The sequence below is a fragment of the uncultured Roseobacter sp. genome (assembly GCF_947496515.1).
Lineage (GTDB): Bacteria > Pseudomonadota > Alphaproteobacteria > Rhodobacterales > Rhodobacteraceae > Roseobacter.
Window position 1 is genome coordinate 114,185 of record NZ_CANMDB010000011.1, and the last position, 56,233, is coordinate 170,417.

At 64.4% G+C, this 56,233-nt stretch carries 53 protein-coding genes and 1 pseudogene (2 of these 54 cut by a window edge); 25 read left to right on the plus strand and 29 right to left on the minus strand.

From position 1 onward, the window contains the following. The 12 genes from Q1A53_RS17910 to fabA form a co-directional block, all read right to left on the minus strand. Positions 1–1,150: the 5' portion of a mandelate racemase/muconate lactonizing enzyme family protein gene (locus Q1A53_RS17910; RefSeq protein WP_299969052.1), read on the minus strand. The gene continues 89 nt to the left of window position 1, outside the view; 1,150 of the gene's 1,239 nt are visible here — the first part of the coding sequence; the start codon lies at positions 1,148–1,150; its stop codon lies off the left edge, out of view. Positions 1,151–1,164: 14 nt separating this feature from the next. Then, on the minus strand, positions 1,165–2,271 hold the full coding sequence (locus Q1A53_RS17915; RefSeq protein ID WP_299969054.1) for a zinc-binding dehydrogenase: 1,107 nt from the start codon (positions 2,269–2,271) through the stop codon (positions 1,165–1,167). Positions 2,272–2,380: 109 nt separating this feature from the next. After that, positions 2,381–3,598, minus strand: coding sequence for a TCR/Tet family MFS transporter (locus Q1A53_RS17920; protein ID WP_299969056.1), 1,218 nt, complete (start codon positions 3,596–3,598; stop codon positions 2,381–2,383). Between the two features lie 3 nt (positions 3,599–3,601). Next, the gene (locus Q1A53_RS17925; protein WP_299969058.1) at positions 3,602–4,921 is read right to left on the minus strand and encodes a lyase family protein; all 1,320 of its coding nucleotides are present in this window, start codon (positions 4,919–4,921) and stop codon (positions 3,602–3,604) included. A 19-nt stretch (positions 4,922–4,940) separates the two neighbouring features. Continuing rightward, on the minus strand, positions 4,941–5,729 hold the full coding sequence (gene pcaD, locus Q1A53_RS17930) for a 3-oxoadipate enol-lactonase (RefSeq protein ID WP_299969060.1): 789 nt from the start codon (positions 5,727–5,729) through the stop codon (positions 4,941–4,943). Next, the gene (locus Q1A53_RS17935) at positions 5,726–6,727 is read right to left on the minus strand and encodes a threonine/serine dehydratase (RefSeq protein ID WP_299969062.1); all 1,002 of its coding nucleotides are present in this window, start codon (positions 6,725–6,727) and stop codon (positions 5,726–5,728) included. The genes pcaD and Q1A53_RS17935 overlap by 4 nt, the downstream gene beginning before the upstream one ends. Before the next feature lies 1 nt (position 6,728). Then, positions 6,729–7,562 carry an alpha/beta hydrolase gene (locus Q1A53_RS17940; protein ID WP_299969064.1) on the minus strand — a complete coding sequence of 278 codons (834 nt, stop codon included), beginning with the start codon at positions 7,560–7,562 and terminating at the stop codon, positions 6,729–6,731. Beyond that, complete coding sequence (locus Q1A53_RS17945; protein ID WP_299969066.1) at positions 7,559–8,248, minus strand: haloacid dehalogenase type II; 690 nt, start codon at positions 8,246–8,248, stop codon at positions 7,559–7,561. The genes Q1A53_RS17940 and Q1A53_RS17945 overlap by 4 nt, the downstream gene beginning before the upstream one ends. A 164-nt stretch (positions 8,249–8,412) precedes the next feature. Continuing rightward, the gene (locus Q1A53_RS17950; RefSeq protein ID WP_299969067.1) at positions 8,413–8,661 is read right to left on the minus strand and encodes a hypothetical protein; all 249 of its coding nucleotides are present in this window, start codon (positions 8,659–8,661) and stop codon (positions 8,413–8,415) included. 70 nt (positions 8,662–8,731) lie between these two features. Then, on the minus strand, positions 8,732–9,523 hold the full coding sequence (locus tag Q1A53_RS17955; protein WP_299969069.1) for an enoyl-ACP reductase: 792 nt from the start codon (positions 9,521–9,523) through the stop codon (positions 8,732–8,734). A 4-nt stretch (positions 9,524–9,527) separates the two neighbouring features. Next, the gene (fabB, locus tag Q1A53_RS17960) at positions 9,528–10,757 is read right to left on the minus strand and encodes a beta-ketoacyl-ACP synthase I (protein ID WP_299969071.1); all 1,230 of its coding nucleotides are present in this window, start codon (positions 10,755–10,757) and stop codon (positions 9,528–9,530) included. 51 nt (positions 10,758–10,808) lie between these two features. Continuing rightward, entirely contained in the window at positions 10,809–11,318 is a 510-nt protein-coding gene (gene fabA, locus Q1A53_RS17965; protein WP_299969073.1) for a bifunctional 3-hydroxydecanoyl-ACP dehydratase/trans-2-decenoyl-ACP isomerase, read from the minus strand. A 193-nt stretch (positions 11,319–11,511) separates the two neighbouring features. Here fabA and irrA point away from each other — a divergent pair, with 193 nt between their 5' ends. Next, positions 11,512–11,931: an iron response transcriptional regulator IrrA gene (irrA, locus tag Q1A53_RS17970; protein ID WP_299969075.1), complete on the plus strand. Its 420-nt coding sequence runs from the start codon at positions 11,512–11,514 to the stop codon at positions 11,929–11,931. A 27-nt stretch (positions 11,932–11,958) separates the two neighbouring features. Here irrA and Q1A53_RS17975 read toward each other — a convergent pair whose 3' ends face one another. Both Q1A53_RS17975 and Q1A53_RS17980 read right to left on the minus strand, forming a co-directional pair. Further along, complete coding sequence (locus Q1A53_RS17975) at positions 11,959–13,959, minus strand: peroxidase family protein (protein WP_299969077.1); 2,001 nt, start codon at positions 13,957–13,959, stop codon at positions 11,959–11,961. Between the two features lie 234 nt (positions 13,960–14,193). Beyond that, entirely contained in the window at positions 14,194–14,883 is a 690-nt protein-coding gene (locus Q1A53_RS17980) for an aspartate/glutamate racemase family protein (RefSeq protein WP_299969162.1), read from the minus strand. A 197-nt stretch (positions 14,884–15,080) separates the two neighbouring features. On the opposite strand from Q1A53_RS17980, the gene Q1A53_RS17985 reads away from it, so the two are divergent. The 5 genes from Q1A53_RS17985 (at position 15,081) to ugpC (ending at position 20,690) form a co-directional block, all read left to right on the plus strand. Continuing rightward, positions 15,081–16,325: an FAD-binding oxidoreductase gene (locus tag Q1A53_RS17985; RefSeq protein WP_299969079.1), complete on the plus strand. Its 1,245-nt coding sequence runs from the start codon at positions 15,081–15,083 to the stop codon at positions 16,323–16,325. A gap of 191 nt (positions 16,326–16,516) precedes the next feature. Beyond that, positions 16,517–17,830 (plus strand): sn-glycerol-3-phosphate ABC transporter substrate-binding protein UgpB, encoded by a 1,314-nt coding sequence (gene ugpB / locus Q1A53_RS17990; RefSeq protein ID WP_299969081.1) that lies wholly within the window; start codon positions 16,517–16,519, stop codon positions 17,828–17,830. A gap of 76 nt (positions 17,831–17,906) precedes the next feature. Beyond that, positions 17,907–18,788, plus strand: coding sequence for a sn-glycerol-3-phosphate ABC transporter permease UgpA (ugpA, locus tag Q1A53_RS17995; RefSeq protein ID WP_299969083.1), 882 nt, complete (start codon positions 17,907–17,909; stop codon positions 18,786–18,788). 20 nt (positions 18,789–18,808) lie between these two features. After that, positions 18,809–19,645, plus strand: a complete 837-nt coding sequence (gene ugpE / locus Q1A53_RS18000) for a sn-glycerol-3-phosphate ABC transporter permease UgpE (RefSeq protein ID WP_299969164.1) — start codon at positions 18,809–18,811, stop codon at positions 19,643–19,645. Positions 19,646–19,649: 4 nt separating this feature from the next. After that, the gene (gene ugpC / locus Q1A53_RS18005) at positions 19,650–20,690 is read left to right on the plus strand and encodes a sn-glycerol-3-phosphate ABC transporter ATP-binding protein UgpC (protein ID WP_299969085.1); all 1,041 of its coding nucleotides are present in this window, start codon (positions 19,650–19,652) and stop codon (positions 20,688–20,690) included. A gap of 52 nt (positions 20,691–20,742) precedes the next feature. On the opposite strand, the gene Q1A53_RS18010 is transcribed toward ugpC, so the two are convergent. After that, positions 20,743–22,173, minus strand: coding sequence for a UdgX family uracil-DNA binding protein (locus tag Q1A53_RS18010; RefSeq protein ID WP_299969087.1), 1,431 nt, complete (start codon positions 22,171–22,173; stop codon positions 20,743–20,745). Positions 22,174–22,181: 8 nt separating this feature from the next. Beyond that, complete coding sequence (locus Q1A53_RS18015) at positions 22,182–23,417, minus strand: putative DNA modification/repair radical SAM protein (RefSeq protein ID WP_299969089.1); 1,236 nt, start codon at positions 23,415–23,417, stop codon at positions 22,182–22,184. A gap of 142 nt (positions 23,418–23,559) precedes the next feature. Here Q1A53_RS18015 and Q1A53_RS18020 point away from each other — a divergent pair, with 142 nt between their 5' ends. The 8 genes and pseudogenes from Q1A53_RS18020 (at position 23,560) to cysG (ending at position 35,364) form a co-directional block, all read left to right on the plus strand. Further along, the gene (locus Q1A53_RS18020) at positions 23,560–24,144 is read left to right on the plus strand and encodes an ANTAR domain-containing protein (protein ID WP_299969091.1); all 585 of its coding nucleotides are present in this window, start codon (positions 23,560–23,562) and stop codon (positions 24,142–24,144) included. Next, positions 24,141–25,313: a CmpA/NrtA family ABC transporter substrate-binding protein gene (locus Q1A53_RS18025; protein WP_299969092.1), complete on the plus strand. Its 1,173-nt coding sequence runs from the start codon at positions 24,141–24,143 to the stop codon at positions 25,311–25,313. The genes Q1A53_RS18020 and Q1A53_RS18025 overlap by 4 nt, the downstream gene beginning before the upstream one ends. A gap of 268 nt (positions 25,314–25,581) precedes the next feature. Then, on the plus strand, positions 25,582–26,946 hold the full coding sequence (locus Q1A53_RS18030; protein ID WP_299969094.1) for a CmpA/NrtA family ABC transporter substrate-binding protein: 1,365 nt from the start codon (positions 25,582–25,584) through the stop codon (positions 26,944–26,946). Between the two features lie 155 nt (positions 26,947–27,101). Beyond that, complete coding sequence (locus tag Q1A53_RS18035) at positions 27,102–28,184, plus strand: ABC transporter permease (RefSeq protein ID WP_299969096.1); 1,083 nt, start codon at positions 27,102–27,104, stop codon at positions 28,182–28,184. A 44-nt stretch (positions 28,185–28,228) separates the two neighbouring features. Next, positions 28,229–29,896: an ABC transporter ATP-binding protein gene (locus Q1A53_RS18040; RefSeq protein ID WP_299969098.1), complete on the plus strand. Its 1,668-nt coding sequence runs from the start codon at positions 28,229–28,231 to the stop codon at positions 29,894–29,896. A 41-nt stretch (positions 29,897–29,937) separates the two neighbouring features. Next, positions 29,938–31,215: pseudogene (locus Q1A53_RS18045) on the plus strand (FAD-dependent oxidoreductase); the annotation flags it as partial. A gap of 77 nt (positions 31,216–31,292) precedes the next feature. Then, a complete protein-coding gene (locus tag Q1A53_RS18050) occupies positions 31,293–33,926 on the plus strand; it encodes a nitrate reductase (protein WP_299969100.1) in 2,634 nt (877 codons plus the stop codon). A gap of 34 nt (positions 33,927–33,960) precedes the next feature. After that, entirely contained in the window at positions 33,961–35,364 is a 1,404-nt protein-coding gene (gene cysG, locus Q1A53_RS18055; protein WP_299969102.1) for a siroheme synthase CysG, read from the plus strand. A gap of 73 nt (positions 35,365–35,437) precedes the next feature. Here cysG and Q1A53_RS18060 read toward each other — a convergent pair whose 3' ends face one another. Next, positions 35,438–36,751 carry a replication-associated recombination protein A gene (locus Q1A53_RS18060; protein WP_299969105.1) on the minus strand — a complete coding sequence of 438 codons (1,314 nt, stop codon included), beginning with the start codon at positions 36,749–36,751 and terminating at the stop codon, positions 35,438–35,440. Positions 36,752–36,843: 92 nt separating this feature from the next. Between Q1A53_RS18060 and crcB the strand changes: the two genes are divergently transcribed. The 8 genes from crcB to Q1A53_RS18100 all read left to right on the plus strand — a co-directional run bounded on the left by crcB (position 36,844) and on the right by Q1A53_RS18100 (position 44,298). Next, the gene (crcB, locus tag Q1A53_RS18065; RefSeq protein ID WP_299969107.1) at positions 36,844–37,224 is read left to right on the plus strand and encodes a fluoride efflux transporter CrcB; all 381 of its coding nucleotides are present in this window, start codon (positions 36,844–36,846) and stop codon (positions 37,222–37,224) included. Then, entirely contained in the window at positions 37,221–38,261 is a 1,041-nt protein-coding gene (locus tag Q1A53_RS18070) for an RluA family pseudouridine synthase (protein ID WP_299969109.1), read from the plus strand. The genes crcB and Q1A53_RS18070 overlap by 4 nt, the downstream gene beginning before the upstream one ends. Then, a complete protein-coding gene (locus Q1A53_RS18075) occupies positions 38,258–38,938 on the plus strand; it encodes an HAD-IA family hydrolase (protein ID WP_299969111.1) in 681 nt (226 codons plus the stop codon). The genes Q1A53_RS18070 and Q1A53_RS18075 overlap by 4 nt, the downstream gene beginning before the upstream one ends. Then, positions 38,935–39,651, plus strand: coding sequence for an ATP12 family protein (locus Q1A53_RS18080; protein ID WP_299969113.1), 717 nt, complete (start codon positions 38,935–38,937; stop codon positions 39,649–39,651). Before Q1A53_RS18075 ends, Q1A53_RS18080 begins: the two co-directional genes overlap by 4 nt. Before the next feature lie 190 nt (positions 39,652–39,841). Next, positions 39,842–40,864 carry an amino acid ABC transporter substrate-binding protein gene (locus Q1A53_RS18085; RefSeq protein ID WP_299969115.1) on the plus strand — a complete coding sequence of 341 codons (1,023 nt, stop codon included), beginning with the start codon at positions 39,842–39,844 and terminating at the stop codon, positions 40,862–40,864. Between the two features lie 131 nt (positions 40,865–40,995). Next, positions 40,996–42,210: an ABC transporter permease subunit gene (locus Q1A53_RS18090; RefSeq protein WP_299969117.1), complete on the plus strand. Its 1,215-nt coding sequence runs from the start codon at positions 40,996–40,998 to the stop codon at positions 42,208–42,210. A 4-nt stretch (positions 42,211–42,214) separates the two neighbouring features. After that, positions 42,215–43,513 carry an amino acid ABC transporter permease gene (locus Q1A53_RS18095; RefSeq protein WP_299969119.1) on the plus strand — a complete coding sequence of 433 codons (1,299 nt, stop codon included), beginning with the start codon at positions 42,215–42,217 and terminating at the stop codon, positions 43,511–43,513. Positions 43,514–43,527: 14 nt separating this feature from the next. Beyond that, on the plus strand, positions 43,528–44,298 hold the full coding sequence (locus Q1A53_RS18100; RefSeq protein ID WP_299969121.1) for an amino acid ABC transporter ATP-binding protein: 771 nt from the start codon (positions 43,528–43,530) through the stop codon (positions 44,296–44,298). A gap of 180 nt (positions 44,299–44,478) precedes the next feature. Here Q1A53_RS18100 and Q1A53_RS18105 read toward each other — a convergent pair whose 3' ends face one another. From Q1A53_RS18105 to ttcA, 9 genes are all read right to left on the minus strand, one after another. Further along, complete coding sequence (locus Q1A53_RS18105; protein ID WP_299969123.1) at positions 44,479–44,976, minus strand: histidine phosphatase family protein; 498 nt, start codon at positions 44,974–44,976, stop codon at positions 44,479–44,481. A gap of 1 nt (position 44,977) precedes the next feature. After that, the gene (locus tag Q1A53_RS18110) at positions 44,978–45,622 is read right to left on the minus strand and encodes a ferredoxin (protein ID WP_299969125.1); all 645 of its coding nucleotides are present in this window, start codon (positions 45,620–45,622) and stop codon (positions 44,978–44,980) included. After that, the gene (locus Q1A53_RS18115) at positions 45,619–46,413 is read right to left on the minus strand and encodes a sterol desaturase family protein (RefSeq protein ID WP_299969127.1); all 795 of its coding nucleotides are present in this window, start codon (positions 46,411–46,413) and stop codon (positions 45,619–45,621) included. Before Q1A53_RS18115 ends, Q1A53_RS18110 begins: the two co-directional genes overlap by 4 nt. A gap of 58 nt (positions 46,414–46,471) precedes the next feature. Continuing rightward, entirely contained in the window at positions 46,472–47,335 is an 864-nt protein-coding gene (gene argB / locus Q1A53_RS18120) for an acetylglutamate kinase (protein WP_299969129.1), read from the minus strand. Positions 47,336–47,388: 53 nt separating this feature from the next. After that, the gene (gene yihA, locus Q1A53_RS18125) at positions 47,389–48,042 is read right to left on the minus strand and encodes a ribosome biogenesis GTP-binding protein YihA/YsxC (RefSeq protein ID WP_299969132.1); all 654 of its coding nucleotides are present in this window, start codon (positions 48,040–48,042) and stop codon (positions 47,389–47,391) included. Further along, positions 48,039–48,776 (minus strand): MOSC N-terminal beta barrel domain-containing protein, encoded by a 738-nt coding sequence (locus tag Q1A53_RS18130; RefSeq protein ID WP_299969134.1) that lies wholly within the window; start codon positions 48,774–48,776, stop codon positions 48,039–48,041. The genes yihA and Q1A53_RS18130 overlap by 4 nt, the downstream gene beginning before the upstream one ends. Further along, entirely contained in the window at positions 48,773–50,593 is a 1,821-nt protein-coding gene (gene yidC, locus Q1A53_RS18135) for a membrane protein insertase YidC (RefSeq protein WP_299969136.1), read from the minus strand. Before yidC ends, Q1A53_RS18130 begins: the two co-directional genes overlap by 4 nt. Positions 50,594–50,733: 140 nt before the next feature. After that, positions 50,734–52,275, minus strand: coding sequence for a GGDEF domain-containing phosphodiesterase (locus tag Q1A53_RS18140; RefSeq protein ID WP_299969138.1), 1,542 nt, complete (start codon positions 52,273–52,275; stop codon positions 50,734–50,736). A 106-nt stretch (positions 52,276–52,381) separates the two neighbouring features. Further along, complete coding sequence (ttcA, locus tag Q1A53_RS18145; protein ID WP_299969140.1) at positions 52,382–53,227, minus strand: tRNA 2-thiocytidine(32) synthetase TtcA; 846 nt, start codon at positions 53,225–53,227, stop codon at positions 52,382–52,384. A gap of 99 nt (positions 53,228–53,326) precedes the next feature. Between ttcA and Q1A53_RS18150 the strand changes: the two genes are divergently transcribed. Beyond that, the gene (locus Q1A53_RS18150) at positions 53,327–53,857 is read left to right on the plus strand and encodes a DUF3833 domain-containing protein (protein WP_299969142.1); all 531 of its coding nucleotides are present in this window, start codon (positions 53,327–53,329) and stop codon (positions 53,855–53,857) included. A 10-nt stretch (positions 53,858–53,867) separates the two neighbouring features. Here Q1A53_RS18150 and yidD read toward each other — a convergent pair whose 3' ends face one another. The 3 genes from yidD to rpmH are packed head-to-tail and all read right to left on the minus strand — an operon-like array spanning position 53,868 to position 54,666. Continuing rightward, positions 53,868–54,098, minus strand: a complete 231-nt coding sequence (yidD, locus tag Q1A53_RS18155; protein ID WP_299969144.1) for a membrane protein insertion efficiency factor YidD — start codon at positions 54,096–54,098, stop codon at positions 53,868–53,870. Beyond that, the gene (gene rnpA / locus Q1A53_RS18160; RefSeq protein ID WP_299969146.1) at positions 54,095–54,505 is read right to left on the minus strand and encodes a ribonuclease P protein component; all 411 of its coding nucleotides are present in this window, start codon (positions 54,503–54,505) and stop codon (positions 54,095–54,097) included. Before rnpA ends, yidD begins: the two co-directional genes overlap by 4 nt. A 26-nt stretch (positions 54,506–54,531) precedes the next feature. Then, on the minus strand, positions 54,532–54,666 hold the full coding sequence (gene rpmH / locus Q1A53_RS18165) for a 50S ribosomal protein L34 (RefSeq protein WP_037911188.1): 135 nt from the start codon (positions 54,664–54,666) through the stop codon (positions 54,532–54,534). Between the two features lie 311 nt (positions 54,667–54,977). On the opposite strand from rpmH, the gene Q1A53_RS18170 reads away from it, so the two are divergent. Together Q1A53_RS18170 and Q1A53_RS18175 are read left to right on the plus strand one after the other, a co-directional pair. Continuing rightward, entirely contained in the window at positions 54,978–55,721 is a 744-nt protein-coding gene (locus Q1A53_RS18170; protein WP_299969148.1) for a VTT domain-containing protein, read from the plus strand. A 3-nt stretch (positions 55,722–55,724) separates the two neighbouring features. Further along, positions 55,725–56,233, plus strand: partial view of an FAD-dependent oxidoreductase gene (locus tag Q1A53_RS18175; protein WP_299969150.1) — the start only. 910 nt of this gene lie beyond the right edge of the window; the window shows 509 of its 1,419 coding nt (coding positions 1–509); the start codon lies at positions 55,725–55,727; its stop codon lies beyond the right edge, outside the window.

Consider the following 56,233-nt stretch of genomic DNA (forward strand, 5'->3'; position numbering starts at 1 on the left):
AGGCTGTCCCGGTATAGGGGTGTGCGCGGGCCAGCGCTTCGTCCACCTCGATCCCGAGCCCCGGCGCCTCCGGCGGGGTCACGAAACCGTCCTCCACCCGGATGCTGCCCCGGATCAACGCACCGTGAAACGGTGTCTCGATGGTCTCGATCATCAAGAGGTTGGGCAGGCTCGCGGCAAGCTGCACATTCGCCGCCCATTCCACCGGTCCGGCGTAGAGATGCGGGGCCACCTGCGCGTTGTAAACCTCTGCCAGTGTTGCGATTTTCTTGGCCTCCCAGATCCCGCCCGCGCGGCCCAGAGCGGGCTGCAGGATGCTCGCCGCCCCGCTGCGCAGCACAGGGGCAAACTCGGCCTTGGTGCAGAGCCGCTCTCCGGTCGCAATGGGAATGCGCACGCCCGCCGCCACCTTCGCCATCTCACCCACCGCATCGGGGGGCACGGGTTCCTCGAACCAAAGCGGGGCGTAGGGTTCCAGCGCCTGACCCAGCCGGATCGCGCCCGCGGTGGTGAACTGCCCGTGCGTGCCGAAAAGCAGATCCGCCCGGTCCCCCACCGCGCCCCGGATAGCCCGGCAAAAAGCCACTGATTGCGCAATGTCGCGCATCCCCGGCATGTGCCCGCCCCGCAGGGTGTAGGGGCCCGCCGGGTCAAACTTCACCGCCGTATATCCTCTTGAAATACAGTCACTTGCAGCCTCGGCTGCCATCTCTGGCGAGGTCCAGAAATCATCTGGATTGTGCTGCGGCAGCGGGTACAGATAGGTATAGGCGCGGATACGGTCGTTCATCCGCCCGCCCAGCAGCGCCCAGACCGGTCGCTCGCGCGCCTTGCCCAGAATGTCCCAGCAGGCGATCTCCAGCCCGGAAAACGCGCCCATCACCGTGGGGTCCGGTCTCTGGGTAAAACCCGAGGAATAGGCGCGGCGGAACATCAGCTCGATGTTCTCGGCGCTCTCGCCCGCCATGTGCCGCGCAAAGACATCCTCGATCACCTTGCGCATGGCCTCGGGGCCCACGGCAGCGGCGTAGCACTCGCCCCAGCCGGTGATCCCGTCCGCCGTCGTCAGCTTTACCAGGATCCAGTAGCGCCCGCCCCATCCCGGGGCAGGGGGCGCCGTCACGATGATGTCGAGGTCCTTGAGACGCATGATCTTCCTTTCGCTCAGCCTTGGCGCGCGCTCTGTCCCAGCAGGATCACATTGCGCCGTGCCGCGCCCGTCTTGGTGTCGGCAATGGCGTCGTTGATCTGGTCCAGCCGCCAGCGACCGGAGATCAGCGCATCCAGTTCCAGCCGCCCCTGCGCATACAGATCCATCATCCACGGGATGTCCCGCTGGATCACCACATCACCCATCTTGGAGCCGATCATGCCCTGACCCAAGGCTGCCAGGACGACCGGTTCATAGGTCGCGCTTGCCCCCACATGCGGCATGCCGACCATGATCACCTTGCCACCGGGTCCCAGAAAGCGCGGCGCCTGATCGTAGGCGGGGATGGCACCGACGGTCACGATCACCGCATCGGCCCCGCGCCCGCCAAGCGCCGCCCGCACCGCGCGCCAGGGTTTGGGCTCGGTGGCCAGAACACCGCCCGTCGCACCGAATTCCGCCGCGATTTCAAGCTTTTCCGCGCTGAGATCTACCGCGACAATCCGCCGTGCGCCCGCGATCCGCGCGCCCTGAATGGCGTTGAGCCCGACACCACCGGCGCCGACGACGACCACATCCTGCCCCGCGCGCAACCGGGCGGCGTTGACCACGGCACCGACGCCCGTGATCACACCGCAGGCCACCAGACAGGCGGCCTCCTTCGGAACATCCGACGCGATCCGGACCACCTGGCTTTGCGCAACCACGACCTTTTCGGCAAACGCACCGCAGGCCATGGCCTGATGCAATGTGCCGCCCTCGGCGGTGGTGATCGGTCCCTTGTCGCCGTCATAGTGCGTCTCGCAGATCGTCGGTGCACCGCCCGCGCAGCTGGGACAACTGCCGCAGGCCCGGATCAGCGTCACCACGACGCTGTCGCCCGGTGCGACCCCTTCCACGCCCGGCCCGACCGCGCTGATCACGCCCGCGGCCTCATGCCCGTAGACCGCTGGCAGCGACCCACCCCAGGCGCCTTCCGCATAGGAGATGTCCGAATGGCAGATGGCGACCGCATCGAGCGTCACCTCCACTTCGCCCATCTCGGGGGCGCGCAGCCGGATGTCCTCAATCGTCAGCGGTGCGCCGAAGCGGTGACATACTGCGGCCTTGATGGTCTGCATAGGGGGCGTCTCTTCTCAGGGGTGCGCGGCAGCGCGGATCCTGTCACGGTGCCGCGATCACCGGGCCAGATGCAAGACGATAAGCGCAGCGCATTCGGTCTGCGCGACCCTAGGGTGCAGGCCGTTGTCGCGCAGCGCGGGGCGGGTAGGCCAGAAAAACGCCAAGACCCGCCGCGATCAACCCGGCTGACAGCAGGAACGGCGCACCGGGCAGCACCATCGCCGCCTCAGGCCCCGTAAAGGCGGCGAAGGTTGCCGTCATCACCAGAGGCGACAGGATCATCGCCAGCGCCATCAGGGAGGTGAGTGCGCCCTGCAACTCACCCTGCGCGTCCGGCCCCACCGTGCGCGACATAAGCCCTTGCAGCGCAGGCGTTATCACCGCCGCCAGCGCTGCCAGCGGCGTCAGGATCAGCGCCACAGTGCCGCTGCTCACAAAGGCCAGTGCGATGAAGGCCCCGATGTCAAAGAGGTGCCCGTAGATCACTGTGCCGCGGTCGCCCAGCACGCGCAGGATGGGCCGGATCAACCCGCCCTGAACAACGGCCATCATGATCCCGAAGAGCGCGAGGCTCAGCCCGATGGTCGCAGGTTCCCAGCCGAAACGCGCTTTGCCAAAGTAGGACCAGATCGCCGGATAGACCATGAACGCCACCTGATAGAGAAAGAACACCATCAGCAGCGGCCCCAGCCCCGGCAGGCGGCGCAAATGGCGCAGGCTGCCCAGCGGGTTGGCGCGTGACAGCTGGAAAGGACGGCGGATGGCATCCGTCACCGTTTCGCGCAGCACAAAAAATCCGAAGACTGCGTTGAGTGCTGCCAGCGCTGCGGCAGCGAGAAAGGGCGCCCGGGTGCCTGCCTCGGCCAGCAGCCCGCCCAGGAGCGGCCCCAGCACGAAGCCCACGCCAAAGGCCGCCCCGATCAGCCCGAAATTGGCTGCGCGTTGCTCAGGCGCGGAGATATCGGCCATATAGGCGTTGGCCGTCGATTGCGTGGCCGCGGTAATGCCGCCCACCACACGCCCGGCCAGCAGCAGCCAGATGCTGCCGGCCACCGCCATGACCAGATAGTCGAGCGCCATGACCACGAGCGACATCAGCAGCACGGGTCGTCGCCCGAACCGGTCCGAAATTCCGCCGATGACCGGACCAAAGAGAAACTGCATCACCGCGAAACTGGTGGACAGAACCCCACCCCAAAGTGCTGCGGTGCCCAGATCGACATCGCGCACCTCCTGCAGCAGATCCGGCATGACGGGGATGATCAGCCCGATCCCCATGGCATCCAGCATCACGGTGATCAGGATGAAGACAATCGGCGCGCGCATGCCCTAGCCAGCCCGCGCACGGGCAACAAAGGCCCGCGCCTCCTGCGGTGCCTGACCCAGCTGCGCGCCGGGATCGAACAGATCCGCGGGCAGATCGGGGTGGCGCGCGCGGGCGAGCTCCGCCAGGGGTGTGCCACTTTCCAGCGCCGACTGGCAGAGCGCGGTGGCAGCCTCCTTTGCCGCCAAGCGCGGCAGGGTGGTGGCCAGCGCAAAGCTCAGCGCCTCGGCGTGGCACAGCCCCCCGCGTATGGTCTCAGCCATGCGGTCGGGGACGGGGCGCAGACCTGCGGTGATGGCCCGGGCCTGGTGCAGTGCCGCGGCCGTGCCCAGCACGATCTGGGGCAAGGCCATCCATTCGGTGAACCAGGCGGTGCCATCGCGCTGGTGCTGGTGCACCGCGCCTGCCTGCAGCGCGCCCATCAGACCGTGGGTCTGCCGCGACAGGGCGACCAGCAGCGACGGACCGACCGGGTTCCTCTTTTGGGGCATGGTGGAGGATGCACCGGTGCCATCGAGGCGCACCTCCGCCACGTCGCTGCTGCTCAGCGCGATCAGGCTTTCGCCCATGCCGGCCAATGCGGCGCTGACCTGTCCCATCCAAGCTGCGATGCGCAGGATGGGCCCTCGGTCCGTGTGCCAACTGCGCCCGGGATCGCCGAGGCCCAGCCCGTCGGCGAGTGCTGCGCGCATGGCAGGGGCCTCGGACCCAAAGGCAGCTGCCGTGCCCGCGGCCCCTGACAGCGATACCCACAGGCTCGACGCGCGCAGCCCCGGCAGCGCGTCGCGCGCATCCAGCAGCGGCATTCCCCATTGCGCGAGCACGGCACCCCAACTGGTGGGTGTGGCGTGCTGGCCGTAGGTGCGCGCGGCCATGGGCAGCGCGGCATGCGCGTCGGCCTGATCGGCGAGGCTGCGGATGATCACGCCCAGGTCCTCTTCTGCCAGGAGCAGCGCCTGCCGCAGGCGCAGCATAAGCCCTGTATCCATGATGTCCTGCGAGGTCGCGCCCCAGTGGATGTATTGCGCGTGCTCGGGCGCTTTCATCTCCGCCCGGAAGGCCGCCACCAGCGCAGGGATGCAGACGCCGTCCTGACCCGTGGCCGCTGCCAGCGCGCCGGGATCGATCTGGATCTCCAGCCCGGCGCGGTGGATCGCCGCGGCACTCACCTCCGGGATGATGCCGTGCGCGCCCTGCGCCCGTGCCAATGCCCCCTCGACCAGCAGCATCGCGCGCAGTGCGGCACTGTCGGTAAAGAGCCGCCCCGTCTCTCCGGTCGCGCAGAACTGCGCAAAAAGCGGGCTGTCAAAGACGCTCGCAGCCATCGCTCAGGCGGTCCTGCGGTCAGACATGGCCCACCTCGCCCAGAAACTCAGACAGCAGGGCGGCGTATTCTTCCGGTTTCTCCACACACGGCAGATGCCCCGCCCCGCGGATCACGGCACAGCGGCTGCCGGGGATCAGCCCCACTGTTTCGCGCACCAGATCGGGCGGGGTGGAGCCGTCCTCCGTGCCCGCGATGCCCAGGGTCGGCAGGCGCAGCCCGGCGGTGGTGCTGTAGAAATCCGTGCCCGAGATGGCCGCGCAGCAGCCTGCATAGCCCGCGTCCGGCTGCCGGGCCAGCATGGTGCGCCAGAGCGCCAGCTCCGGCTGTGACAGGAACGCCCGGCCGAACCACCGTTCCATCACCGCATCCGCCAAGGCCTCGATCCCGTCCTGCTCCACCGTCGTGATCCGCTCCGACCACATCTCGGGTGTGGCGATCTTGGCCGCGGTGTTCGACAGGACCATCGCGCGGATCAGGTCGAGCCGTTTGACCGCCAGACCTTGTGCGATCATCCCGCCGATCGACAGCCCCACGAACACGCAATCGCGGACCTCCAGATGATCGAGCAGGCTTTCCGTATCGCTGATCAGCGCGCCCATGGTGTAGGGGGCGGGCGGGCAGTCTGACAGCCCGTGTCCGCGTTTGTCGAACCGGATGATCCGCAGCCCCGGCGGCAGCAGCGGCAGGATCCCGTCCCAGAGCCGCAGATCGGTGCCCAGCGAATTGGCAAAGACCACCGGCGCGCCATCCTCCGGCCCGTCGACCCGGTAGTGCAGGCGCACGGCACCCCCGTCAAAGACCCTCATGCGGCATCTCCACGGCGCAGGGGCGGTGCCGGCGTCGCCAAGGCCTGCGCGAAGACATCCGCATCCACATTGCCGCCCGATATGGTGACGATGACGTCCTGGCGCGCGATCTGATCAGCGTGAAAAAGAGCGGCGGCCAGCGCCACGGCGCCACCGGGTTCGGCCACCAGCTTCAGCCGGCTCCAGGCAAGGGCCACGGCCTGCAGGGCCTCGTCTTCGGTGACGACAAGACCGGGCCCGGCCAGCCGTTTCAGGATCGGAAAGGTCAGATCACCGGGCTGCGGACTGATGATCGCGTCACACAGGCTGCCCGACAGCTTCGCATTCCGCTCGATCCGGCCCGAGCGGAGCGAGCGCGCCACATCGTCGAACCCCGCCGGTTCCGCCGGGCGCACCCGCAGCCCCGGCGCGTCCGCTTCCAGCGCCAAAGCGATGCCCGAGGTAAAGCCGCCCCCGCCACAGCAGACAATGACATCCGCCGCGCCGATCCCTTCCTTTGCGGCCTGGGCGGCAATCTCCAGCCCGGTCGTGCCCTGTCCCGCGATCACAAAGGGGTCGTCGTAGGGTTTGATCAGGCTCAGCCCGCGCGCTTCGGTCAGCTGCGCACCGATGGCGGCGCGGTCCTCCCCGCCGGGACGATCGTAGAGCACGACCTCCGCCCCCAAGGCGCGGGTGTTGTCGATCTTCATGCGCGGCGCATCCTCGGGCATGATGATGACCGCCGGAACACCGTGCATCCGCGCGGCCAGCGCGACACCCTGCGCGTGGTTGCCGCTGGAAAAGGCAATGACCCCGCGCCGCCGCACGTCCTCAGGCAGCGCCGAGACCGCAGACCACGCACCGCGAAACTTAAAACTGCCGGTATGCTGCAGGCACTCGGGCTTGATCCAGACGCGGCGGCCCGCGATCTCATCCAGAAAAGGAGAACTCAGCAGCGGTGTCCGGCGGATCTGGCCCCGCCCGCGGTCTGCGGCGGCCCGGATCATTTCGATATTCATGTCATCCTCCTTGTTGCAGCTTGGACAACCACGTCTGCAATGCCGCCACCGATTCCGGTTCGTCCAGAAAAGGGACATGTCCACGCCCCGAGACGGTGACGGCGATCATATCTGGGCGACGCCGCTGCATCTCTTGCACGGTGGCCTGGCTCAGCAGGTTGGAGTTTTCGCCGCGAATACAGGCCAGAGGCAAGCCGCCAAGCGCATCGAAGTAAGGCCACAGATCCGGTGCCGCCTGCGCCCCGACAGCCTCCACAGCGTCGCGCAGGCGGGGGTCATAGGTGATGTCCAACCCTTTTTCGGTCTGTCGAAAGTGGCGGTTTGCCTCTTCCACCCACCTGACCATCGACACGTCCTTGAAGCCGTCGTTCATCCGCTGCAGCGACTTTGCGGCCTGCGCCAGCGTCTTGACGCTTGGCCCGCGGCCCAGATACCCCATGATGTGGTCAAGGCCCCGCTGCTCGATCACCGGGCCGATGTCATTGAGCGCCACGCCCAGCAAACGCTCCTTGGCAGCCATCGCCAGACCCATGGCGTTGAGCCCACCGCGCGAGGTACCAAGGACGGCGACCCGTTCAAGCTCCAGATGATCCAGCAGCTCGATCACATCGCGGCACTCGACCGGCAGGACGTAATTCTGCCAGTTGTCATCCCAGTCAGACTGTCCGCGCCCGCGGTAGTCTAGCTTGATCAGCCGCGCATCGGAGAGATGCGGGGTCACATAATCGAAATCCCGCGTGGACCGTGTCAGCCCCGCCAGGCAGAGGATCGGCACCCCGTCACCATCATCGGTGTAGTGCAGCGATAACCCATCGGAGGTTGTCAGATGGCTCATGACAGCCCAGCCAGCGCCGGAATCCCGGTCAGATCCCCCAGGGTATGGACAGGTTCCCATGGCAGAAGGTCCACGGGGTCACCCGCCCGATTGACCCAGGCGGTGGTAAAGCCGTAGCCCGTCGCACAGCCCGCATCCCAGCCGTTGGAGGAGACAAAGAGCACCTCTTCCTTGCTGCAGCCAAAGCGGCGCAGAACCATGTCGTAGACGATGGCGGCGGGCTTGAAGATGCCGACGCTCTCCACTGATAGGGTATCATCGAGCAGCGCCTCGATCCCCGCGGAGCGTACGGCACCCACCAGCATCTCCGGCGAGCCATTGGACAGGATCGCGGTGTTCATCCCGCCGTCTTTCAGGCTCCGCAGCATCTGCGGCACCTCCGGGTAGCTCTGAAGTTCCCAGTAAAGCGCCAGCAGCCGTGCGCGCAGGGCGGCGTTGCCGTCCAGCCCCGTCTTCTCCAGTGCCCAGTCCAGCCCGTCCTCGGTCACCTTGCCGAAATCAGTATGCGCGTCTGCCACCGCGCGCAGCCAGGTGTATTGCAGCTGCTTGAGGCGCCAGTGCTCGGCCAGCGCGGGCCAGCTGTCCTTCAGCTCCGTGAAATCGGGTTCATCCGCGGCCTGCCGGGCGGCGGCGGCCACGTCAAAGAGCGTCCCATAAGCGTCAAAAACGCATGTGGTGATCGGCATCCGCATCCCCTTTCAATGAGTGTGGGGGCAGAGTGTCACGGGCGGCCCGTCGCCGAAAGACTTAATCGGTGGGTTTTCGCGGGGATCTAATATGCTGGACGGCATCGTGAGAGATGCCTGGCAGATGGAATTCCCGTTCAGCGGGAATAGTGCGCTGTGCCGTCCTACCGCTCGGCAGTCTCCAGCGGCGCACCGATAAAGCTGGCCTGATAGGTCATCTGTGACTGCGCATCCGCCGCCTGACGGGCGATCTGGCCCTTGAGCTGTGCGCGTACGCCCGGCTCCGTCAGGAGGGCTGCGCCAAAGGTCACCACGGTGACCAGCACCAGACCCCGTGCCCAACGGCGCGCCGTCCGGGCGCGCTGTCTGCAACGGGCCTGTCGCAGCCCCTGGGGTGTCAGTGTGAAATCCATGGGCAGCGTATAACCCAGGATTGTGGCAGGAATGGGGCAGCGGTGTTACCTGTGGCGCAAGGGCGCAGGCTCAGATGTTTTCGGGCTGCGGCATCCCCAGCACGTGATAGCCACCATCGACACGGATCACCTCGCCCGTGGTGCAGGCACCCGCGTCAGAGGCAAGATAGACCGCCGTGCCGCCCACGGCCTCCAGCGTTGCATTGGACCTGAGCGGCGCGTTCTCGCCCGTGTGTTTATAGGTGCGCCGCGCCCCGCCGATGGCGGCCCCCGCCAGGGTCTTCATCGGGCCGGGAGAGATCGCATTCACGCGGATGCCTTCCGGCCCGAGATCATTGGCCAGATAGCGCGTCGCACTCTCCAGTGCGGCTTTGGCCACACCCATGACGTTGTAGTTCGGCACCACCGTGTTGCTGCCCTGATAGGTCAGGGTCATCAGCGTCCCGCCGTTCTCGACCATCAGGGGATGTGCCCGGCGCGCCACCTCGATGAAGGAATAGGCGCTGATCTCCATCGTGCGACCGAAATTGGCGCGGCTGGTGTTGAGGATCCGGCCGGTCAGCTCCGACTTGTCGGAAAAGGCGATGGCGTGGACCAGAAAATCAATCGTTGGCCAGCGCGCGCCCAACTGCTCGAACGCCGTATCCAGCGAGGCATCATCGGTCACATCCACATCGACCATGAAGTCCGAGCCCACGGAGGCTGCCAGCGGCTCCAGCCGTTTCCCGAACGCCTCACCCTGATAGGTAAAGGCCAGCTCCGCTCCCGCATCTGCCATCGCCTTGGCGATGCCCCAGGCGATGGAACGCTCGTTGGCAACGCCCATGATCAGACCGCGTTTCCCCTGCAAAAGACCCGACATGCGGCTACTCCTGGTATCTGGACAGGATCATCGACCCGTTGGTGCCACCAAAGCCAAAGGAATTGGTCATGACGGAATCGAGCCCGGCGTCACCGATATAGCTGGTTGCGATCTCGCCCGGCTCGAAGGCCGGATCCAGCGTCTCGACGTTGATGGACGGTGCGATGAAATCATGCTCCAGCATCAACAGACAATAGATCGCCTCCTGAGCGCCCGCCGCACCCTGGCTATGGCCGGTCATGGATTTGGTGGAGCTGACGGGCGGCTGTGTGCGCCCCTTGAAGGCCCGCCGCACCGCTTCCATCTCCGGCTGGTCACCAGCCGGGGTGGAGGTGCCGTGGGCGTTGATGTAGCTGACGCTGCGGCCTTCGGGCAGCGTGGCAAGCGCCAGCTCCATCGCCCGTCCGCCGCCTTCGCCCGACGGTGCGACCATGTCGTGCCCGTCCGAGGTGGCCGCATAGCCAGTGACTTCGGCGTAGATGCGGGCACCGCGCGCCACCGCGTGATCAAGATCTTCCAACACGACGATCCCACCGCCGCCAGAGATGACGAAACCGTCGCGGTCCGCATCGAAGGCGCGGCTCGCGCGCTCCGGCGTGTCATTGTACTTTGACGACATGGCGCCCATGGCGTCAAAAAGGCACGACAACGTCCAGTCGAGCTCCTCTCCGCCGCCCGCGAACATTACGTCCTGCTTGCCCAGCATGATCTGCTCTGCCGCGTTGCCAATGCAGTGCAGCGAGGTCGAGCAGGCGGAGGTGATGGAGTAGTTGATGCCCTTGATCTTGTAGGCGGTGGACAGGTTGGCGCTGACCGTCGAGGACATGCATTTGGGCACCGCAAAGGGGCCGATCCGCTTGGTCGCACCGGTCTTTTTGACCACCTCATGGGCCGTCAGCATCGCACTGGTCGATGGCCCGCCCGATCCTGCCACCAGGCCGGTGCGCGGGTTCGACACCATATCTTCGCTCAGCCCCGCGTCGGCGATGGCCTGACCCATGGCGATATAGGCATAGGCTGATCCGGGGCCCATGAACCGCAGCGTGCGCTTGTCTACATGCTCTGCCACGTCGATCTTGAGCGTTCCGGCAATCTGGCTGCGAAAGCCGTGCTCGACCATGTCGGGGCAGGCGGTGATCCCGCTGCTGCCGGCTTTCAGCGCGGCCAGCACTTCTTCGGCATTATTGCCGATGGAGGAGACAATCCCCAACCCTGTCACAACGACGCGGCGCATGGTGTATTTCCTCTTCCTCTTGCACGGCCCCGCAGGACCACGCAGATACGATCAGTTCTCGGACAGCGCGACTTTCATGTCGCTGACCTGATAAATCGTTTCCCCATCGGCCTCTACCCGGCCATTGGCAACCCCCATTGTCAAGCGTCGGGTCTGCACTGCCTTGGTGAAGTCAACGTAATAGGTCAGCATCTTGCGGTCGGGGCGCACCATGCCCGTCAGCTTCACCTCGCCCACGCCAAGCGCATAGCCGCGTCCCTGCCAGCCGCGCCAGCCCAGGTTGAACCCGGTGAGCTGCCAAAGCCCGTCGAGGCCCAGGCACCCCGGCATGATCGGATTGCCGGGAAAATGGCACTCGAAAAACCACAGATCTGGCGTGATGTCGAATTCGGCGACCACATGGCCCTTGCCGTTCGGCCCGCCATCGCCGGAGATGTCGGTAATCCGGTCCATCATCAGCATCGGCGGTTCGGGCAGCTGCGCATTGCCGGGGCCAAAAAGCGCGCCCCGCGCGCATTTCAGCAGATCTTCCTTATCGAAAGAGGTGGGGTATTGGCCCATTCCGGCGTCTCCTGCTCGGTCTTTGGTGTGTCGAAACCCTCTAGCACCCGGCTCCCGGCTTCTGCAAGTGCGCGCGATGCGGCGCTGATCCGGGCGGTCCCGGACCCCCACCATTCAGAAAACCGCCTGAATTGAATTGAAAACCACCCCTGAAGCTCCTTATATAGGAGGGGTACGCAGGTGAGTTATTGACATGACGTCTACGGAACAGGAAGTCGGAGCCGCGTGGCTGGCCAAGGCCGGGTTGCGGCCAACGCGTCAGCGCGTCGCTTTGGCGAGCCTGCTGATTGGTGACGGTCAGCACCGTCACGTCACCGCCGAGAGCCTGTTTGATTCCGCCAAGGATCAGGGCGAGGCCGTTTCGCTGGCGACAGTCTACAACACGCTGCGCGCCTTCTGCGATGCCGGGCTGATGCAGGAAGTCACCGTTGACGGCTCCAAAAGCTACTTTGACACCAACACCCACGACCACCCGCACTTCTTCTGGGAAGACGAGGCAAAGCTGACCGATGCGCCCTCGGACGAGCTGGTGATCGCGCAGCTGCCCGACGCTCCCGACGGGGCGGAGATTGCCTCTGTGGATGTGGTGATCCGACTGCGCCGCAAACGCTGACCGGCGGCGGGCGCCGCGCGCCCCGTGCTATTCTCTCTTCCACGCGGGCTGGGTCATGCCCACAAACCCCAGTGTCTCGGGGGCCTCCACATTGCGCGCCACCAGATCCCGCAGCGATCCGCAGGTCGTGATCTGCTCCCATCCGTAGCGGGTGAAGGTCGGATGCTCCGCCTCCGGTGACCGCGGCGGCTGGAACACGTGTTCGGACAGCAACGGATTGGTCAGCGCCTGCGAAAACGCATCCAGCGCCACAAATGACAGGATGGTCCGCGGCAGCGGCGCGTTCTTCACACGGTCCTCGCAAAAGAGCCCCACAAAGAAATCCACCTTGTCCACGCTGCCGTAGGTGCTCTGCAACAGCGCGGCGACCTCCCGGTCCGACGAAATTTCGTCCATCCCGGAAATCGGCATGCGCTGCAGATATTCCAGATAGTCCACAAAGGGCCTCAGCTGACACGCGCGCCCCTGCTCGACGGAGGCCTGCTCCACCCGCATCAGCGACGCGGTGGTATTGCGCGGTCCCAGCTCACCCGCCGCCTGCGCGCTCATATCCTCGAACGCCCCCGCCAGCCCGCCGTCCAAGAGCGGCGCGTTCTCCATGAAATAGGCAGGTCCGGTCTGATGGGCCGTGCCGCCCCAGCGGATATGGTCGGGGATCAGCGCGTGCCAGCGGTAGAGCAGGCTGAATTCGGTCGTGATCCAGTTGGGCCGGTACCATTTCGCGCCCCAGGCGGCCTTGGGATCTGCCTTGATGCGGTAGAGCGTGGGCGCGATATGGTTGATGTAATCCTCCACCACGATCTTGATGAACTGCACGATCACGATGTTGCGCGCGGTCTCGAACACACGGTCGTCGTCCCAATCGGGGTGCCGCACGCCGATCTCGCCCGCGAGCCGGTTATGCTCGCGCAAAAGCAGCGTGTTGATCATCGCCGTCTGCGGCACTGAATTGGCCCGGTCTCCGCCGAAGGCAAAGAGCCTGCCGCGCTTGGCGCGCAGCGCCTCCGCCTTCTCCGGCTCGGCCTTGGCGATCCCCGCATTCAGATCCTCAAGCCCCAAGGGGGCATCCAGATCCCCGAAATCTTCGTGGATCTCGTCGCCGTCGTAGAGAAACGGCGCGAACTCCCCGGTGTCCAGCTGCTGGCTTTTCAGCTTTCCACGGTCCTGAGGCCCTGGGTCTTTGACGCGCAGCGCCGCCGTCTGTCCGGGCGTCCGACCGTAAAGCGGGCAGAGGTCGATGTTATGATTTGACGTATTGCGCTTGAGCCGGTCGGGTACTTCTTCATCAGTCTGTGTCCGAATGAACCCGTCGGTCAGATATTGCGCGAAGGCGGGAAACAGGCAGGTGGATTTCGGGCAAAGCCGCTGTGTGTCCTCCCTGCGTTCAAACACCGGGCTGAGAAAATCCCACGCGGGCAGGCTGCCCTGATCCAGCGGCGAGACACCCAGATGCCGGGCGCTCCAGGTCGTGTCCGTCAGGCTCGCCCACGAGGTATAGTCGTTCCGGGTCGAGAACGGATGCGGCCGGTTGCGCACCGCATCGACGATCCGGTTGATGACGATCCGGTTCACCAGCGCATCGAGCGGCGGCACCGCCTCGATCAACCGCACCACCCAAGGCACATTCAGCAGCCCCATCACGGTACCGCCGATCCGGCCCAGCCATTTGCGCAGGAACAGGGTCACCGTGCGCGAGGGCTTCATTTCAGCGTAGAATGCCCGAAAGAGCAGCGGAAAGAGCAGGATGAACCACACCGCCACCTGCCAGCCTGCGCCCAGCACCAGCAGCGACCACAACCCGGCAAAACCGCTCAGCACCGTAAAGATCCACCAGCCGTGCTGGCGCTCGCGCCACATGCGAAAAAGACCCGCCAGACAGCCCAGATAGACCGGTACCAGCAGCCATCGGCCCGGCTCTCCCGGGTATTGGGTGGCGTGGCTCATGGCCTGATAGAGGTAGATGGCCCCCACGAGGGAGGCGGCCAGAGCCAACAGGTTTCGACGACGGGACGCGATAGGGGCTGCCATAATAAATACTCCGGCATCACTGAAATAACGATCGTATTGGGTCTGTCACCGTGCCCATGACCCCCCTTCTGCTCTGCGCGTTGAAATTCCGCGTCTCAGGTCAAGGTCAGAGAGCCAGGCCGGTGAAGCCCGCTTTAAATGAAATCCAGTTGATACGAAAAACGCCTGCTTTGCCAGCTTAGATTGTGCCGGGCTCCAGATTTATCGCTCGCACTGCCACCAAGTGGCGACGGCTCAGGGCTGTCGCGGGTCATCCAGCAAAGGGGCAAACCCGCGCGGGCTCAGCCCGCTCTGGAACCAGTTGACCAGGGTGTAGACCGAATAGACCGGCACACCCGTCAGCCGTCTGATATCGCGCGCGTAAGGCACCATATTGGTGCATTCCAACACGATCGCGCCGATGTCTTCATGTCGGTGCATCAGCGCGTCTGCGGCATCCAGCATGTCGCTGCGGCAGGCGTCGAAGTCGACCTCCAGCTGATCCGTCAGAAACGCCTGCGAAAAGGCACGGCCGCCTTCGGTGCCCACAATCGGCGTTTCCGCCGGCACGCCTGCGGCGGCCAGATGGTCCGCTCCCAAACAATCGGCCGAAACCGTCAGCACCCCCACCCGTTTGCCCGGCGGCAGGGTTTGCGCCACCATCGGCACCTGCATCAGCGCCGAGCTTGCCACGGGCACCGCAAGTGCCGTGGCCAGATCCTCCTGCAACACCGACAGAAAGCCGCAGTTGGTGACGATGCCGTCGCACCCCATGCGCACGAGCGCCTCGCCGCCCGCAACGAAAGCGTCCCGCATGGCCCGCGCGTCCTTCAGCACGATGAGATCCGGCGTCGCGCCGTCCACCACCCGGTAGTGCACCGCAAATGGCCAGGTGGTGGCATTGCCGATGTCGCCCGGGATGCGGGGAAACCGGGTCTCCAGCATCAGAATGCCCACGGTCGCGCCGTAGACGGTCTTGCCACCTCTTTGAACGTTGCTGCGCACCAGATGCCTCTTTTTCGCCCTGTAATGAAGGGTGTAGCATGTCAGGGTCGCCGGGCCAAATGCGCTTTGCGGTGGAAAACGATTGACCCGCGCGGCCCGGGGCGCAATCTGCAGTGTGGCCGAACGGGAGAGGACGCATGGGCTCCAGGATCATTGTCATCGGCGCGGGGATCGTCGGCGTCTCAACCGCCATCTGGCTGCGCCGGTTCGGGGCAGAGGTCACCCTGGTCGACCGCGGTACGCCGGGGCAGGGCACCTCCTACGGCAACGGCGGCGTGCTGGCCGCCTGCGCCATGGTGCCCGTGACGGTACCCGGTCTGCTCGGCAAAGCACCCGGCATGCTCATGAGCCGTGACGCGCCGCTTTTCCTGCGCTGGCGCTATCTGCCTCGTCTGGTCCCCTGGCTGAGGCGGTACCTGAGCCACGCCAATGATGCGGACACCCGCCGCATCGCCGAAGGCCTGACACCCATCACCGGCGACGCGCTGGCCCAGCATCAGGCGCTGACCGAGGGCACCGAGGCCGCGCATTGGGTGAGCCCCAGCGATTATCACTTCGCCTACGCGGATCGCGCGGGCTTTGACGCCGACGCCTACGTCTGGTCCCTGCGGCGCGCGGCGGGGTTCGTGCCTCAGGTGGTCACCGGGCGCGCGGTGCAGGAGATCGAACCCAATCTCGGCCCGGGGCTCACCTGTCTCGCCACCGTGAAGGATCACGGCTACATCCGCGATCCCGGTGCCTATGTGGCGCATTTGGCGGCGGTGCTGACGCAGCTGGGCGGGCGCGTGCTGCAGGCCGACGTGGAAGATATCGAGCTCACGGACGGTCGCGTCACGGCTGTGCTCGGCTCTGCGGGGCGCCTGCCCTGCGACCGGGCGGTGATTAGCACCGGTGTCTGGTCAAAGCCGCTGATGCAGAAACTCGGGCTGACGGTCCCGCTGGAAAGCGAGCGCGGCTACCACCTTGTGTTCGAAGGGGCCGAGCAGGGTCCGCAGGCACCCACCATGGTCGCCGCGGGCAAATTCGTGGCTACCCCCATGGCCGCCGGGCTGCGCTGCGCGGGCGTGGTGGAGTTCGGTGGTCTGGAGGCTCCGGCCTCCCGTGCCCCTTTCGATTTCTTGCAGCGCAAGGTGCGCGCGGCCTATCCGAAGCTCACATTCGTGCGCGCGCACGAATGGATGGGCCACCGCCCGGCGCCTTCGGACAGCCTGCCGCTCATTGGCGAGATCGGGCACAGCGGTGTGGTGGCGGCTTTCGGACATCACCACATCGGCCTCACGGGCGGGCCGAAAACCGGGCGCCTCGTGGCCTCCCTGCTGACGGGCCGTCCGCCCAATATCGATATGGCCCCCTACGCACCGGACAGGTTCCGCGCGGGGTAAGGGCCTTCGAAGGCCCTTCCGGCGCCCGGCCCCGATCCTTTGCGCCCGGAGGATCGGGCGCTGTCATCAACGCGTCACTTGCCAACACGCGCTCCGAGTGAGACCATCGGTTCGCGCGGTCCGCCACAGCGGCCACCTGCGCGGACTGTCAAGAAAGCGCCCCCGGCGGGGGCATGGGGAGATCAAAAAAGATGACCAAGACACTGCTGGGCGCCATCGCCGCCTGCACCACCGCGCTGACGCCAATCGCCGCGAGCGCCGAGACAGAAGTGCAATTCTGGCACGCCTTCACCGGTCGGTTGGGAGAGCTCGTGGCCGCTCAGGTCGAGGATTTCAACGCCAGCCAGGACGCCTACACCGTCGTGGCCAGTCACAAGGGCAACTATTCCGAAACCCTCAACGCGGGCATCGCCGCCTTTCGGGCGGGCGAACAGCCCCATATCCTGATGGTGTTCGAAGTGGGCACCGCCACCATGATGGCCGCCGAAGGGGCGATCCGCCCGGTCCATGAGGTCATGGCCGAAAGCGGCGCCGAGTTTGACCCCGATGCCTATATCGGCTCGGTCAAGGGGTATTATACGACCACGGATGGGGACATGCTGTCGCTGCCTTTCAACTCCTCGACGCCTGTGCTCTGGGTCAATCGTGACGCGCTGAGCGAGGCCGGGGTCGATCCCGATGTGGATCTGACCACCTGGCAGCAGGTGGGCGAGGTGCTCGACACCCTGAAAGCGGCGGGCTCCGACTGCCCGCTCGTGACCGCCTGGCAAAGCTGGATCCATCTGGAGAACTTCTCTGCCTACCACGACGTGCCTTTCGCCACCCAGGACAACGGCTTTGCGGGAGCGGACACCGAACTGGCGCTCAACGGTGACGCACAGGTGGCGCATATCTCTGCCATGGGGCAATGGGCGCAGGACGGCAAGTTCATCTACACCGGCCGCCGCAACGAGGGCGGTGCGAACTTCCGCGCCGGTGAATGTGCGCTCTTCACCGAAAGCTCCGCGGGCTATGCCGGCATCAAGGCCGAAGCCGAGTTCGACTTTGATGTGCGCCCGCTTCCCTACTGGGAGGGTGTGGGCAACGCGCCCCAGAACACCATCATCGGCGGTGCGTCGCTGTGGGTGATGGAAGGTCACGAGGCGGAGGAATACGCGGGCGTCGGCGCATTCCTTGCCTATCTCTCCTCCACCCCGGTGCAGGCGCAATGGCATCAGGACACAGGGTATCTGCCCATCACCTCCGCCGCTGGTGAGGCGACCCGTGAGGCCGGTTTCTACGAGGAAAACCCAGGTACGGACGTGGCCGTGATCCAGATGACCGCCAAAGAACCGACGGCCAATTCCAAAGGTCTGCGGCTGGGCTCCTTCGATCAGATCCGCGGCATCATCGACGAAGAACTGGAAGGTGTCTGGGCTGGTGACAAGACCGCTCAGGGAGCGCTCGACAGCGCTGCGGAGCGCGGCAACCAGCTGCTGCGCCGCTTTGAGCAGGCCACCAACTAGAACCAGAGTGTGAGCAAGGCGGCGGGCGGCCCTGCGGGGTCGCCCGCCGCCCCACCGCACCGCTGCAGGACCTGCAATGGAAAAACGCGTCACATTCAAGGGCTGGCTGCTGCCGCTGTGCCTCATTGCGCCGCAGGTCCTGATCTCTGCGGTGTTCTTTTTCTATCCCGCCGGTCAGGCGATCTGGCAGTCGCTCTTCATTCCCGACCCCTTCGGACTGTCGATGCAATACGTCGGTCTTGGCAACTTCGAATACCTGCTGAGCGATCGGTTCTACCGCGCCTCCTTCGTGACCACGGCGATCTTCTCCACCCTCGTGACGCTGGCCTCGATGATCCCCGCGCTGTTTCTGGCCGTGGTCGCGGACCGGCTGATCAAGGGCGCGGGCCTCTACCGCACGTTGCTGATCTGGCCTTACGCCGTGGCCCCGGCGGTTGCGGGGGTGCTATGGCTCTTCATGTTCAACACCCGCGTGGGCGTCGTGTCGTGGTATCTGGGCACCCTCGGATACGACTGGAACCACGTGCTCAACGATGGCGAGGCCATGGGCCTCGTGGTCGTCGCCTCCGCCTGGGGGCGCATCAGCTATAACTTCCTGTTCTTCTTCGCCGCGCTGCAGGCGGTTCCGAAATCCGTGATCGAGGCGGCGGCCATCGACGGCGCGCGCTTCTGGCGGCGTTTCTTCACCATCGTGCTGCCGCTGCTCTCCCCCACCACGTTTTTCCTGCTGGTGGTCAACATCGTCTATTCCTTCTTCGAGACCTTCGGCGTGATCCATACGATCACCTCGGGCGGCCCGCAGCAGGCCACGACAATCCTCGTCTACAAGGTCTTCGCCGATGGCTTCGTCGGACAGGACCTGGGCTCCTCCGCCGCGCAATCGGTGATCCTGCTGGTCGTCGTGGGGCTGCTCACGGTGCTCCAGTTCAAATTCATCGAAAAACGAGTGCACTACTGATGGCGCGCGAGATTCACGGCATGGTTGAGAAACGCGGGCGCAGCCTCTGGCTCAGCCATGTGCTGATGATCGCGGGCGTGCTGGTGATCTTCTTCCCGATCTGGCTGGCCTTTGTCGCCTCCACCGTCACCCAGGCCGAGATCGTGCGCCCGCCGATGCCCGTCTGGCCGGGGGATCAGCTCTGGACTAACTACAAGGCGGCGCTCTTCTCCGGCATCAACGTGCCTGTCGCCACCATGCTGCTGAATTCGCTTGTGATGGCCGTTGGCATCGCTGTGGGCAAGATCGTGATCTCGCTGCTCTCCGCCTTTGCCATCGTCTATTTCCGTTTTCCGGGGCGGAATGTGTTTTTCTGGCTCATCTTCCTGACGCTGATGCTCCCCGTAGAGGTCCGCATCGTGCCCACCTACGAGGTCGTCGCCGGGTTCGGCATGCTCAACTCCTACTCGGGGCTCATCTTCCCGCTCATCGCCTCGGCCACGGCCACCTTCCTGTTCCGCCAGTTTTTCCTCACCATCCCCGATGAACTGGCCGAGGCCGCCCGAGTCGACGGCGCCCGGCCCATGCGATTTTTCATCGACATCGTGGTGCCCATGAGCCGCACGAATGTCGCCGCCCTCTTTGTCATCCTCTTCATCTACGGCTGGAACCAGTACCTCTGGCCGCTGCTCATCACCACCGATCCCGAGATGAACACCATCGTTATGGGCATCAAGCAGATGTTCCCCAGCGGCGACGACTTCGCCCACTGGCCGACGATCATGGCTACCTCGATCCTTGCAATGATCCCGCCGGTGATCGTTGTCATATCCATGCAGAAACTCTTTATCCGCGGGCTCGTGGACAGCGAGAAATAGACAAATGGCAACCGTTTCCCTCAAAGGCGTGAAAAAGAGCTTCGGCCCCACAGACGTCATCCATGGCATCGACGCCGACATCGCCGACGGCGAGTTCATCGTGATCGTCGGCCCCTCGGGCTGCGGCAAATCCACGCTCCTGCGCATGGTCGCTGGCTTGGAAACCGTCAGCGCAGGCGACGTGATGATCGGCGGCACCCGCGCCAACGAGCTGGAACCCATGGACCGCGACATCGCCATGGTGTTCCAGAACTATGCGCTCTACCCGCATATGTCCGTGCGGCAAAACATGGGCTACGGGCTCAAAATCGCAGGGCTCCCCAAGGCCGAGATCACGGCCAAGGTCGAAGACGCCGCGCGCCTTTTGCAATTGGAGCCGCTGCTCGATCGCAAACCGCGCGAGCTCTCGGGCGGCCAGCGCCAGCGCGTCGCCATGGGCCGGGCAATCGTGCGGGAACCAGCGGTCTTCCTCTTTGACGAACCGCTCAGCAACCTCGACGCCAAACTGCGCGTGCAAATGCGGCTGGAGATCAAGGAGCTGCAATCCAAACTCGCCATCACCGCGCTCTACGTCACTCACGACCAGGTCGAGGCAATGACCATGGCCGACCGCATGATCGTGATGAACGGTGGCGTGGCCGAACAGATCGGCACGCCGCTCGAAGTCTACGAGACCCCCCGCACGCTCTTCGCCGCCCAGTTCATCGGCAGCCCCGCCATGAACATCCTCGAGGCGCGGGTCCGCGACGGTCAGGTCCATCTGGGGGATACCCCGATTGCCCCCACACCAGCCCCGGATGGTCCCGTCAAACTCGGCCTGCGCCCCGAACATGTCACCACTGCCGACACGGGCCCGCTTGCCTTTACCGTGCAGCTCTCGGAACCGCTCGGCGCCAACACCCTGCTGCACGGCCACCTCGGGGGCGGCGAAAGCTTCACCGCCAGCCTGCCGGGCGTCCATACCACGACGACCCAAACCCTGCAGCTCGCGGTCGACCCCGCACAGATCCACCTCTTCGATCCCAGCACAGGTCACCGGCTCTGACACGCCGCAAAAGCTCTTTCATCTTGCCAAATAAACTCAAAATCCCGCCGCTCTAAACCAGCGCGGCCTCTGCAATCTTCCACGCCGCCGCGAGGTCTTGCTGCAACAAGGCGCGCAGCTCTGCCTTGGCCGCGGCGTCCGGCGTGCGCAGCACATGGGACGGGTGCAAAGAGATCATCACCGGCCCGCCATGCCGCCCCGTCTCGATCTGTCCGCGCCGCGCCATCACCCCCTTGCCGTCCCCCGTCAGCGCCAGCGCCGCCGTCGCGCCGAGCGCCAGCACCACCCGCGGCCGGACCCGCGCGATCTCCGCCTCCAGCCACCACCGGCAATGATGCACCTCGCCCACCGTGGGCCGCTGGTGGATCCGCCGCTTGCCGCGGGTGACATATTTGAAATGCTTCACCGCATTGGTCAGATAGACCGCCTCGCGCGCCACCCCCGCCGCCTGCGCCACCGCATCGAAAAGCTGCCCGGCAGGCCCCACAAAGGGCCGCCCCTGCAAATCCTCCTGATCGCCCGGCTGTTCCCCCACGATCATCAGCCGCGCCGCCGAAGGACCCTCTCCAGGCACCACGTGCGTGGCACCCGCATGCAAAGGACACCGCCGGCACCCCGAAAGGGCTGCCGCGAACCCCTCCTGCGGGCCTTCCCAATGCCGCGCGGCCTGCGCCTCCGCGGCCTCCTGAACCCGCTCCATGCGCAGCGGCGGCAAGGTGGGCGCCGCTTCCGCCATCTCGCGCGCCCGCGCGGGCGCACCCGCGATCAGCTCCGGGATCGCTGCGGCCTCGGGCATGTTGTGCCAGTACTTCTTGGGCATCTCCGAGGTCATGGCCTTCACCTTCAGGCGCGCCGGGTTGAAGATATTCCGGAAATACGTGATCCACAGCGTCTCGGAGGCATCTTCCGGCAAATCCGCACGCGGCAGATCCACGCTGAACCGCAGCGCACCACCCTCGAAAACGGCGCTCACATCGGGGGTGACGATGCGCCAGTCCATATCCGCGAACCGCCGGGCAAAGAAATCCGCAGTGGGCTCCACCGTGTGATGCGTGGGTTCGAACCAGGCGGCGAAACTGCGCCGCGCGTCACTTGGATCACCCATCTCGCGGAACCGCACGAAGGCCTTCATCTTGTGCTGACAACGCCGCACGGCCTTTTCCATCCGGCGCAACTGCGCCAGCCCGGGATCGCCGCGGTCCTGCATCAGCGCCGGGCGATCCCGCAGCCGCCACAAAAAACGGTAGAGCAGATCGAACCGCGCCGGATCACTGTGCCAGACCACCGTCTGCGCGAGGCCCGCGAAGCTGCGCGGCACCCGGATCTCGCGCGTCACCGCAGGCACCTCCGCAGGCGTGTCAAAGAGCCCCGTCGCGCCTGTCCCGTCGCTCCAGCGCAGCGCCTCGGGCGGTACGCCTGCACTCAGGAACCCGCGCGCCGCGTCCCGCCAGGCCGCCGCCGTCCCGATCCGCGGCAGGATCACATGCCCGGTCAAAACAGGCTCAACTGCTCAGGCGGCGGTGCAAAGCGCGCGCGCAGATCGGCGCTGTCGGTCAGCGCCCCGGGGCTCCACCCCTGCGCCACGATGAACGAGCGTGCCTTTTTCAGCGACGCGCCCATCAGCATCAGATCCTCATAGCGCAGCCGCCGGTGCCGCCGCGTCCCCAGGATCCGGTTCACGGTCTTGACGCCAAACCCCGGCACCCGCAGCAAAAGCCCACGCTCCGCCCGGTTCACATCCACCGGGAACTGCGCCCGGTTGGCCAGAGCCCAGGCCAGTTTCGGATCAATCTCCAGATCCAGATTGCCCCCCTTGCTGACCCCGGTGATCTCCTCCAGCCCGAAGTCATAGAACCGCAAAAGCCAGTCCGCCTGATACAGCCGGTGTTCGCGCTGCAGCGGCGGGCTGACCAGCGGCAGCCGCGAGGACGCATCGGGAATGGGTGAGAACGCGGAATAATAAACCCGCTTCAGCCCGTAGGAACCATAAAGCCGGGTGGATTGCCCCAGAATGGTCGCGTCATTGGCGCCATCCGCCCCTACAATCACCTGCGTCGATTGCCCCGCGGGCGCAAAGCGCGGCGCCCGCCGCCCGGTATGGCTGCGCTCCTTGGCTGCCTGCCGCCGCAGCCGTACATCCGCCATCGCGTGGCGGATCTGATCGGGGCTTTTCTCAGGCGCGTGCTGCTTGACGGAGGCATCGGTGGGCAATTCCACATTGATGGACAGCCGGTCCGCAAGCCGTCCCGCCTCCTCGATCAGTTCCGGTGCGGCGTCGGGAATTGTCTTGAGGTGGATATAGCCACGAAAATTCTCTTCTTCGCGCAGCTTGCGCGCGATGCGCACCATGTCCGCCATCGTCGCGTCCGGAGAGCGGATGATGCCCGAGGACAAAAACAGCCCTTCGATATAGTTACGCCGGTAAAACTCGATTGTTAATTTCACGACCTCTTCGACCGAAAAGCGCGCGCGTTGCACATTCGACGACACCCGGTTGATGCAATAGCTGCAATCGTAAATGCAGAAATTCGTCATCAGGATCTTCAGCAGGCTGATGCACCGCCCGTCGGGCGCATAGGCGTGGCAGATCCCCGACCCTTCGTTCGAGCCCAGCCCCTTGCCATCCCGGCTGTCGCGCTTGGTCGATCCCGACGACGCGCAGGACGCATCGTATTTCGCCGCATCGCTGAGGATCGCCAGCTTCTGGTCGAGGGTGAGTCTTGCCATATGTTCTTGATATGTTCCAATCCACCCGTTGGCAAGTCACCGGGTGTCTGTCGCCTAATTATTCATCGTGCCCCTCGGTCGGATCGCTGCAGCGCGGCATGGCCGGTTTACAAATCACCGCGCCGCGCGCCAACGTCGCGGCATGACGCGAAACATGTCCATCATCGTCGTAGAGGCCGACCGCGACCGCGCGCTTCAGATCGTGGACGGGCTGCGGCAGGCGGGCAGTTACGATGTGCAGGTCATTGCAGAGCCCACGCAACTCGCCCAGCAGATTAAGACGCGCCAGCCCGACATGGTGCTCATCGACATTGCCAACCCCTCCCGCGACACGCTGGAGGAGCTGGCACTCGCCTCCGGTCCCATGGACCGCCCCGTGGCGATGTTCGTGGACCGCTCGGACGCGGGGCTCTCCGATGCGGCGATCGAGGCGGGGGTGTCGGCCTATGTGGTCGATGGGTTGCAGCCCGCGCGCGTCAAACCCGTGCTCGATGCCGCCGTCGCCCGGTTCCGCATGTTCCAGCGCATGCGCACGGAACTGGCCGCGACCAAGCGCGCATTGGAAGAACGCAAGGTGATCGACCGTGCCAAAGGCATGATCATGAAGGCCCGCGGCGTCGAAGAGGACGCCGCCTACACGATCCTGCGCAAGGCTGCGATGGATCAGGGCAAGCGTGTGGCGGATGTGGCCGCGGCCCTCGTCACCGCGGCAGGCATCCTGTCATGAGAACCGCCACGCTGCCTGTTGGGTTCATCCCTCTGGTCGATGCCGCCCCGCTGATCGTCGCGCAAGAGATGGGGTTCGCAGCCCAAGAGGGCATCGCGCTCGACCTGCGCCGCGCGCCGTCCTGGTCGAGCCTGCGCGACATGCTCAGTTTCGGTCAGGTGGATGCCGCCCATATGCTCTCCACCGTCCCGGTTGCCATGGCCATGGGGCTGGGCGGGGTCGGCACGCGGCTGGCCGCCGTCGCCGTCACCTCGGTGAACGGCAACGTCATTGGCGTGAAACGCGCGCTGGAACAGTCGCTCATCGACGCTGGCTACGCCTTCGACTTTCAGGACGCCTACGCCGCCGGGCGCGCGCTCCTGCAAGTCAGCCAAAAGCCCCTGCGCATCGGCGTGCCCTTTCCTTTCTCCATGCACGCGGAACTGGTGTTCTACTGGCTTGCCGGGTTGCAACCGGTCCTCGACGGCCAGGTCGAAATCCGCACCGTGCCGCCCCCGCTCATGGCCGACGCCATCGAGGCGGGCGAGATCGACGCCTTCTGCGTGGGGGAGCCCTGGGGCTCGCGCGCCGTGGACAAAGGGCTGGGGGCGCTGCTGCTGCCCGGCACGGCGATCTGGAACTTTGCCCCCGAAAAGGTGCTCGCCGTCCGGCAGGACTGGGCCGAGACAGAACGCGCCCTGCTGGACCGGCTCATCCGCGCGGTCTGGCGCGCTGCTCGCTGGTTGAGCCAGCCCGATGCTGTCACCCTTGCCTCGGAAATCCTCAGCCGCCCCGCGTTTCTCGATCTGCCGCCCGAGATGCTGGAACGAGCGCTGACCGGGCGGCTCACCATCAACGCTGCGGGGGCGGAACGGCACACGGAGCAGTTTCTGGAGTTCGCCCGCGGCGCCGCCAACTTCCCCTGGCGCAGCCAGGCGGAATGGATCGGTCAGCACCTGGCCCGCCGGACCGGCCTGGACGAAGCCGCCGCCCGTACCGCCGCCCGCACGGTCTTCCGCTCCGATCTCTTCCGCGCGGCCCTCAGCGGCACCAGCGCCGATCTTCCCGGTGCATCCTCCAAGGTCGAAGGCGCGCTGGAGGGCGACACGGCGGTCGCCTCCGCTGCGGGCCGGGTGATTCTCTGCCGCGACCGGTTCTTTGATGGGCGCGTTTTTGAGCCGGGCGCGTAAAATTCGCCTCAAATCTATGCAATCGCGGCATCGCCTACGCCGCGGCGCAGAAATTCAGCCCCGCCCGCGCCGCAGTGCTTGATCGACACAGCCTCTTCGCTGATTACTGAGACAAGAGACGAGGATGTCTCCGACCAAATTTTTCCCTCAGACAGGGAAACACGAGCAAAGCCGCTCAACCTCCCGCCACTCCTCCCCGGCGGATCAGGTTGGGCGGTTTTTTTTATGCCCTTGCGGCATCTGACAGGGAAAAGCGAAAGGCTTTGACATGAAACACATCTTTCTGGGGATCGCGGCCGCCATCTGTGCCGGTCCGCTGGCCGCTCAGTCACTGGAGCTGGAAAAGGACGAACTGACCTTCGGCTTCATCAAGCTCACCGACATGGCGCCGCTCGCCGTGGCCTATGAAAACGGCTATTTTCTGGACGAAGGGCTCTTCGTCACGCTGGAGGCGCAGGCCAACTGGAAGGTGCTGCTCGACGGGGTGATCGGCGGCCAGCTTGACGGTGCGCATATGCTCGCAGGCCAACCGCTCGCCGCCACCATCGGCTACGGGACAGAGGCCCATATCATCACGCCCTTCTCCATGGATCTCAACGGCAACGGCATCACCGTGTCGAATGAAGTCTGGGAGATGATGCGCCCGCATATCCCCTCCATGGACGATGGCCGCCCGCAACATCCCATCTCCGCCAAAGCGCTCGCCCCCGTTGTCGAGGATTTCAACAGCCGCGGCGAGCCCTTCAACATGGGCATGGTCTTTCCGGTCTCCACACATAACTACGAGCTGCGCTACTGGCTGGCCGCCGGAGGCCTGAACCCCGGTTACTACAGCCCGCAGAACATCTCGGGTCAGATCGGCGCGGATGTATTTCTCTCAGTGACGCCGCCGCCGCAAATGCCCGCGACGCTCGAGGCAGGCACGATCCACGGTTACTGCGTGGGCGAGCCCTGGAACCAGCAGGCGGTCTTCAAGGGCATCGGCGTGCCGGTGATCACCGACTACCAGCTGTGGAAGAACAACCCCGAAAAGGTTTTTGGCATCACCGCGGAGTTCGCCGAGCAATATCCCAACACCACGCTGGCCGTGACCAAGGCGCTCATTCGTGCGGCCATCTGGCTCGATGAGAACGACAACGAAAATCGCCCCGCCGCGGTCGAGATCCTCAGCCAGCCCGAATATGTGGGCGCGGATTACGAGGTGATCGCGAACTCCATGACCGGGTTCTTCGAGTTCGAGAAGGGCGACAAGCGCGACATCCCCGATTTCAACGTCTTCTTCCGCTACAACGCGACCTATCCCTTTTACTCAGATGCGATCTGGTACCTGACCCAGATGCGCCGCTGGGGCCAGATCGCCGAGCCCAAAGATGACCAGTGGTACCACGACGTGGCCAAAGAGGTGTACAAGCCCGCGATCTACCTCGAAGCGGCACGGCTGCTGGTGGACGAGGGGCTGGCGGATGAGGCCGATTTCCCCTGGGACAGCGACGGCTACAAGGCCGCCACGCCGGGCGAGGACATCATCGACGGCATTCCCTACGACGGCCGCACGCCCAACGCCTATCTCGAAAGCCTGCCCATCGGGCTGAAAGGGGCGCAGGTGGTTGTCGGCTCCGAGGTCCAGGGATGATCGGGCGAGGCAAGGCGGTTCGAACCGCCTTCGCAAGGCGGTTAACACCGCCTTGCGTCACCGCCCGCCGCGCACCGACGTAATACCGACGTTTTACCGACACGATACCGACGTCCTACCGACGCCCCAATTCGCCCCATCCAGGAGCCGCCCAGATGACCACAGTTGACCCGGATTTCGCCACCCAGCAGGGTAAAGAAGCGCGCCGCGCGCGGCTTTTCAGCCGGATCACCACCGCCGACAAATGGTTTCAGGTGCTGGGACTGGCGTGGCTCACCCCGATGCTGCGGGCCGCCGCCGGGGACAACCCGCGCGCGCAGGGCAAAGAGCTCTGGCGGCTGGCCGGTGTGCCCCTGCTGGCGATCTGCGCCTTCCTGTTGATGTGGGGGACACTGGCACCAAAGGTGCAGACGTCTCTTGGTGCCGTGCCGGGGCCCGCGCAAGTCTGGGAAGAGGCCGTCAACCTGCACCAGGACGCGCAGGCCAAGGCGGCAAAAGAGCTTAAATTCAATGAGATGGTCCAGAAGCGCAACCAAAAGCTGATCGACGCGGGGCGCGCGGATGAGGTGAAGACCATCGCCTACACCGGCGCGCCGAGCTACTACACGCAGATCTGGACCTCGATCAAAACGGTCTTCTTCGGGTTTCTCATCGCCACGATTATTGCGGTCCCGCTGGGCATCGCCGCGGGTCTGTCGCCTACGGCGAATGCCGCGCTGAACCCGCTCATCCAGATCTTCAAACCGGTCTCGCCGCTGGCCTGGCTTCCCATTGTGACCATGATCGTCTCGGCCGTCTACGTCACCAACGACGGGCTCTTCGCCAAGAGCTTTCTGGTCTCCGCCATCACCGTCACGCTCTGCTCACTCTGGCCCACGCTGATCAACACCGCCCTGGGCGTGGCAAGCATCGACAAGGATCTGGTGAATGTCTCCAAGGTGTTGAAAATGAACACCTATACAAAGATCACCAAGCTCGTCCTGCCCTCCGCCCTGCCGCTGATTTTCACCGGGCTGCGCCTGTCGCTTGGTGTTGGCTGGATGGTCCTGATTGCCGCGGAGATGCTCGCGCAGAACCCCGGTCTGGGCAAGTTTGTCTGGGATGAATTCCAGAACGGCTCGTCTTCGAGCCTCGCGCGGATCATGGTGGCGGTCTTCACCATCGGCATCATCGGCTTTCTGCTGGACCGGGTGATGTACGCGCTGCAATCGCTCTTCACCTTTTCCAACAACCGGTAGCCCGCGCTCAATCAGCCAAACCGCAGCACAACAAGGAGGTACGCATGGGTATCCTGACGTTCGACAAACTGTCCAAATCCCACGGCGATACGCCCGTGCTCAAGGGCATTGATCTCGACGTGAAGGAAGGCGAGTTCCTCGTGATCCTTGGCTTCTCCGGTACCGGAAAAACCACGCTGATCAACATGATGGCCGGTCTCGATACGCCGACCACGGGCCGTGCCCTGTTTCGCGGCAAGCCCATCACCGGTCCCGGACCCGAGCGGGGGGTGATCTTTCAAAGCTACTCGCTGATGCCCTGGCTGACCGTCACCGGCAACGTGCGGTTGGCAGTCGATACGGTCTTCCCGAAGCTGTCCGGCGCCGAGAAGGCAGAGAAAGCAGCGCATTACATCCAGATGGTGGGGCTCAGCCATGCCGCCTCCCGACGTCCGGCGGAGCTGTCAGGTGGCATGCGGCAGCGGGTCAACGTCGCGCGCGCGCTCGCCATGAACCCGGAGGTGCTTTTGCTGGATGAGCCGCTCTCGGCGCTGGACGCGCTCACCCGCGCCAATCTCGCCGATGAGATCGAACAGATCTGGGAGGAAGACCGCAAGACCTGCGTGCTCATCACCAACGACGTGGACGAAGCCATTGTTCTGGCAGATAGAATCATCGCGCTGAACCCGGATGGGACGCTGGGCGCTCAGTTCGAGGTGAGCATCCCGCGCCCGCGCGAGCGCAGTGCGATGAACAACGACGAGACCTTCAAACGCCTGCGCGCTGAGGTCACCCGCTACCTGATGGATGTAGGCATCGAGGCCAAGGTCGAGGGCAGCCGCCTGCTGCCTGACGTCACCCCGATCCATGGCGTGCCCACAGCCGTGGCCGAGGCGCAGTCGGGCCTGATTGACCAGCGGTTTCTCGACTTCAGCCAGCTTCACAAGGTCTATCCGACCCCCAAAGGTCCACTCACCGTGGTTGAGGATTTCGACCTCAAGATCGACCGGGGCGAGTTCATCTCGCTCATCGGGCACTCAGGCTGCGGCAAATCCACTGTGCTGACCATGGCGGCCGGGCTGAATGAAATCTCCAAAGGCGCGATCAAACTCGACGGTCGCCACGTCGAGGGTGCGGACCCGGAACGCGCCGTCGTCTTCCAGTCGCCCAACCTCTTTCCATGGCTCACGGCCAAGCAGAATGTCGCCATCGGCGTCAATAAGGTCTACCCGCGCGCCAGCACAGCCGAACGGCAGGATGTGGTGGAATACTACCTTGAACGCGTGGGGCTGGCGGATGCGATGGATAAATCCGCCGCTGATCTCTCCAACGGGATGAAGCAACGGGTGGGCATCGCGCGGGCCTTTGCGCTCAGTCCCAAACTGCTGTTGCTGGACGAGCCTTTCGGGATGCTCGACAGCCTCACCCGTTGGGAACTGCAGGAGGTGCTGATGGAGGTCTGGTCCCGCACGAAGGTCACGGCGATCTGCGTGACCCATGATGTGGACGAGGCCATTCTGCTGGCCGACCGCGTCGTCATGATGACCAACGGACCGCAGGCCACCATCGGGCGGATCGTCAATGTCGATCTGCCGCGACCCCGCACGCGCAAGGCGCTGCTGGAGCATCCGGACTACTACCGCTACCGGCAGGATGTGCTTGATTTCCTGGAGGAATATCAGCACGGCGCCAAACCCAAGACGAAACCTGCAGCCGCGATTGCCGCCGAATGACCCCTGCCGCAGGCGCCCCGACCGACCCGAGGAGAGCTGATATGAGCCGAAAGAGACTGGTGGTGATCGGGGCGGGCATGGCCTCGGGCCGCGCGTTGGAGCAACTCTTTGCAACGGAGCCCGATGGCTGGCACGTCACGCTTTTCAATGCGGAGCCACGCGGCAGCTACAATCGCATCATGCTGTCGCCGGTGCTGTCGGGCGAGAAATCCTTCGACCAAATCATCACCCATGACGCTGACTGGTACGGGCAGCACGGCGTGACCTGCCGCTTTGGCGAGCGGGTCACGGCCATCGACACGCAGGCCAGAACGGTCACCGGCACGAAAGGGACGGTGGCCTATGACAAGCTGCTCATTGCGACTGGCTCCGACCCTTTCGTGATCCCGCTGCCCGGCCATGATCTGGCGGGCGTGATCGCCTACCGTGACGCTGATGACACCCGACGGATGATCGATGCTGCCGCCCAGCCGGGCGCACGGGCGGTGGTCATCGGGGGCGGGCTTCTGGGGCTGGAGGCGGCCGCCGGGATGCGTGCGCGCGGTATGGCAGTGACGGTGGTGCATCTGCCCGGTCACCTGATGGAGCGTCAGCTGGACCCCGCGGCGGGTGAGCTGCTGTGCCATGCGCTTGAGGATAAGGGCATCACGGTGCGACTTGGTGCGAACTCCGCCGAGATCATCGGCAAAGACGGTCATGTCCGCGCGCTGCGACTGGCGGACGGCACGGAGATACCCTGCGATCTGCTGGTCATGGCCGTTGGCATCCGGCCCAACGTCGCGCTCGCCACGCACGCCGGTCTCGCAGTCGGTCGCGGCATTGAGGTGGACGACCAGATGCGCACCTCCCACCCGGATGTGCTGGCCATCGGCGAATGTGTGGAGCATCGGGGTGCGCTCTTCGGGCTGGTTGCGCCGCTCTATGATCAGGCCCGGGTTGCCGCGCAGACGCTCATGGGGCAACCGGCGGCCTTTTTGCAAAAGACCCTCGCCACCAAGCTGAAAGTGACCGGGTGCGATCTCTTTTCGACGGGTGATTTCGAGGCAGGCGACGGCCGCGAGGACATTGTCTTTCGCGACCCCGGACGCGGCATCTACAAGAGGCTGGTGATCGAGCGTGATCGGTTGATCGGGGCGGTCATGTACGGTGATACCGCTGATGGCAACTGGTTCTTCGGACTTATCCGCGACGGGACCGACATCTCGGCGATGCGCGAGACACTGATCTTTGGTCCGGCGTATCAGGGAGGGACCCAGCCGGACCCGTCCGCAGCCGTTGCAGCCTTGCCGCATGATGCGGATACCGGTGGCTGCAACGGCACGGTTCGACGCACTCTCTCTGCCTGGGGCCTCGGTTCGACAGACCCTCGCACCACGTCACCCCGGAACGTCGCCTGATGGACGGGAGTGGTTTGCCAGAGACACGCTCTGCCTGCCCCTACTGTGGTGTGGGCTGTGGCGTCCTGCTGCGCCCGGACGGGCAGGGCGGGCTGGCGGTGCGGGGCGATCCCGATCACCCGGCGAACCATGGCAGGCTGTGTTCCAAGGGCAGCGCTCTGGGCGAGACGGTCGGGCTGGACACCCGGTTGCTGGCACCGCAGGTCGACGGACGGTCTGAGAGCTGGGACACAGCCCTTGATCTGGTCGCGGCGCGTTTCAGCCGTACCATCGCCGATCACGGGCCGGACAGCGTGGCCTTGTATGTGTCGGGCCAGTTGCTGACAGAAGACTACTATGTCGCCAACAAGCTGGTGAAAGGCTTCATAGGTTCGGCGAATATTGATACGAATTCAAGGCTTTGTATGGCATCGACCGTTGCGGGTCACAAGCGTGCCTTTGGCACGGATACCGTCCCCGGCACCTACGAAGACCTTGATGAGGCGGATCTGGTCGTGCTGGTGGGGTCCAATCTGGCGTGGTGCCACCCGGTGCTTTACCAGCGTCTACTGGCGGCGCGCGCCGCCCGGGGGACACGGATCATCGTGATCGACCCGCGTCGCACAGCGAGCTGTGATCAGGCGGATCTGCACCTGCCACTGGCGGCGGGCAGCGATGTGGCGCTGTTCAATCATCTGCTGACCCAGATCTACGAAGGGGGCGCGGTTGATACAAGCTATCTCCGGCACGTTGCCGGTTTCAATGACGCACTTGAGGCGGCCTATGCCGATGACGTTGCGGTAACCGGACTTGATCCCCGGGACCTCGCCGCCTTTTGCAGATCGTGGGTCGGGACAGAGCGCGTCGTCACCGTCTTCAGCCAGGGGGTCAACCAATCCACCGCAGGCGCCGACAAGGTGAATGCCATTCTGAACTGCCACCTTGCCACGGGTCGGATCGGCAAGCCGGGCTCCGGGCCGCTGTCTGTCACCGGCCAGCCCAACGCCATGGGCGGGCGCGAGGTTGGTGGCTTGGCAAACATGCTGGCCTGCCATCTGGATCTGGAGAACGCCGATCACCGTACCGCGGTGCAGACCTTCTGGGAATGCGCGCCGCTGCCGGACAAGCCGGGGCTCAAGGCGGTTGATATGTTCCGTGCCGTGGGCCGGGGGGATATCCGGGCGCTCTGGATCATCCACACCAATCCCGCCGTTTCCATGCCCGAAGCGGACGCCGTCGCGCGTGCCATCGACGCCTGTGAGTTCACGGTCGTGAGCGACATCACCGCCCAGACCGATACCGCGCGATTGGCGGATGTGGTGCTGCCCGCCACCGCCTGGGCGGAAAAGAGCGGCACCGTCACTAACTCCGACCGGACCATCAGCCGCCAGCGTGCGGTTCTGTCCGCCCCCGGCGACACCCGCGCCGACTGGCATATTCTGGCGGATGTGGGCCGCCGGATGGGATGGCAGGCGGCTTTTGATTATCAAAGCCCGGCGGAGATCTTTCGCGAATACGCGGCGCTGTCGGGCATTGCTGGCGGGCTGGGCCGGGATTTCGACATCTCCGGGCTCAGCACGCTCGACGATGCCGCCTATGATACGCTGGCGCCCGTGCGCTGGCCGGTAAACGCCGCGCGGCAGGGCGGACGGTTCTTTGCGGACGGCGCGTTCTTTCATCCGGATGGCAAGGCGCGGATGCTACCCTTGCGCTGGCGCGGTCCTGTGGCAAAGACCTGGCCGCGCTATCCGTTCCGGCTGAACACCGGGCGCATCCGCGATCAGTGGCACACAATGACCCGCACGGCCCTGTCCCCGCGGCTCTCGGCGCATCTGGCGGAACCCTTCGTGGATATTCATCCGGCGGATGCCGCGGAACTTGGCGTGCGCCCGCCGGATCTGGTGCGCCTGCGCAGCCCCCATGGTACCGCGATCCTGCGCGCCCGGCTGACCGAAGCGCAGGGCCGAGGCGCATTATTCGCGCCAATGCACTGGACGGGCGAGACGGCACCCTGCGCGCGCATCGACGCGCTGGTACCGGGCGAGGTCGATCCCATTTCGGGCCAGCCGGAAAGCAAGGCAGCCGTGGTCGCGGCAGAGCGGTTCGATGCCACTTGGTACGGGTTCGCCGTCTCGGCCCGGCCTTTGCACCCCCAGTCGGACTACTGGGCCCGCGCGCGGACCCGCAGCGGCTGGCGCGCCGAGATCGCAGGCCGTACCGAGATCACCGATTGGGAGGCCGAGGCGCGCAGGCTCTTCGACCTGCCGCCGGAGATGTCCGTTCAATCCCTGCGCGACCCCGCGCGCGGCAGCGTCCGTCTGGCCTTTGCCGAGGGTGGTGTGCTGGTGGCGGCGCTCTTTGTCTCGGCCAGCCCGGTCGCGGTGATGCGCGACTACATCGCCGGTCAGACAGGGCAGCACGCCGATGATGTGCTGACCGGGATGACACCGCGCAACAAACCCGATCCCGGCCCGGTGCTCTGCGCCTGTCTTGACGTGGGCATCAACACGATCCTGCAGGCCATTGAGGAGGGCGGTTTGACGAGCGTTGATGCCATTGGCGCTGCTTTGGGTGCCGGGACCAACTGCGGCTCCTGCCGGCCGGAGATCGCGGCGCTGCTGGCAGGTAGCCGGGCGCGCGAGGCGGCGGAATAAGCCTGCGTGCGGGCCGCGTAGAGGAGTTAGGCAGATGAAGAGCTTTCCCATGTTTATCCGCACCACCGGGCGCCGGGTTGTCATCCTGGGCGGTGGCGAGCAGGCAGCCCAGAAACTGAGGCTGATCCTGAAGACAGATGCGCAGATCTGCATTGCCGCCCCCCCGCTGGATCCCGAACTGCGCGATGCGGTGGATCGCGGGCGGGCCTGCTGGCACCAAGGGCCGGTGACACCTGCGTTCTTCAAAGGGGCTGTCATGGGGTTTGTCGCGACTGGCTGCCCGGGCCTTGACGCCAGTCTGCAGGCGCTGGCGCGCGTCGCCAGTTGCCCCGTCAACGTGGTGGATCAGCCGGGGCTTTGCGATCTGACAACGCCGTCCATCGTGGACCGTGATCCCGTGGTCGTGGCCATCGGCACCGAAGGAACCGCGCCGGTGCTGGCGCGCCAGATAAAGACCCGGATGGAGGAGATCCTGCCCCCAACGCTGGGCGGGCTCGCGGAAAGTGCGGGCCGGTTGCGCAATGCAGTGGCCGCGCGTGTGCCGCGCCCCTTGCGGCGCGCCTTCTGGCGGTGGGTCTTTGCGGAGGGGCCCTATCGGACCTGGACCCGCGGCGCTGAAGGTGACGCCATGGTGCAGATCAAGAAGGCGATCGCACAAGGCGCGGCCCCCGAACCTGCGCAGGACGGCTCCATCGCGCTCATTGGCGCGGGGCCGGGCGCGCGCGATTTGCTGACGTTGCGCGCGGTCGCCCGGCTGCAGGAAGCGGATGTGATCTTTTACGACCTGTTGGTCGAGCCGGAGGTGCTGGAGCTGGCGCGACGCGATGCAGAGCGGGTGTTCGTGGGCAAGGTGGTCGGGGCACACGCCTGGCCGCAAGAGCAGATCAACGCCCGGATCGTCGCCGAGGCGCGCAAGGGTGCGCGCGTCGTTCGTCTGAAATCGGGGGATCCGGGCATCTTTGCGCGCGCGGCAGAGGAGCTCACTGCGGCGCGTACCGCAGGTATCCCGGTGGAGATCGTCCCCGGTGTGACCGCCGCCTGCGCCGCCGCAGCCAGCGCGGGGATGAGCCTGACAGAACGCGGGGTAGCCAATACGCTGGTGCTGTCGACTGGGACCGCCGCTGCCGGTGCGCCGCTGCCTGACAGCACGCGGCTCTGCGGTCCGGGCACCAGCACGGCCTTCTACATGGCCGCCCGGCAGGCGTCGGAGATCCAGGCCGGGTTACGCGCGCGCGGACTGCCGGGCACGGCAGAGGTGACCATCGCCGCCAACGTCTCAAAACCCTCCGAACGGATCATCACCGGCCAGTTGGCGGAGCTTGCAGCGCTCGTCCGCCGCGAGGGCATCACCGGCTGCGCGATTATCCTGGTGACCTGGCCGATGGCCGCCGCAGCGCAGCGACCCAAACATGCGCCACGTCTGGTCGCCGCTGGCTAGAAACCCGTGCGCGGGATCGCTCTGTGTCAATGAGACCGACCGCGCGAGAGTTCCCACCACCGTGGCAAGCGCATCAGCTTTCCTGCCGCTTCTCCCGCAGCCGGGCAAAGTAGTCGATGCGCTTTTTCATCTCGCGTTCAAAGCCGCGTTCGGGCGGTGCGTAGAATGCCTCGCGCGGCATGTCGTCGGGAAAGTAGTGCTGACCCGAAAACCCGTCTTCGGCGTCGTGATCGTAATCATATCCCGCGCCATAGCCCTCGTCCTTCATCAACGCGGTGGGGGCGTTGAGGATATGTTTGGGCGGCGGGGCAGAGCCCGTTTTCTTCGCCAGGCGCACCGCGGCCTTGTAGGCCACGTAAGTCGCGTTCGACTTCGGCGCGAGCGCCAGGTAGATCACGGCCTGCGCCAGCATCAGCTCCCCCTCGGGCGAGCCCAGCCGCTCGTATCCCGACCAGGCGTCCAGACACAGGCGCACCGCCTGCGGATCTGCCAGCCCGATGTCCTCGCTCGCCATCCGGGTGATGCGCCGGGCCAGAAAGCGGGGGTCTTCCCCCGCCACCAGCATCCGCGTCAGCCAGTAGAGTGCCGCATCCGGGTCCGATCCGCGTACGGCCTTGTGCAACGCGGAGATGAGGTTGTAGTGACCATCGCCCGATTTGTCGTATTGCGCGGCGCGGCGTTGCAGCCTCTCGCCCAACTGCTCCGGATCCAGTGGCTTGGCGGGATCCGCGGTCGCCACCTGTTCGATCAGGTTCAGCAAGGCGCGCCCGTCGCCGTCTGCCATCTCCACCAGTGTTTCGCGTGCAGCGGGGGTGAGGGGCAGGGGGGCTGCCAGCTCCGCCTCGGCGCGTTTGATGAGCTCGCGCAGGCCGCCCGTGTCCAACCGTTTCAACACCAGCACCTGCGCGCGCGACAGCAGGGCGGCGTTCAACTCGAAGGACGGGTTCTCGGTCGTGGCCCCCACCAGCACGATGGTGCCGTCCTCCATATGCGGCAGGAACCCGTCCTGCTGTGCCTTGTTGAAACGGTGGATTTCGTCCACAAAGAGCAATGTGCCGCGTCCGTTCGCAGCCCTGGCCTTGGCGGCATCGAACACGCGGCGCAGCTCGGCCACGCCGGAAAAGATCGCACTGATCTGGACGAAACTGCGGTCCGAGGCATCTGCCAGCAGCCGCGCGATGGTCGTCTTGCCGACACCGGGCGGCCCCCAGAATATCAGCGAGGTCAGCTTGCGCGCGGCCAGCATCGCGCCCAGGGGCGCTGTTTCGGCCAGCACATGGTCCTGACCCACCACATCCTCCAGCCGCGCGGGCCGCAACCTGTCGGCCAGCGGTTGATCAGCGGCGGTACGCGCAGGTGCGGCCTCATTTGCAAAAAGATCACCCATGCTCCCTGTCTACCGGACCCGCCAGCCCGCGCAAGCCAAGACGCGCGGTCGGGCAACTTGACAAAACACCGGCGCTGCGAGACAGACCGCCCATGATGCAATCGGTGATCATGGTGGCAATTGGCGGCGCGCTTGGTGCGACGTTGCGGTTCCTTTGGGGCGTGTCCTTCATGCGCCTTTTCGGGCCGGTGGAATTTCCGGTGGCGATCATGACCGCCAATATCCTCGGTTCCTTCCTGATGGGCGCCTTCGTGGTGCTCGCGGCGCACAAGGGGCTGACCCATCTCAGCCCGCTGATCATGACGGGTCTGCTGGGCGGGTTCACGACGTTTTCGGCTTTCTCGCTGGAGGCCGTGACATTGATCGAACGGGGCCAGAGTGCGGCCGCCGTGGGCTATGTGGCGCTTTCGGTGGTTTTGTCGCTGGGCGGTCTGATGCTGGGCCTGTGGCTTGTCCGGTCGGTGCTGGCATGAGCAGTGTGCAGACCCTGACCATTGGCCCCGATGACGGCGACCAGCGGCTCGACCGATGGTTCCGGCGACAGTTCCCGCACGTGCAGCAGGGCCGAATTGAAAAGATGTGCCGCAAGGGCGAGATCCGCGTGGACGGGGGCCGGGTCAAACCTGCGACCCGGCTGCAAAGCGGTCAGGCGGTGCGCATCCCGCCCTTGCCCGATACCGCCGCGCCGCCCGTCCAGCATCGTGCGGTGTCTGATGCGGATGCGCGCATGATCCAGGGCTGCGTGATTTACCGTGACGACGCGGTGATCGCGCTCAACAAACCGTCCGGCCTGCCGACGCAGGGCGGCTCAAAGCAAACCCGCCACGTGGATGGTCTGGCCGAGGCGCTGAAATTCGATCTCGACGAAAAACCGCGGCTTGTGCACCGGTTGGACAAGGACACCTCGGGCGTATTGCTGCTGGCGCGGACGCGCGCGGCGGCGAGGGCGCTGACGGCCTCCATGCGGCACAAGGAAACGCGCAAGATCTACTGGGCACTGGTGGCGGGCGTGCCAACGCCCTACCTGGGCGAGATCCGCTTTGGCCTCGTCAAGGCGCCCGGTCGTGGCGCTGCCGGTGAGGGGGAGCGGATGATCGCCCTGCACCCGCGCGAGATCGACGACACCCCGGGCGCGAAACGCGCCCATACGCTTTATGCCACCCTCTACCGGGCGGGCAGCCGCGCCTCCTGGGTCGCGATGGAGCCCATCACGGGCCGCACCCATCAGCTGCGCGCGCATATGGCCGAGATCGGGCACCCCATCGTGGGCGACGGTAAATACGGCGGCTCCGGTCAGGAAAACCTCGGCGATGGCTGGGGCGCGCAGTTGGGCGGCGTCATCTCCAAGAAACTCCACCTGCACGCGCGTATGATGCGGTTCGAGCACCCCGAGAGCCGCAAGCAGATCACCGTGACGGCGCCTTTGCCGGATCACATGGCGCAAAGCTGGGAGACCTTCGGCTGGACCGATGATCTGGCCGCCGAGGACCCGTTCGAGGCATTGTCATGAGCGGCGCGCAGCGGCTGGTGATCTTTGACGTGGATGGCACTTTGGTGGACAGCCAGGGCGATATTCTGGCCGCGATGAAGGTGGCGTTCGAGGCGGTCTCGCTGCCAGCGCCGTCACGCGCTGAGGTGCTGAGCATCGTGGGGTTGTCCTTGCCGCAGGCTTTCGCGCGACTGGCCCCCGATGCCGACCACGACCGTATGATTGCCGCCTACAAGGAAGGCTATATCGCGCTGCGCGCGCAGGCTGGCGTGGCACAGTCATCGCCTTTCTATCCCGGTGCGCGCGAGGCGCTTGCGCGGCTACAGGCCCAACCGGATGTCCTGCTGGGTGTGGCGACGGGCAAATCCAAACGCGGGCTCGACAAACTGATCGAGGGACACGGGCTGGAGGGTGTTTTCGTCACCCGGCAGGTGTCGGATTTTCATCCCTCAAAGCCACATCCGTCGATGATCCTGCAGGCGATGGCGGAGGCGGGTGTAGCGGCGCGCGGTACTGTCATGATCGGTGACACCAGTTTTGATCTGCAGATGGCGGCGTCTGCAGGGGTCGCGGCGGTCGGCGTGTCGTGGGGCTATCATCCCGTGGCCGATCTGGCAGCGCACCGGCCCCGTACGATCCTGCAAGACTTCGCGGACCTTGACGCGGCACTCGATGCCTTGTGGGCGTGCACCCCGTGAGTGAGTGGCGGGCGAAGCGGTTCTGGAAGGCCGCCAGCGTGGTGGAGGCCTCCGGTGGCTACGAGGTCGCGCTGGATACGCGGGTCGTCAAAACGCCCGCCAAGGCCGCCCTTTTGCTGCCCACCCGTGCGCTGGCCGAGGCCATTGCCGCGGAGTGGGACGCCCAGGAAGATCAGATCGACCCGCTTTCGATGCCCTTTACCCGCACGGCGAATGCCGCCATCGACAAGGTTGGCCTGCAAAGGGATGAGGTCGCCCGGATGCTGGCGGACTATGGCGACAGTGATCTGTTGTGCTACCGCGCGGATCAGCCCGAGGCGCTGGTGACCCGGCAGGCGGCAGAATGGGACCCGATGCTTGACTGGGCCGACGCAGAGCTTGGTGCCCGGCTGGAGGCGCGCAGCGGGGTCATGCACGTGCCGCAGCAGCGCGAGGCGCTGGCGCGGCTGAGCGCGCAGGTCCATGCCTTGTCCGACTTTGAGCTGGCTGCCTTTCACGATCTGGTCAGCCTGTCCGGGTCGCTGATTCTAGGCTTTGCTGCCGCACGCGGCGCGCGGCCCATCGACGAGATCTGGGACATCTCGCGGCTGGATGAGATTTGGCAGGCCGAACAATGGGGTGCCGATGACGAGGCGGAGGCCACGGCGGCGATCAAGCAATCGGCCTTTCGCCACGCAAAGACCTTTTTCGACCGCGTCCAGCCCGAATTTTAGCGCTACCGGGAAACAAACTGTCACCGCAGCCCCGACAGCGCCGATTTTGCCGGTGTTACCCTTGACGTTGTGAGCGGAGTCCGAGCAGTATATGGGCCACTTGGCGGGTCAAACTCGCCATTTCGTCCCCGGCCGCCAGAGGCGCCGGTCGAACCGTCGAATACCGGCGGAAAATCAGGAAGAGGTAAAAATGAAAAAATCTGTAGTTATTGGCGCGCTGACCGCCGCCGGCCTGTCGGCTGGTGCTGCGGCTGCCAGCACGTTGGAAGACGTCAAGGCACGCGGCTCGCTGAACTGTGGTGTGTCCACAGGTCTGGTCGGGTTCTCGTCGCCAGACGCAAATGGCACCTGGCAGGGCTTTGACGTGGCGGTCTGCCGCGCGGTGGCTGCCGCTGTTCTGGGTGACCCAAACGCTGTCGAATTCGTCGCGACAACCGGCAAGACCCGCTTTACAGCACTTGCCTCGGGCGAGATCGACATGCTGGCCCGCAACACAACCTGGACGCTCAGCCGTGACGTGGACCTCAAGTTCACCTTTGTGGGCGTAAACTATTACGACGGTCAGGGCTTCATGGTGCCAAAGGAGTTGAACGTCTCCTCCGCCAAGGAACTCGACGGCGCGACAGTCTGCATCCAGACCGGCACCACAACCGAGCTGAACCTCGCGGATTTCTTCCGGGCCAACAACATCAACTACGAGCCCGTGCCTGTTGAGACCAACGCCGAAGCACAGCAGCAGTATCTGGCCGGTGCCTGTGACGTCTACACCACAGACGCCTCTGGTCTGGCCGCGACACGCGCTGCCTTTGAGGCACCCGACGCGCATGTGCTGCTGCCCGAGATCATCTCCAAGGAGCCGCTGGGACCGCTCGTGCGTCACGGTGACGACGAATGGGGCGACGTGGTGCGCTGGACGCTGAACGCGCTGATCTCTGCTGAAGAACTGGGCGTGTCCTCCGCCAACGTGGCCTCGCTGTCCGAGAGCGCAAACCCCGAGACACCGGAGATCAACCGGATGCTGGGGACCGAAGGCAACCTGGGTGAGATGCTCGGCCTCAACGCTGACTGGGCGGCCAAAGCCATCGGCGCGGTTGGCAACTACGGTGAGATCTTTGCCAAGAACATCGGTGAGGAAACACCGGTCGGTCTGGCACGCGGCCTGAACGGCCAGTGGGAAGACGGCGGGCTGCTCTACGCACCGCCCTTCCGCTAAGAACCATACGGCCAAGGGCGCAGGGATCATCCTGCGCCCTTCGCTTTTATAGACCAACGAAAATTTTCACGACCAGCGAGACACGGCAAAAGTGTCCGTTAAAACAAGGTCGGAACCACGGGGAACATTCCATGACGACATTGTCCGACCCGCCACAGGGTTCGTTCCGCCTGTCGATGCTGATCTACGACACGCGCTACAGGTCACTGACATTCCAGGCGATTGCGGCCATTCTTCTGGCGCTGGCGATCTGGTATCTGGGCAGCAACCTGATCCAGAACCTGCGCGTGCAAGGCCTCGACATCGCCTATGATTTCCTCGTCGATCCGGCAGGCTATGACATCAACCAGACATTGATCGAGTACGACAGCCAGTCCGCCCACTGGCGCGCAGCAATCGTCGGTATTCTGAACACGCTGCTGGTGGCGTTTCTGGCCTGTGTCACGGCGACGGTCTTTGGGGTTTTTGCGGGCGTGCTGCGGTTGTCGAACAACTGGCTGGTGCGCAAGCTGATGTCCTTTTACGTGGAGATCTTTCGTAACATCCCCGTGCTGATCTGGATCCTGATCATCTTTTTCATCATGATTGCCGTCATGCCAGCGCCGCGTGCCTTTCGCGGTGACGAGCCGGACGCGACCATGCTGCTTGGGCTCTTTGCCTTTACCAACCGCGGCGTCTACATCCCCGCTCCCGTCTGGGGGCCCGGGTCTCTGGTGGTGGTCGCGACCTTTGTGGCGTCAATCATCGGCATCTTTGCCTACCGCCGCTATGCGACCAAGCTGCTGTATGACACAGGGCGTCTGCTGCCGACGGGTTGGCCCAGTCTGGTCATCCTGATCGTGCCGACGCTACTGGTGTTCTTCATCATGGGGCGGCCCATTGGTCTCGACGTACCGGAACTGGGTGGGTTCAACTTCCGCGGGGGTATCCAGGTCGGCGCACCGCTGATCGCGCTGTGGTTTGCGCTGTCCATCTACACCGGCGCCTTTATCGCAGAGAACGTACGTGCGGGCATTCAGGCGGTGAGCAGGGGCCAGACCGAAGCTGCCGCGGCCCTGGGCCTGCGCCCGGGTCGGGTGATGAAACTGGTGGTTCTGCCGCAGGCGCTGCGGGTGATTATCCCGCCGCTCATCTCCCAATATCTCAACATCACCAAGAACTCCTCCCTGGCGATTGCCGTGGGATACGCGGACATTACCGCGACACTGGGGGGCATCACGCTGAACCAGACCGGTCGCGCCATCGAATGCGTGCTGCTTTTGATGCTCTTCTATCTCACCATCTCGCTGACAATCTCGGCCGTGATGAACGTCTACAACAATTCCGTCAAACTGAAGGAGCGCTGAGACAATGTCCGATACACATGCTCAATCCGTTGCCTTCGTCCGCGACACAGAGATCCCGTCGGCCCCGCCACCCTATGCGGCAACCGGCCCGGTCAAATGGATGCGCGAAAACCTGTTCGCCACCCATGCCAACGGGGCGCTGACGCTCATCGCGCTGTATGTCATCTGGTATGTCCTGTCCGGCGCGGTTCCGTGGATCTTCAATGGCCTCTGGAATACGTCCAGCCTTTCTGAATGTCGCGAGGTGCTGGACGGGACCGTCGGTGCCTGCTTCTCGGTGCTGACCGAACGGTGGAATCAGTTGCTCTTTGGGTTCCAATACCCCGAGGAATACTACTGGCGGCCGACACTCGCGTTCTTGCTGCTCGGCGTGGCTGCAGCCCCGGTGCTGTTTTTCGACCTGCCGCGCAAGATGCTGGCCTTTACCGCCATCTACCCTTTTGTCGCCTACTGGCTGATCTGGGGCGGAACCATGCTGACGCCGATCGTGGCGTTTCTGGGCGTGGCCGCAGGGGCGATGGTCTACAAGCGCTTCGTCACCGGCAGCTTTGCGTTGGGCTTCTTCGGCGGTATCTTCGCGGCCTTTGTCGTCTGGAACCTCGGGGGTTTTCTCATCTCGGACACCGCTTCGGACACTGCCATGCTGGGCGCTGTGCCCAGCCGCGATCTGGGTGGCTTCATGCTGAACATGATGCTGGGTGTGACCTGCGTGTCCCTGTCCATTCCCATCGGCATCGCGCTGGCGCTCGGGCGGCAGTCCTCCATGCCGCTGATCAAATGGATCTGCGTTGTTTTCATCGAATTCATTCGCGGCGTGCCGCTTATCACCCTTTTGTTCGTGGCGAGCGTCATGCTGGCTTACTTCTTCCCGCCGGAATCCTCGCTCGATCTGTTCCTGCGGGTGGTGATCATGATCACGATGTTCTCGGGTGCCTATATCGCGGAGGTGATCCGCGGCGGGCTCGCGGCGCTGCCGAAAGGCCAGTACGAGGCCGCTGACAGTCTGGGGCTCGATTACGCTCAGGCGATGCGGCTGATCATCCTGCCACAAGCGCTGAAGATCTCCATTCCCGGCATCGTTAACATTGCGGTGGGTCTGTTCAAGGACACTACACTGGTGTCGGTGATCGGCATGTTCGACATCGTCGGCATGATCCGGGGGCCGATCCTCGCGTCCACCGAATGGAATGGCGTCTACTGGGAGCTTCTGGGTTTTGCCAGCGTGCTCTTCTTCATCGTTTGCTACGGCATCTCGCAATATTCGCAATGGCTCGAACGCCGTCTTGCGACAGACCATCGTTAAAGGAGGCCGAACCCATGGCTGACCAAGCAACTCAAATGCAGGTCTCGGACGAGATCGCGATCACCATCAACAAGATGAACAAGTGGTACGGCACCTTTCACGTGCTGCGCGACATTGACCTGACCGTAAACCGCGGCGAGCGCATTGTGATCTGTGGGCCCTCGGGATCGGGCAAATCGACACTGATCCGCTGCATCAACGCGCTGGAAGAGCACCAGCAGGGCTCCATCGAGGTGGATGGCACGCTGCTGTCATCGGACCTCAAGAACATCGACACGATCCGGTCAGAGGTCGGCATGTGCTTTCAGCACTTCAATCTCTTCCCGCATCTGACCATCCTTGAGAACTGCACGCTGGCGCCGATCTGGGTGCGCAAGACCCCCAAGAAGGAAGCCGAAGAGACGGCGATGCATTTCCTGGAAAAGGTCAAGATCCCCGATCAGGCGAATAAATACCCCGGGCAGCTGTCCGGTGGCCAACAACAGCGGGTCGCCATCGCGCGGTCCCTGTGCATGCGGCCCCGGATCATGCTCTTTGACGAGCCGACATCCGCGCTCGACCCGGAGATGATCAAGGAGGTGCTCGACACCATGATCGAGCTTGCCGAAGAGGGCATGACCATGCTGTGCGTGACGCACGAGATGGGCTTTGCCCGGCAGGTGGCGAACCGCGTGATCTTTATGGATGCGGGGCAAATCGTCGAGCAGAACGAGCCGGAGGCGTTCTTCAACAACCCGCAAAGCCCGCGGACGCAGCTGTTCCTCAGCCAGATCCTCGGTCACTGAGCCATCGGCTCTGGCCCGGTGCCCGCACAGGGGCGTCGGGCCAGAGGCTGGGACATTCAGCCTCAAACGTGAAACACCCAAGGTTCATGCAAAAGCGCCGTTCCAAAGGTGGGCGCAACAGTGACTGTTGCGCGGGCGCTGCAATCAAAGCGGGGTGTCGCAGGTTAAAGGCTGGACGCTTCAGGGCAGCTCTCGCGGAACGACGAAGTCGACCACCTTGCCCGGGCGCATATCCGGCGCGTGCCAGCCCGTGATCTCCAGGTCGACGACCAGCGTGGCCCCGGTGGGATAGTCGTCAAAGCGGGGATGCTCCGGCGGGGCCACCACGATCCGCCGAGCGAGATCCGCGATGCCGGGGTTGTGCCCGATCATCAGGACGCGGGTGCCCGTTGCCTGACGGAGCACGTGCCGCATCTGATCCGCCGTCGCATGATAGAGCGCGTCGGTGAGACGCACATCCGCACCCTCAGCCAGGGAGAGACCCGCCAGCGTCTCCCGCGTCCGTCGGGCGGAGGAGCAGAGCACGGTGTCGGGCAGGCAGTCGGGCGTCTCACCGAGCCAGCGCCCCAGACGCTTTGCCGCCTGCTGTCCGCGGGCGTTCAGGGGCCGATCAAAATCGCGCAGGCCCGTATGGCTCCAATCGGATTTCGCGTGGCGCATCAGGATCAGCCGGTGCATGTCATCCTCCCGTAAAGGCAGCCATGTGAAAGGCCGACTGCTGCGGTGCGCGGTCAAACCGCGCCGAGACTGGGCAGGCGCGCCGAGCTTTGCAGCCCTGCTCCATGCAATCGGTGCCTGCCGGTGTTGCCAGAAACGCCTTGCAGGCCGACACATCATAGGGCGCATCACTGCTCAACGCGCCTACGGGGCAGCTTTTCGTGCAGGGCTGTTCCTCACAGCTGAGGCAGGGGTTTGTGACGGCAGGTGGCGCGCCAATGTCCGTCGCGAAATGCACCGCGCCGCGGATCGAGATCATCAGCCCCGCGCGGTTATGGATCATCATACCCGTGGGGCTCTGAAAGAACTGCTTGGTCGCCAGAGCCCAGGCGATGAAGGGCAGATAGGGTGGCCCGTCGGAGGGGAAGGAGGTGCCAAGCGCATCGAACCGGTCGGCCAAACCTCCGATCACCCGCTTGGACCAGGTGTCAAGCGGGTCGGCCACACCCTTGGTATACTCCGGCGCTTGCTCAAAGACCTGCCAAAACTCCGCATCGGCCCCGAGAAGCGCGATGCTGGCGCCATGCTCGCTCGTGTCAGGGCGACAGACACCCATCACAAAGAGCCCCTTTGCCCGCGCTGCGTCGCTCAACTCGTCGAGGATCATTTGCGCAGGAAGGGAAGCGAAAGTGACCAGCCAAACCGGCTGGGGCGGTCGTCCTGCCATTCCAGACCCACCTGCATGTCATCGTGACCGGCGCGCGGCTGGGGAATGTAGGTGCCAAAGAGCTGATCCCAGATCGACAGGGAAAAGCCGTAGTTGCTGTCATGCTCGTCGCGGTGCACCGAATGATGCACCCGGTGCATGTCAGGCGTCACAAGTACCCGCCGCACAATCGCATCGAGCCAGAGTGGCAGCCGGATATTGGCATGGTTGAACATCGCCGTCCCATTGAGCAGGATTTCAAATACGATGACCGCCAGTGCCGCGGGCCCCAACAGATAGACCAACCCGATCTTAAGAAGCATGGACAACCCGATTTCCACGGGGTGAAAGCGGATGGCGGTGGTCACGTCCATGTCCACATCCGCGTGGTGAACCCGGTGCAACCGCCAGAGCAGCGGCACCTTGTGGGTGATCAGATGCTGGGCCCAGATCGCAAAATCGAGGATCAGGATGGCCAGCGCAAACTCCAGCCAGACAGGCCAGCTCACCGCGTTGAAAAGACCCCATCCCTGCGCCTGGGCATCCAACGCCGCCCCGACCGCCAGCAGCGGCATGGCCAGCGCCAGCGCACGCAATGTCAGCGCATTGGCAATGGTGATCCCCCAGTTCGTGGTCCATCGCCGGCTGCGTGTCTGACTGCGCACCCGCCGGGGGGCCAGTGTCTCCAGCGTCGCCAGAATGGCAAAAAGGCCAAGGAAAACGCCCAGCCGAATGATCGCTTCATGTTCCATGTCGCCTAGGTAGTACGGGCCGCGCCGGGCACCAAGAGGGCATAGGGACACATCTGTGTCAGTCGGCGCGGATGATGGATCCTGCACCATGTTCGGTGAAGAGCTCCAGCAGGCAGGCATTGGGTGCCCGACCGTCGAGGATCACTGCCGCCCGCACACCACCGTCGATGGCCGCTAGCGCCGTTTCAGTCTTGGGGATCATGCCGCCCGCGATGATGCCCTGCGCTGTCATCTCGCGGATCTGCGCGGCGGTGATCTCCGTCACGACCTCACCGTCGGCGTTCTTCACACCCGCCACATCGGTCAGCAGCAAGAGCCTGTCCGCCTTCAACGCCGCAGCTATCGCACCGGCCGCGGTATCGCCGTTGATGTTGAAGGTCTCGCCATCGCGCCCGGCGCCCAACGGGGCGATCACGGGGATGTATTCGCCCGCCGCCAGATCGGTGAGCACGCGCGGGTTCACCGCCTCGGGCGTGCCGACAAAGCCCAGGGCAGGGTCGGTTTCGCGGCAGGTGATCAGACCTGCATCCTTGCCCGACAGCCCCACGGCACAACCACCCTGACCATTTATTGCCTGCACGATGCGCTTGTTCACCACACCGGCGAGCACCATTTCGACCACTTCCATGGTTGCTGCATCGGTCACACGCTTGCCGTCCACAAAGCGCGAGGGGATCTGCAGCCGCTCCAGCATCGCGTTGATCATCGGCCCACCACCGTGGACGATCACGGGGTTCACGCCGACCTGGCGCATCAGCACCACATCGCGGGCGAATTCCTCCATCGCGGCATCGCTGCCCATGGCGTGACCACCGAGCTTGATCACGACAGTCGCTCCCGCATAGCGCTGCAGATAGGGCAGGGCCTTGTTCAGCGTGCTCGCCGTTGCAATCCAGTCGCGGTTCATGTCTTGGGTCTTCATCGTGTGTTGCCGGTGGCTAGTTTATCGTTGGGCGGGCGTTGCACTGCAAGGCCCTACTCAAGTGTTGCAATCAGTGCGCGCAGGGTCGGGATGCCCCAGCCTTTTTCGCTGGAGGTGACAAGGATCTCGGGAAAGGCGGCGGGGTGTTTTGACAGCGCACCGCGGACCTGATCCAGCACCTTGCCCCGTTCCTTTTCCTTGACCTTGTCGGCCTTGGTCAGCACCGCCTGAAAGGTGACAGCGGCAGAATCCAGCAGGCTCAGGATTTCCTCATCAACCTTCTTGACGCCGTGGCGCGCGTCAATAAGCACGAAGGCCCGGCGCAGGGTCTGGCGGCCGGAGAGATATTGCTTGAGCAGCTTTTGCCATTTCTCCACCACCGGAACCGGCGCATTGGCGTAGCCGTAGCCCGGCAGATCCACCAGATAATGAGTGTCACCGGCGGTGAAGAAGTTGATCTCCTGCGTGCGGCCCGGTGTGTTGGACGCCCGCGCCAACCCCTTGCGCCCGGTCAGCGCGTTGATCAGGGACGACTTGCCCACGTTGGACCGGCCCGCAAAGCAGACCTCCATCCGGTCGGGTTCCGGCAGCCCGGACATGGCGACCACGCCTTTGACAAACTCGGTCTCTCCGGCAAATAGGATCCGGCCCGCTTCCAGTGTCTCCGGACCCGGATCCTCCGCCACCGGGAAGGGCAACTGGCTCACAGCGGTACCACCGCATCCTGCAGACTGACGGTGCCGCTTTCGATCACCTCGCAGCGCAGGCTGAAATCCTGATGCCCCCAGGTCTTGAGCACGCCCAGCAGGTCCGCATCACGTTCGCCCGTTTCCGGGTTCGCGGCGGTGGCGAGGCAGCGGTCGGTCCGTTCGCGGGCGCGCAGAACGGCGCTGCCCACGCGGATCTCGCGACCGATCCAGTCGAATTCCGCCCAGGGCGCATCGCTGTCAAACCACAGGTTGCCACGCCAGCGGTGGATCGACAGCGCGTGGCCTGCCTGCGCTTCCACGGCGCGATGGGACGCCATGTTGCACAAGGTGACGGAGGGGAACTCGCTGTCGGTAAAACCGCGACCGTCAAGCCGGATCACCCGTGCGGGCAGCGCGCGGTCCTGCGGGACCAGTGGCATGACCCAGTCGATCAGCGCGGCCTGGTCGTGATCCGGGCGGACGGCCAGATCCGGCCTGTCCGGATGCGACAGATGCAACCGTTCTTCCGCCTCATCGAACCGTGCGGTGATCGCCATGAGGGCAGGGGCCTTTGAGCCGCGGCTGAAGTTGGCGCACCGCGCCCAGGCACTGCCATCGGCCTTGGAGGTCTCATGCGCCACCGCCCAAACCCTGTCCCATGGCATGGTCGTGCCCGCGTCCAGAGCCACCTGCGCCAGAGGTTCACGTCCGTGGCTCTTGAGCGGGTGGCGCAGGATCTGGGTGATCTTCATCCCTTACTGTCCGTCTTGGATTTCTTGCCAAAGCTGCCCTTGATGTTGCCGAAGACGTCCGGTTTGTACCCCTGACTGCGCATGATCAGATATTGCTGGATGAAGGTGATCGTGTTGTTGGCAATCCAGTAGACCACCAGCCCGCTGGCAAAGCTGCCAAGCATGAACATGAAGACCCACGGCATCCAGGCAAAGATCATCTGCTGGGTAGGATCGGTGGGCGCGGGGTTCAGCTTTTGCTGCAGCCACATGGAAATGCCCAGCAGCAGCGGCAGGATGCCGATGAAGATGAGCGCCAGGATCGTGTTTGGTTCCGGCCCCTGAAACGGCAGGAGGCCGAAGAGGTTCATGATCGACGTCGGGTCGGGCGCGCTGAGGTCCTGAAACGGGCCGAAGAAGGGCGCGTGGCGCAGCTCGATCGTGACAAAGATCACCTTGTAGAGCGAGAAGAAGATGGGGATCTGCATCAGGATCGGCAGGCAGCCCGCGGCTGGGTTCACCTTTTCGCGCTTGTAGAGCTCCATCATGCCCTGCTGCATCTTCTGCCGGTCGTCGCCTGCCTCTTCTTTCAGTTTCTCCATCTGCGGCTGCAGTTCCTTCATCTTGGCCATGGAGACGTAGGATTTATAAGCCAGTGGAAAGAGGATCGCCTTGATGATGAGTGTCAGCCCGATGATGGCCCAGCCCATGTTGCCAATCAGCTTGTTGATCTCATGCAGCAGCCAGAAGATCGGCTTGGTCAGGAAAAAGAACCAGCCCCAGTCGATACTGTCGATGAACTTCGGCACATTGGCGTCGGATTCGTAGCCACGCAGCACCGCCCATTCCTTGGCCCCGGCAAAGAGCCGCGTGGTGATCTCTGCGGTGCCGCCGGCGGCGACCGTCTGCGTGGGCATCCGGGTGATGGCGCGGTAGATATCCGTGCGCGCGTCGTAGGTCAGGGCCTGGTCAAAACTCGTGCCCGCCTGGGGGATCAGGATCGCTTGCCAGAAGTGATCGGTAAAGCCGATCCAGCCTGCGGAGACGTCTTCACTGACGATGGCCTGACGCCCCCAACGCGGGTTGATCTCGGCTTCGGTGATCTCGCTCCAGTCGGTCTCGGCCAGCTCTTCGTCGGCCATGGCGACAGCGCCCTCGTGAAGGATAAAGAAGTTCTCCAGATCGTCGGGTTCGGTGTGCTGCACGACCATGCTGAACGGCGCAAGGTTGACCGGTGTGGCGCCCTCATTGGTGACACCCTGGGTCATGGTGAACATGTAGTCTTCGTCGACGGAGAGGGTCCGGGTAAAGACCAGGCCTGCGCCATTGCCCCAGCGGAGCGTCACGGGGCTGCCAACGCCCAAGGTGTCGCCGCTTTGCAGCGACCACTCGGTGTCTGGCCCGGGCACGGCATCAACGCCCGCGCCACCGGCCCAGCCCTGCAGAGCATAATACGCATCGGGCGTGCCCTGCGGCGACAGCATGGTGACAATCGGGGCGTCCGGATCGACCGTGGTGCGATAGTCCTTGAGTTGCAAATCGTCGATCCGCCCGCCGATCAGCGATACTGACCCGGTCAGCCGGTTCGTCTCGATGCTGACGCGCGGTGCGTCTTCGAGCGAGGTGCCGGGCGTCAGTGCGGCCGTGTCCGGCGGCGCGGCCTGATCGGCCAGCGGTGCGGCCGGGACGTCCGTTGCGGGGGCGCCTGTTGCCTCCTCTGCGGTGACCGGATCCAGCGGTACGTCGGGTTCGGGTGGTGGAAACAGGACGAACCATACCAGTATCACGATGAAACTGAGTGCCGTTGCAAGAATGAGGTTCTTGTTTTGATCGTCCATGTGGGACAGCCGCCTGCTCTCTGTTCGCTATCAGCGAGGTTCAACAGAGTGCCGGGCCAAAGGTCAAGCGGAATCGGGTGTTTTCGGCTGTTTTCAAACGCTCCGCCAACGATGGTTGGTCGGACGTGATGGCGCGGTCTTCAGCTGGCTTTATTACCCAGAATGTGGGGGACATCAGCCAGTTTTGCGTTGTGCTTTTCCATCCACTCGATCGTCTCGTCAAAGGGCATGGGTTTGCCAATGCCGAAACCCTGAACGTGATCGCAGCCGAGCTGCGCAAGCAGGGCGTGTTCCCCGACGGTCTCGACCCCTTCGGCCAGTGTTTTCACGTTCAACCGCTCGGCCATTGTGAGAATGGCACTGATCATGCGTTGTTGTTCGGAATCGCGGTCAGCCCGCATGACAAAGGACCGGTCAATCTTGATCCGACCAACGCTGAACCGGCGGATGGATGCGATTGACGCGTGGCCGGTGCCGAAGTCGTCAAGGTCAATCTGGCAGCCCAGATCGGCGAGCCCGTTGATATTGCGCGTGATCGTGTCATCGCCCGCGTTGGCCACGACCGTCTCCAGCACCTCGACCGCAAGCCGTTCGGGGGTCAGTTCGAAACGGTCCAGTTCCCATTTGACCTTATCGACCAGTCGCGGGTTGCCGAGTTCGGGCCCGGCGAAGTTCACGCCGACCTGCGGCACGGATTGACCGGCAGCGTCCCAGGCCTTTACCGCTGCCAGCGCCTGAGTGGTCATGACCTCGGCCAGCGCCTCCAGCATGTCGGTCTGCTCGATAACCGGCAGGAAGTCGGCGGGTGAGATCATGCCGCGTTCAGGGTGGTGCCAGCGGGCCAGTGCTTCAAAACCGGTGACCAGCCCCGTATCGGTGGAGATCTGGGGCTGAAACCAGGGTCTGATCTGACCGCTTTCGAGGGCGGTCGCCACTTCCTGTCGCAGCTCTGCCCGGGTCTCGACCCGGTGTTTCATTTCGACCGAATAGCTGCGGATGCTGCCCGTGCCATGTGCCTGAGCCTCGCGCAGCGCAATGCCTGCGGCCTCCATCCAGGCGCGGGGCGTCATGCGCTCCTTTTTGTTCTGCTCGGCGAAACCCACGCTGGAGGTGATGTAGACGACGGTTCCGTCGACGGAAATCGGCTCTTCCAAGGCCGTCTGGATGCGGCCTGCAAGCTGCATGCAAAGCTCAAGGTCCAGTTGTTGGACAGGGGTCAGACAGGCAGTGAACCCGTAGTCTGAGGTCTTTGCCACCAGATCATCGGTGCGCAGGGTCGCGACGATCCGTTCACCGACGCGCATCGCGACCGCCTCGGCGACAAGCTCACCGAACCGGTCGATCAACTCCTTCGTGGCGTCAATCTCGATCTTGAAAATCGCTGATCGCAAGGCTGTGGTCCGCGTCTTTTCGGCCCATTCCGCGATCTTTGGCTGGAACCTCTGCCGACTGGTCAATCTGGAACCAGCACCCGTACCATCCTCATCGCGCGGGTGCGCGCCGATCAGGAGAACGTAGACCAGCGGCATGAGAACCGCGATCCCAACGAGCGCCAGATCGCCACCCATCCAGAAGGCCCCGAGACAAAGAGCCGGCAAACATGCCATCGCCAGAGGATGCGTCAGAACAGACGTGAGCCGTGTCCGAGCCCGGTAGATGCGATCCGCGAAGATGCCTGGCATATGGTCTGACCTTTCCGAGCAATGGCTCAACCACCCCGACCAAGACACTAGACCACGGCAAATAACTTGCCCGTTAACGCCGTTGCGCTTTCCGCGCGCTCAATGCCTAAAATTTGTCTTGTTTCAGCGCCAGCCCCGCGAAATCGAAAAGCTTGGGATCCAGCAAGTGCGACGGCCGAGCGTTCATCAACGCGCGGAACATGACCTGTCTGCGACCAGGGCTGTTCTTTTCCCAACCGTCGAGAATGCCTTTGACCTGCTGGCGCTGCAGCCCGTCCTGACTGCCGCAGAGATCACAGGGTATGATCGGGTATTGCAGGGCCTTCGCGAACCGCGCGCAGTCGTCTTCGGCCACATGGGCCAGAGGGCGATACAGAAAGAGATCGCCCTCTTCGTTGACCAGCTTCGGCGGCATCGTTGCCAGCCGCCCCCCGTGAAAGAGGTTCATGAAGAACGTCTCGAGTATGTCATCGCGGTGATGGCCCAGCACCACGGCAGAGCAGCCTTCCTCGCGCGCGATCCGGTAGAGATGTCCGCGCCGCAGCCGCGAACAGAGCGCGCAGAAGGTCCGGCCCGCGGGCACCTTGTCCATGACAATGGAATAGGTGTCCTGATACTCGATCCGGTGGGGCACACCCATGCGCTCGAGAAAGGCGGGCAGAACCGTTGCGGGAAAACCCGGCTGACCCTGATCGAGATTGCATGCCAGCAGATCGACGGGCAGGAGCCCGCGCCATTTCAGCTCATAGAGGACGGCAAGCAGTGTATAGCTGTCCTTGCCGCCCGAGAGGCACACGAGCCACCGCGCGCGCGGCCTGTCCGCATCGACCATGCCGTAGTGTTCGATGGCTTCGCGCACATTGCGGACGATCCGCTTTCGCAGCTTCTTGAACTCGGTCGTTGAGGGCGCACCGGCAAAAAGCGGGTGGATATCCTGCGGTGTGTCCAGCATGGGATGGTGTCCTGATCAGCCTGTGGCGCGAGTATAACGGGTGCGGTGATGAACCAAAAGGCGCCGCGGAGCGTATCCTTTTCAAAGAGAGAGGCCGGTATGATCCGTTTATTGTTATGTCTGGGGCTGATCGCGGTGCTGAGCGGCTGCGTCGGCAAACCGTCTCTGGATGACGCGGCGCTGTCGGACCGGGAGTTCAATCTGGAGCAGTTCTTTGACGGGCGGGTGACGGCATCGGGCCAGTTTCAGGATGTCTTCGGTACCGTCCGGCGCCGTTTCGATGTGGAGGTGACCGGGACATGGGACGGCGAGACGCTGCGACTTGTGGAGGATTTCGTCTACGAGGACGGCAGCACGGAGCAGCGCATCTGGTCTCTGCAAAAGACCGGCCCGGAAACATGGCGCGGTCGTGCACCGGGCGTGATCGGCGAGGCTTTCGGCGAGGAGCGCGGGGATACCTTCAACTGGCAGTACGAGATCGATTTGCCGGTACCGGATGGCACGCTGCGGGTGCGGTTCGATGACTGGATGTGGATGCTGAGCGATACTCGGGTGCTCAACCGCGCCTACATGAAACGGTTCGGCGTGGACATTGGCGAGGTGATCATCGTTTTCGACAAGCAGCCCTAGGTGCCGGGTGTTAGTCGCTCCGGGGAGGCACGGGGTCATAGCCGCTGCGGCCCCAAGGGTGACAGCGCAGGATCCGTCGCAGCGCCAGCCACCCGCCCTTGAGCCCGCCGTGGGTGCGCAGCGCATCGAGCGCGTAAGCGCTGCATGTGGGCTGGTAGCGGCAGTTATGCCCGACCCAGGGGCTGAGGATCAGCCGGTAAAGATGGACCGGGAGAGACAGAACACGGGCGAAGGGGGTCACGCCGATGTCCCGTGCAATTTGCGCAGGGCGGCGTGCAGATCCTCCAGCATCCGGTCAAAAGGCAGCGTGGCGGTCTTTTCCAACCGCCCGATAAGCACGTAGTCGCATCCCGGACGACCGTGTTCGGCCAACACCTCGCGGGCCAGCGCGCGCAGGCGCCGCTTGGCCCGGTTGCGGGCGACGGCGTTGCCAACCTTCTTGGAACAGGTGAACCCTATCCGAACGGGGCCGGCAGTGTCTGTCCGCTGGCGCATTTGCAGCACGAAGCCCGGGGTGGCCGTATGCCGGGCGCGGGCGGCGCGCAGAAAATCAGCGCGTTTTTTAAGGGTTTCTACACGCGAAAACACCGCATCCGACCCTGTTGCTGGCGGAGATGTCCGCTGCGCAGGCCCGGAAGGCAGTGTCATGTCGGTCGCGATCAAACCGGCGCCGATCAGGCGCTCAGCGATTTCCGGCCCTGGGCGCGGCGCGCGTTGATGATCTTGCGGCCCGCTTTGGTGGCCATGCGCGCGCGGAACCCGTGGCGCCGTTTGCGCACGAGGTTGGAAGGTTGGTAGGTGCGTTTCATCGCTCCGTCTCCATCTTGGCTGTCCGGCGGCGCGGAATCGGCGACCGACCGGGATCATTCAGAACCTGCGATCTAAAGGGCGCGGTGCAGCAAGTCAAACCCTCTGACCGCTAGATCGGCACGACAATTGCAATATTTTGGTACTTATGGGGCGCTTTGCGGCTGAGTTGTTTCATCACGGCGCGATTTAAGGGGGCTGAAACGACTGTTATGTCACGCCTGATCAAGCGGCTGTGAGACCCCTGTCCGCCGGTCGGCGAAACGGTCATCTAGCAAAGCAATTGAAACCCGCGTCCCGAAAGGACAGTGTGATGGCAGATATGACCGACAATCCCAAAGCCAGCCCGAAGTCGGCGATCCGGCGCAACCTGCCGCTCATTGCCATCGCGACGGTGGCGATCATCGGTGCGATTACCCTGCGCGACTATCTGAGTTTTGATGCGCTGCGTGACAACCGCGAGGCGCTGATCGCCTTTCGCGATGACAACCTGCTGCTCACGGTTGCTGGTTTTCTGCTGGCCTATGTGGTCATTGTCGCCTTTTCGCTTCCCGGTGCGCTGATCGCGACGCTGACGGGCGGGTTTCTCTTTGGCACGATCGGGGGCGGCCTCTTGAGCGTTGCTGCGGCGACCGCAGGGGCCACCGTGATTTTTCTGGCCGCGCGCTACGGGTTGGGGGAGCGGTTGAAAGCGCGGATGGATGCCTCCCAGGGCACGGTGCGCAAGATCCGGGACGGGCTGGAGGAAAATCAGTGGTCCATGCTGTTCTTTCTGCGGCTGGTGCCGGTCGTGCCCTTTTTCGTTGCCAACCTGGTCCCCGCCTTTCTGGCCGTTCCTCTGTCGCGCTATGTCATCTCCACTTTTCTGGGCATCATCCCCGGTTCCATGGTCTACGCGTCGGTCGGGGCAGGGCTTGGCACCGTCTTTGCCCGCGGTGAGAGCCCGGACCTCGGCGTTATCTTTGAGCCGCATATCCTGCTGCCGATCCTCGGTCTCAGCGCGCTGTCGTTGCTGCCCGTGCTGATCAAGGCCGTCACCGGCAAAAAGGGGCTCTGAGCGATGAAACGGATCAAGACGGATATTCTGGTCATCGGTGCGGGGTCTGCCGGGCTCTCGGTCGCTGCGGGGGCGCAGCAGATGGGCGCGGATGTGACATTGCTCGAAGGGCACAAGATGGGCGGCGATTGCCTGAACTATGGCTGCGTGCCGTCCAAGGCGCTTATCGCCAGCGGCAAGGCGGCCCATGTTCAGCGCAACGCCGAACAGTATGGTGTCGCTGATGCGCCGGGCACGGTGGATTTCGCCGCTGCCAAGGATCACGTCGCCGATGTGATCGCGCAGATCGCGCCGGTCGACAGCCAGGAGAGGTTCGAGGGCTTCGGCGTGCGGGTGATCCGGGAGTTCGGCCGTTTTGTCTCGCCCACCGAGGTTGAGGCGGGAGACACCACCATCACCGCGCGCAGGATCGTCATCGCGACCGGCTCCGCGCCGCTGGTGCCGCCGATCCCGGGGTTTGCGGATGTGCCATACCAGACCAACGAAACCCTCTTTGAGCAGCGCGAGCGACC

What these genes read in the sequence shown, in the direction of transcription:
- Q1A53_RS17935 (WP_299969062.1), bottom strand. Translation starts at nt 6,727, where the DNA reads ATGAATATCGAAATGATCCGGGCCGCCGCAGACCGCGGGCGGGGCCAG.
- fabA (WP_299969073.1), bottom strand. Translation starts at nt 11,318, where the DNA reads ATGGGCCAATACCCCACCTCTTTCGATAAGGAAGATCTGCTGAAATGC.
- Q1A53_RS18095 (WP_299969119.1), top strand. Translation starts at nt 42,215, where the DNA reads ATGTCCGATACACATGCTCAATCCGTTGCCTTCGTCCGCGACACAGAG.
- Q1A53_RS18085 (WP_299969115.1), top strand. Translation starts at nt 39,842, where the DNA reads ATGAAAAAATCTGTAGTTATTGGCGCGCTGACCGCCGCCGGCCTGTCG.
- Q1A53_RS17915 (WP_299969054.1), bottom strand. Translation starts at nt 2,271, where the DNA reads ATGCAGACCATCAAGGCCGCAGTATGTCACCGCTTCGGCGCACCGCTG.
- Q1A53_RS17940 (WP_299969064.1), bottom strand. Translation starts at nt 7,562, where the DNA reads ATGAGCCATCTGACAACCTCCGATGGGTTATCGCTGCACTACACCGAT.
- Q1A53_RS18015 (WP_299969089.1), bottom strand. Translation starts at nt 23,417, where the DNA reads ATGGCAAGACTCACCCTCGACCAGAAGCTGGCGATCCTCAGCGATGCG.
- Q1A53_RS18140 (WP_299969138.1), bottom strand. Translation starts at nt 52,275, where the DNA reads ATGCCAGGCATCTTCGCGGATCGCATCTACCGGGCTCGGACACGGCTC.
- Q1A53_RS17950 (WP_299969067.1), bottom strand. Translation starts at nt 8,661, where the DNA reads ATGGATTTCACACTGACACCCCAGGGGCTGCGACAGGCCCGTTGCAGA.
- Q1A53_RS18025 (WP_299969092.1), top strand. Translation starts at nt 24,141, where the DNA reads ATGAGAACCGCCACGCTGCCTGTTGGGTTCATCCCTCTGGTCGATGCC.
- Q1A53_RS18090 (WP_299969117.1), top strand. Translation starts at nt 40,996, where the DNA reads ATGACGACATTGTCCGACCCGCCACAGGGTTCGTTCCGCCTGTCGATG.
- argB (WP_299969129.1), bottom strand. Translation starts at nt 47,335, where the DNA reads ATGAAGACCCAAGACATGAACCGCGACTGGATTGCAACGGCGAGCACG.
- ugpE (WP_299969164.1), top strand. Translation starts at nt 18,809, where the DNA reads ATGGTTGAGAAACGCGGGCGCAGCCTCTGGCTCAGCCATGTGCTGATG.
- Q1A53_RS18105 (WP_299969123.1), bottom strand. Translation starts at nt 44,976, where the DNA reads ATGCACCGGCTGATCCTGATGCGCCACGCGAAATCCGATTGGAGCCAT.
- Q1A53_RS17925 (WP_299969058.1), bottom strand. Translation starts at nt 4,921, where the DNA reads ATGGCTGCGAGCGTCTTTGACAGCCCGCTTTTTGCGCAGTTCTGCGCG.
- rnpA (WP_299969146.1), bottom strand. Translation starts at nt 54,505, where the DNA reads ATGACACTGCCTTCCGGGCCTGCGCAGCGGACATCTCCGCCAGCAACA.
- ugpC (WP_299969085.1), top strand. Translation starts at nt 19,650, where the DNA reads ATGGCAACCGTTTCCCTCAAAGGCGTGAAAAAGAGCTTCGGCCCCACA.
- pcaD (WP_299969060.1), bottom strand. Translation starts at nt 5,729, where the DNA reads ATGAGGGTCTTTGACGGGGGTGCCGTGCGCCTGCACTACCGGGTCGAC.
- Q1A53_RS17920 (WP_299969056.1), bottom strand. Translation starts at nt 3,598, where the DNA reads ATGCGCGCGCCGATTGTCTTCATCCTGATCACCGTGATGCTGGATGCC.
- Q1A53_RS18170 (WP_299969148.1), top strand. Translation starts at nt 54,978, where the DNA reads ATGGCAGATATGACCGACAATCCCAAAGCCAGCCCGAAGTCGGCGATC.
- Q1A53_RS18075 (WP_299969111.1), top strand. Translation starts at nt 38,258, where the DNA reads ATGAGCGGCGCGCAGCGGCTGGTGATCTTTGACGTGGATGGCACTTTG.
- Q1A53_RS18110 (WP_299969125.1), bottom strand. Translation starts at nt 45,622, where the DNA reads ATGATCCTCGACGAGTTGAGCGACGCAGCGCGGGCAAAGGGGCTCTTT.
- Q1A53_RS18040 (WP_299969098.1), top strand. Translation starts at nt 28,229, where the DNA reads ATGGGTATCCTGACGTTCGACAAACTGTCCAAATCCCACGGCGATACG.
- Q1A53_RS18070 (WP_299969109.1), top strand. Translation starts at nt 37,221, where the DNA reads ATGAGCAGTGTGCAGACCCTGACCATTGGCCCCGATGACGGCGACCAG.
- Q1A53_RS18150 (WP_299969142.1), top strand. Translation starts at nt 53,327, where the DNA reads ATGATCCGTTTATTGTTATGTCTGGGGCTGATCGCGGTGCTGAGCGGC.
- ugpB (WP_299969081.1), top strand. Translation starts at nt 16,517, where the DNA reads ATGACCAAGACACTGCTGGGCGCCATCGCCGCCTGCACCACCGCGCTG.
- Q1A53_RS18130 (WP_299969134.1), bottom strand. Translation starts at nt 48,776, where the DNA reads ATGAAGATCACCCAGATCCTGCGCCACCCGCTCAAGAGCCACGGACGT.
- Q1A53_RS17955 (WP_299969069.1), bottom strand. Translation starts at nt 9,523, where the DNA reads ATGTCGGGTCTTTTGCAGGGGAAACGCGGTCTGATCATGGGCGTTGCC.
- Q1A53_RS17945 (WP_299969066.1), bottom strand. Translation starts at nt 8,248, where the DNA reads ATGCCGATCACCACATGCGTTTTTGACGCTTATGGGACGCTCTTTGAC.
- Q1A53_RS18100 (WP_299969121.1), top strand. Translation starts at nt 43,528, where the DNA reads ATGGCTGACCAAGCAACTCAAATGCAGGTCTCGGACGAGATCGCGATC.
- Q1A53_RS18030 (WP_299969094.1), top strand. Translation starts at nt 25,582, where the DNA reads ATGAAACACATCTTTCTGGGGATCGCGGCCGCCATCTGTGCCGGTCCG.
- Q1A53_RS17980 (WP_299969162.1), bottom strand. Translation starts at nt 14,883, where the DNA reads ATGCTGGAGACCCGGTTTCCCCGCATCCCGGGCGACATCGGCAATGCC.
- ttcA (WP_299969140.1), bottom strand. Translation starts at nt 53,227, where the DNA reads ATGCTGGACACACCGCAGGATATCCACCCGCTTTTTGCCGGTGCGCCC.
- Q1A53_RS17985 (WP_299969079.1), top strand. Translation starts at nt 15,081, where the DNA reads ATGGGCTCCAGGATCATTGTCATCGGCGCGGGGATCGTCGGCGTCTCA.
- Q1A53_RS18050 (WP_299969100.1), top strand. Translation starts at nt 31,293, where the DNA reads ATGGACGGGAGTGGTTTGCCAGAGACACGCTCTGCCTGCCCCTACTGT.
- rpmH (WP_037911188.1), bottom strand. Translation starts at nt 54,666, where the DNA reads ATGAAACGCACCTACCAACCTTCCAACCTCGTGCGCAAACGGCGCCAC.
- Q1A53_RS18115 (WP_299969127.1), bottom strand. Translation starts at nt 46,413, where the DNA reads ATGGAACATGAAGCGATCATTCGGCTGGGCGTTTTCCTTGGCCTTTTT.
- Q1A53_RS18035 (WP_299969096.1), top strand. Translation starts at nt 27,102, where the DNA reads ATGACCACAGTTGACCCGGATTTCGCCACCCAGCAGGGTAAAGAAGCG.
- ugpA (WP_299969083.1), top strand. Translation starts at nt 17,907, where the DNA reads ATGGAAAAACGCGTCACATTCAAGGGCTGGCTGCTGCCGCTGTGCCTC.
- yidC (WP_299969136.1), bottom strand. Translation starts at nt 50,593, where the DNA reads ATGGACGATCAAAACAAGAACCTCATTCTTGCAACGGCACTCAGTTTC.
- fabB (WP_299969071.1), bottom strand. Translation starts at nt 10,757, where the DNA reads ATGCGCCGCGTCGTTGTGACAGGGTTGGGGATTGTCTCCTCCATCGGC.
- Q1A53_RS18060 (WP_299969105.1), bottom strand. Translation starts at nt 36,751, where the DNA reads ATGGGTGATCTTTTTGCAAATGAGGCCGCACCTGCGCGTACCGCCGCT.
- irrA (WP_299969075.1), top strand. Translation starts at nt 11,512, where the DNA reads ATGACGTCTACGGAACAGGAAGTCGGAGCCGCGTGGCTGGCCAAGGCC.
- crcB (WP_299969107.1), top strand. Translation starts at nt 36,844, where the DNA reads ATGATGCAATCGGTGATCATGGTGGCAATTGGCGGCGCGCTTGGTGCG.
- Q1A53_RS17975 (WP_299969077.1), bottom strand. Translation starts at nt 13,959, where the DNA reads ATGGCAGCCCCTATCGCGTCCCGTCGTCGAAACCTGTTGGCTCTGGCC.
- cysG (WP_299969102.1), top strand. Translation starts at nt 33,961, where the DNA reads ATGAAGAGCTTTCCCATGTTTATCCGCACCACCGGGCGCCGGGTTGTC.
- Q1A53_RS18020 (WP_299969091.1), top strand. Translation starts at nt 23,560, where the DNA reads ATGACGCGAAACATGTCCATCATCGTCGTAGAGGCCGACCGCGACCGC.